General features: G+C 32.4%; 48 protein-coding genes and 3 tRNA genes (2 of these 51 running past the window's edge). 19 read left to right on the forward strand and 32 right to left on the reverse strand.

The window, feature by feature from the left end:
• The 3 genes in view from DPIF8902391_RS08950 to DPIF8902391_RS08960 are tightly spaced (at most 29 nt apart) and all read left to right on the forward strand, a layout consistent with a single transcriptional unit that may run on beyond the window.
• Window positions 1-904, forward strand: the 3' portion of a protein-coding gene (locus tag DPIF8902391_RS08950) for a hypothetical protein (protein WP_172505605.1). It extends 533 nt beyond the left edge of the window; only the last 904 of its 1,437 coding nucleotides appear in the window; its start codon lies beyond the left edge, outside the window; it ends in the stop codon at window positions 902-904.
• Window positions 894-1,154, forward strand: a complete 261-nt coding sequence (locus DPIF8902391_RS08955) for a hypothetical protein (protein WP_172505606.1) — start codon at window positions 894-896, stop codon at window positions 1,152-1,154. Before DPIF8902391_RS08950 ends, DPIF8902391_RS08955 begins: the two co-directional genes overlap by 11 nt.
• 29 nt (window positions 1,155-1,183) lie before the next feature.
• Window positions 1,184-1,549, forward strand: a complete 366-nt coding sequence (locus tag DPIF8902391_RS08960; protein WP_172505607.1) for a hypothetical protein — start codon at window positions 1,184-1,186, stop codon at window positions 1,547-1,549.
• 700 nt (window positions 1,550-2,249) lie between these two features.
• On the opposite strand, the gene DPIF8902391_RS08965 is transcribed toward DPIF8902391_RS08960, so the two are convergent.
• The 15 genes from DPIF8902391_RS08965 to mraZ form a co-directional block, all read right to left on the reverse strand.
• Window positions 2,250-2,326 (reverse strand) — tRNA-Arg (locus DPIF8902391_RS08965).
• A 15-nt stretch (window positions 2,327-2,341) separates the two neighbouring features.
• The gene (locus tag DPIF8902391_RS08970; protein WP_172505608.1) at window positions 2,342-2,791 is read right to left on the reverse strand and encodes a GatB/YqeY domain-containing protein; all 450 of its coding nucleotides are present in this window, start codon (window positions 2,789-2,791) and stop codon (window positions 2,342-2,344) included.
• 71 nt (window positions 2,792-2,862) lie between these two features.
• A complete protein-coding gene (ftsZ, locus tag DPIF8902391_RS08975; RefSeq protein WP_172505609.1) occupies window positions 2,863-4,749 on the reverse strand; it encodes a cell division protein FtsZ in 1,887 nt (628 codons plus the stop codon).
• 85 nt (window positions 4,750-4,834) lie between these two features.
• Entirely contained in the window at window positions 4,835-6,184 is a 1,350-nt protein-coding gene (ftsA, locus tag DPIF8902391_RS08980) for a cell division protein FtsA (protein WP_058884187.1), read from the reverse strand.
• On the reverse strand, window positions 6,171-6,914 hold the full coding sequence (locus DPIF8902391_RS08985) for a cell division protein FtsQ/DivIB (protein ID WP_058884186.1): 744 nt from the start codon (window positions 6,912-6,914) through the stop codon (window positions 6,171-6,173). The genes ftsA and DPIF8902391_RS08985 overlap by 14 nt, the downstream gene beginning before the upstream one ends.
• A gap of 2 nt (window positions 6,915-6,916) precedes the next feature.
• On the reverse strand, window positions 6,917-8,275 hold the full coding sequence (murC, locus tag DPIF8902391_RS08990; protein ID WP_058884185.1) for a UDP-N-acetylmuramate--L-alanine ligase: 1,359 nt from the start codon (window positions 8,273-8,275) through the stop codon (window positions 6,917-6,919).
• 3 nt (window positions 8,276-8,278) lie between these two features.
• Window positions 8,279-9,370, reverse strand: a complete 1,092-nt coding sequence (gene murG / locus DPIF8902391_RS08995) for an undecaprenyldiphospho-muramoylpentapeptide beta-N-acetylglucosaminyltransferase (protein ID WP_172505610.1) — start codon at window positions 9,368-9,370, stop codon at window positions 8,279-8,281.
• Entirely contained in the window at window positions 9,354-10,544 is a 1,191-nt protein-coding gene (locus DPIF8902391_RS09000; protein ID WP_172505626.1) for an FtsW/RodA/SpoVE family cell cycle protein, read from the reverse strand. Before DPIF8902391_RS09000 ends, murG begins: the two co-directional genes overlap by 17 nt.
• Before the next feature lie 14 nt (window positions 10,545-10,558).
• Window positions 10,559-11,914 carry a UDP-N-acetylmuramoyl-L-alanine--D-glutamate ligase gene (murD, locus tag DPIF8902391_RS09005; RefSeq protein WP_058884183.1) on the reverse strand — a complete coding sequence of 452 codons (1,356 nt, stop codon included), beginning with the start codon at window positions 11,912-11,914 and terminating at the stop codon, window positions 10,559-10,561.
• A gap of 1 nt (window position 11,915) precedes the next feature.
• Window positions 11,916-13,142, reverse strand: coding sequence for a phospho-N-acetylmuramoyl-pentapeptide-transferase (gene mraY / locus DPIF8902391_RS09010; protein ID WP_058884182.1), 1,227 nt, complete (start codon window positions 13,140-13,142; stop codon window positions 11,916-11,918).
• Entirely contained in the window at window positions 13,143-14,609 is a 1,467-nt protein-coding gene (locus tag DPIF8902391_RS09015; RefSeq protein WP_058884181.1) for a UDP-N-acetylmuramoyl-L-alanyl-D-glutamate--2,6-diaminopimelate ligase, read from the reverse strand.
• Window positions 14,610-16,622 (reverse strand): penicillin-binding protein, encoded by a 2,013-nt coding sequence (locus DPIF8902391_RS09020; protein WP_242037286.1) that lies wholly within the window; start codon window positions 16,620-16,622, stop codon window positions 14,610-14,612.
• 10 nt (window positions 16,623-16,632) lie between these two features.
• Complete coding sequence (locus DPIF8902391_RS09025; protein ID WP_058884179.1) at window positions 16,633-16,959, reverse strand: FtsL-like putative cell division protein; 327 nt, start codon at window positions 16,957-16,959, stop codon at window positions 16,633-16,635.
• Window positions 16,959-17,855: a 16S rRNA (cytosine(1402)-N(4))-methyltransferase RsmH gene (gene rsmH, locus DPIF8902391_RS09030; RefSeq protein ID WP_058884178.1), complete on the reverse strand. Its 897-nt coding sequence runs from the start codon at window positions 17,853-17,855 to the stop codon at window positions 16,959-16,961. The genes DPIF8902391_RS09025 and rsmH overlap by 1 nt, the downstream gene beginning before the upstream one ends.
• Window positions 17,842-18,312 carry a division/cell wall cluster transcriptional repressor MraZ gene (mraZ, locus tag DPIF8902391_RS09035; protein WP_172505611.1) on the reverse strand — a complete coding sequence of 157 codons (471 nt, stop codon included), beginning with the start codon at window positions 18,310-18,312 and terminating at the stop codon, window positions 17,842-17,844. The genes rsmH and mraZ overlap by 14 nt, the downstream gene beginning before the upstream one ends.
• 203 nt (window positions 18,313-18,515) lie before the next feature.
• On the opposite strand from mraZ, the gene DPIF8902391_RS09040 reads away from it, so the two are divergent.
• Genes DPIF8902391_RS09040 through DPIF8902391_RS09055 form a run of 4 tightly spaced genes read left to right on the forward strand, consistent with a single transcriptional unit; the run spans window position 18,516 to window position 22,059 of the window.
• Entirely contained in the window at window positions 18,516-19,280 is a 765-nt protein-coding gene (locus DPIF8902391_RS09040; RefSeq protein ID WP_058884176.1) for an alpha/beta fold hydrolase, read from the forward strand.
• 17 nt (window positions 19,281-19,297) lie between these two features.
• A complete protein-coding gene (yihA, locus tag DPIF8902391_RS09045; protein WP_058884175.1) occupies window positions 19,298-19,909 on the forward strand; it encodes a ribosome biogenesis GTP-binding protein YihA/YsxC in 612 nt (203 codons plus the stop codon).
• 33 nt (window positions 19,910-19,942) lie between these two features.
• The gene (locus DPIF8902391_RS09050; RefSeq protein WP_172505612.1) at window positions 19,943-20,626 is read left to right on the forward strand and encodes an RluA family pseudouridine synthase; all 684 of its coding nucleotides are present in this window, start codon (window positions 19,943-19,945) and stop codon (window positions 20,624-20,626) included.
• A gap of 56 nt (window positions 20,627-20,682) precedes the next feature.
• A complete protein-coding gene (locus tag DPIF8902391_RS09055; RefSeq protein WP_172505613.1) occupies window positions 20,683-22,059 on the forward strand; it encodes an aldehyde dehydrogenase in 1,377 nt (458 codons plus the stop codon).
• Between the two features lie 70 nt (window positions 22,060-22,129).
• Here DPIF8902391_RS09055 and odhB read toward each other — a convergent pair whose 3' ends face one another.
• Window positions 22,130-23,341: a 2-oxoglutarate dehydrogenase complex dihydrolipoyllysine-residue succinyltransferase gene (odhB, locus tag DPIF8902391_RS09060; protein WP_172505614.1), complete on the reverse strand. Its 1,212-nt coding sequence runs from the start codon at window positions 23,339-23,341 to the stop codon at window positions 22,130-22,132.
• A gap of 51 nt (window positions 23,342-23,392) precedes the next feature.
• The gene (locus DPIF8902391_RS09065) at window positions 23,393-26,146 is read right to left on the reverse strand and encodes a 2-oxoglutarate dehydrogenase E1 component (protein ID WP_256463806.1); all 2,754 of its coding nucleotides are present in this window, start codon (window positions 26,144-26,146) and stop codon (window positions 23,393-23,395) included.
• A 254-nt stretch (window positions 26,147-26,400) separates the two neighbouring features.
• On the opposite strand from DPIF8902391_RS09065, the gene DPIF8902391_RS09070 reads away from it, so the two are divergent.
• The 7 genes from DPIF8902391_RS09070 to DPIF8902391_RS09100 all read left to right on the forward strand — a co-directional run bounded on the left by DPIF8902391_RS09070 (window position 26,401) and on the right by DPIF8902391_RS09100 (window position 31,392).
• Window positions 26,401-26,474 (forward strand) — tRNA-Asn (locus tag DPIF8902391_RS09070).
• 67 nt (window positions 26,475-26,541) lie between these two features.
• A tRNA-Asn gene (locus tag DPIF8902391_RS09075) sits at window positions 26,542-26,615 on the forward strand.
• 54 nt (window positions 26,616-26,669) lie between these two features.
• A complete protein-coding gene (locus DPIF8902391_RS09080) occupies window positions 26,670-27,803 on the forward strand; it encodes an aminotransferase class I/II-fold pyridoxal phosphate-dependent enzyme (protein ID WP_058884171.1) in 1,134 nt (377 codons plus the stop codon).
• 6 nt (window positions 27,804-27,809) lie between these two features.
• Complete coding sequence (locus DPIF8902391_RS09085) at window positions 27,810-28,187, forward strand: putative signal transducing protein (protein WP_058884170.1); 378 nt, start codon at window positions 27,810-27,812, stop codon at window positions 28,185-28,187.
• Window positions 28,188-28,808 (forward strand): dethiobiotin synthase, encoded by a 621-nt coding sequence (gene bioD / locus DPIF8902391_RS09090; RefSeq protein ID WP_058884169.1) that lies wholly within the window; start codon window positions 28,188-28,190, stop codon window positions 28,806-28,808. It abuts the gene before it with no gap.
• 121 nt (window positions 28,809-28,929) lie between these two features.
• Window positions 28,930-30,195, forward strand: a complete 1,266-nt coding sequence (gene bioA / locus DPIF8902391_RS09095) for an adenosylmethionine--8-amino-7-oxononanoate transaminase (protein ID WP_172505616.1) — start codon at window positions 28,930-28,932, stop codon at window positions 30,193-30,195.
• Between the two features lie 54 nt (window positions 30,196-30,249).
• Window positions 30,250-31,392, forward strand: a complete 1,143-nt coding sequence (locus tag DPIF8902391_RS09100) for a beta-ketoacyl synthase N-terminal-like domain-containing protein (RefSeq protein WP_058884167.1) — start codon at window positions 30,250-30,252, stop codon at window positions 31,390-31,392.
• Between the two features lie 55 nt (window positions 31,393-31,447).
• Here the strand turns inward: DPIF8902391_RS09100 and DPIF8902391_RS09105 are convergent, their stop codons facing one another.
• Window positions 31,448-31,750, reverse strand: a complete 303-nt coding sequence (locus DPIF8902391_RS09105) for a hypothetical protein (RefSeq protein ID WP_058884166.1) — start codon at window positions 31,748-31,750, stop codon at window positions 31,448-31,450.
• 515 nt (window positions 31,751-32,265) lie between these two features.
• On the opposite strand from DPIF8902391_RS09105, the gene bioB reads away from it, so the two are divergent.
• Window positions 32,266-33,366, forward strand: a complete 1,101-nt coding sequence (gene bioB, locus DPIF8902391_RS09110) for a biotin synthase BioB (RefSeq protein WP_058884165.1) — start codon at window positions 32,266-32,268, stop codon at window positions 33,364-33,366.
• 71 nt (window positions 33,367-33,437) lie between these two features.
• On the opposite strand, the gene DPIF8902391_RS09115 is transcribed toward bioB, so the two are convergent.
• From DPIF8902391_RS09115 to panB, 3 genes are all read right to left on the reverse strand, one after another.
• Window positions 33,438-33,830, reverse strand: coding sequence for a hypothetical protein (locus tag DPIF8902391_RS09115; protein ID WP_172505617.1), 393 nt, complete (start codon window positions 33,828-33,830; stop codon window positions 33,438-33,440).
• A gap of 121 nt (window positions 33,831-33,951) precedes the next feature.
• The gene (locus DPIF8902391_RS09120; RefSeq protein WP_172505618.1) at window positions 33,952-34,890 is read right to left on the reverse strand and encodes a 2-hydroxyacid dehydrogenase; all 939 of its coding nucleotides are present in this window, start codon (window positions 34,888-34,890) and stop codon (window positions 33,952-33,954) included.
• A gap of 45 nt (window positions 34,891-34,935) precedes the next feature.
• Window positions 34,936-35,754 (reverse strand): 3-methyl-2-oxobutanoate hydroxymethyltransferase, encoded by an 819-nt coding sequence (gene panB / locus DPIF8902391_RS09125; protein ID WP_172505619.1) that lies wholly within the window; start codon window positions 35,752-35,754, stop codon window positions 34,936-34,938.
• Window positions 35,755-36,325: 571 nt separating this feature from the next.
• Between panB and DPIF8902391_RS09130 the strand changes: the two genes are divergently transcribed.
• Entirely contained in the window at window positions 36,326-36,967 is a 642-nt protein-coding gene (locus tag DPIF8902391_RS09130; protein ID WP_058884161.1) for an O-methyltransferase, read from the forward strand.
• A 3-nt stretch (window positions 36,968-36,970) separates the two neighbouring features.
• Here DPIF8902391_RS09130 and DPIF8902391_RS09135 read toward each other — a convergent pair whose 3' ends face one another.
• The 11 genes from DPIF8902391_RS09135 to DPIF8902391_RS09185 all read right to left on the reverse strand — a co-directional run bounded on the left by DPIF8902391_RS09135 (window position 36,971) and on the right by DPIF8902391_RS09185 (window position 50,450).
• Entirely contained in the window at window positions 36,971-37,252 is a 282-nt protein-coding gene (locus DPIF8902391_RS09135; RefSeq protein WP_058884160.1) for a Sec-independent protein translocase subunit TatA/TatB, read from the reverse strand.
• A gap of 74 nt (window positions 37,253-37,326) precedes the next feature.
• The gene (locus tag DPIF8902391_RS09140; RefSeq protein WP_058884159.1) at window positions 37,327-37,620 is read right to left on the reverse strand and encodes a FoF1 ATP synthase subunit delta/epsilon; all 294 of its coding nucleotides are present in this window, start codon (window positions 37,618-37,620) and stop codon (window positions 37,327-37,329) included.
• Window positions 37,621-37,653: 33 nt separating this feature from the next.
• The gene (gene atpD / locus DPIF8902391_RS09145) at window positions 37,654-39,165 is read right to left on the reverse strand and encodes a F0F1 ATP synthase subunit beta (protein WP_172505620.1); all 1,512 of its coding nucleotides are present in this window, start codon (window positions 39,163-39,165) and stop codon (window positions 37,654-37,656) included.
• 180 nt (window positions 39,166-39,345) lie between these two features.
• Window positions 39,346-40,719: an OmpA family protein gene (locus DPIF8902391_RS09150; RefSeq protein WP_058884157.1), complete on the reverse strand. Its 1,374-nt coding sequence runs from the start codon at window positions 40,717-40,719 to the stop codon at window positions 39,346-39,348.
• A gap of 122 nt (window positions 40,720-40,841) precedes the next feature.
• Window positions 40,842-42,035 carry a glycine C-acetyltransferase gene (gene kbl / locus DPIF8902391_RS09155; RefSeq protein WP_058884156.1) on the reverse strand — a complete coding sequence of 398 codons (1,194 nt, stop codon included), beginning with the start codon at window positions 42,033-42,035 and terminating at the stop codon, window positions 40,842-40,844.
• 119 nt (window positions 42,036-42,154) lie between these two features.
• Window positions 42,155-45,280 carry a UvrD-helicase domain-containing protein gene (locus DPIF8902391_RS09160; protein ID WP_172505621.1) on the reverse strand — a complete coding sequence of 1,042 codons (3,126 nt, stop codon included), beginning with the start codon at window positions 45,278-45,280 and terminating at the stop codon, window positions 42,155-42,157.
• Between the two features lie 537 nt (window positions 45,281-45,817).
• On the reverse strand, window positions 45,818-46,978 hold the full coding sequence (locus DPIF8902391_RS09165) for a metal ABC transporter permease (RefSeq protein ID WP_058884154.1): 1,161 nt from the start codon (window positions 46,976-46,978) through the stop codon (window positions 45,818-45,820).
• A 4-nt stretch (window positions 46,979-46,982) separates the two neighbouring features.
• On the reverse strand, window positions 46,983-48,104 hold the full coding sequence (locus DPIF8902391_RS09170; RefSeq protein WP_058884153.1) for a metal ABC transporter permease: 1,122 nt from the start codon (window positions 48,102-48,104) through the stop codon (window positions 46,983-46,985).
• Window positions 48,104-48,844 carry a metal ABC transporter ATP-binding protein gene (locus DPIF8902391_RS09175; protein WP_058884152.1) on the reverse strand — a complete coding sequence of 247 codons (741 nt, stop codon included), beginning with the start codon at window positions 48,842-48,844 and terminating at the stop codon, window positions 48,104-48,106. The genes DPIF8902391_RS09170 and DPIF8902391_RS09175 overlap by 1 nt, the downstream gene beginning before the upstream one ends.
• A gap of 36 nt (window positions 48,845-48,880) precedes the next feature.
• Window positions 48,881-49,792 carry a metal ABC transporter solute-binding protein, Zn/Mn family gene (locus tag DPIF8902391_RS09180; RefSeq protein ID WP_058884151.1) on the reverse strand — a complete coding sequence of 304 codons (912 nt, stop codon included), beginning with the start codon at window positions 49,790-49,792 and terminating at the stop codon, window positions 48,881-48,883.
• Between the two features lies 1 nt (window position 49,793).
• Window positions 49,794-50,450 (reverse strand): metal-dependent transcriptional regulator, encoded by a 657-nt coding sequence (locus DPIF8902391_RS09185; RefSeq protein ID WP_172505622.1) that lies wholly within the window; start codon window positions 50,448-50,450, stop codon window positions 49,794-49,796.
• A gap of 140 nt (window positions 50,451-50,590) precedes the next feature.
• Between DPIF8902391_RS09185 and DPIF8902391_RS09190 the strand changes: the two genes are divergently transcribed.
• The 3 genes from DPIF8902391_RS09190 to DPIF8902391_RS09200 form a co-directional block, all read left to right on the forward strand.
• On the forward strand, window positions 50,591-52,924 hold the full coding sequence (locus DPIF8902391_RS09190; protein ID WP_058884149.1) for a TonB-dependent receptor: 2,334 nt from the start codon (window positions 50,591-50,593) through the stop codon (window positions 52,922-52,924).
• Between the two features lie 214 nt (window positions 52,925-53,138).
• Entirely contained in the window at window positions 53,139-55,937 is a 2,799-nt protein-coding gene (locus DPIF8902391_RS09195) for a TonB-dependent receptor (protein WP_172505623.1), read from the forward strand.
• A 363-nt stretch (window positions 55,938-56,300) separates the two neighbouring features.
• Window positions 56,301-57,671 carry the 5' portion of a hypothetical protein gene (locus DPIF8902391_RS09200; protein ID WP_172505624.1) on the forward strand. Its footprint extends 591 nt past the window's final position, so only the first 1,371 of its 1,962 coding nucleotides appear in the window; it begins with the start codon at window positions 56,301-56,303; its stop codon lies beyond the right edge, outside the window.

The raw sequence follows: 57,671 nt of genomic DNA on the forward strand, positions 1-57,671 counted from the left end.
TTTTGAAAAAAAGGCATTAAAGAATATTTATTTAAAAAAGCAATTCGATATAGAAACTTTAGCCGATTTAACGGATTTAACCAAAATGCAACGATTAGCCGATGACTTGCATTCTTGTTGGAATGATATTATTTATTATGATAAAAAAATCAATTATAGGGCTTTAACAAACCACCAACAAAAAAAGGTATTGTATTGGGCAACTCCTAGAAATTGGCAGGATTACACAAATAAAGAAAGGTATAAGCAACGTATTAGGTTTAAAGATATATTAAGTAAGTACGGTTCTAGTTCTTATAAAGATATAGGTTCTTTAATAGATGAAAAATGTAAGGAACTAACAGCACCAAAAAGGGGACAAATTAACCGTGTTTGTAAAGAAATAAAACAGCACCAAAAAGGGGACGAATTAACCGAATATGTAAACGGTTATTTCGTACCCCAAAACCCCCAAAAAACGAACCTAAATATTTTACCTAAAAACCACCAAAAATACCAACCAAAAAAAGCGAATAAAAAACGTATTTGTAAAAGTTGTGAAAATGATATTTCACATAAAAGAGTAAATGCGAAATACTGCGATAAGAAATGTAATAATATATCTAACGGAATTATTAGAACTATGAAAAACAGAAAAAGAATAGTACAAGAAAAACAGGATTTAATAAGATTACTAAAGTTGACCCCTAAAAATAAGTTTTGGCTAATGATTAGTTATAAAACAGATTCAGGCATTTATACTGATACCCTAAAACAATCAGAAATAAAAACGTCTAAAGATTGGATTAAGTCAGTACAAAAAGTTTTAGTAACGGAATACCGAAAAAACGCCCCGCCAATTATATTAAGAAGTTACCGTGCAAGAAAATTATTATCTGAAATAAATACAAGAAATGGCATATAATCAGAAAAATCTATATCGTAAAATAATAAGAGTTCAAACAATTGTATTACAGAAACAATACGAAAATGAAGATATAACTTACAAGGAACTTTATTGGAAGTTTATACAACCCGAATTTTTAATTTCTTATAGAACGTTTCACACGTATTTAGGAACACCCGCAAAAAGAGAATTAAAAAAGTTAGAAAGTAATTTGTCCGTAAAAAAAGAAACGCCTAATCTTTTTAGTAGTAAAAATGTAAATATTTAGGACTCTAAAAAAATACACTTTGTAAGAAAATGAAAACAAAAATATTTAATTCTGTTTCTGAAATAGGGCGAACACCTACGGAAGTAATACAAACAATTTCGGATTTAACTAATAAGGGTGTAAATGTGTTTATTGCGTCAAGTATTGAAAACTCAAAAAGCAATTACAAAGGCAGACAAAAAGGAACTAAAACACCATCATCGGAATTTTTAAAGAAAAATAAAACGATAGCAAATGCAATAAGTAAGAACCCTAGTATTTCATTGCGTAAAATAGCTATAAAAACAGGTGTTTCACATTCTAAGGTTGCCAAAGTTAAGAAGATGCTGATTAGTGAAAAAAACTATCAATTTGATTTATTAGAAAGTATAAAAGATATTGAAAACAAAGAGTAGTGTTTTACCTGTTTTTATTGCTTTTTTGGCTACTCTTAGCCCTCTTATTAAATTAGAAAATAAAGAATATCAAAACACAAATACAGGGCTTTAAAATGCTTTAATCATCATTTAGCGTAATTCAATGTTAATTTTAATTATCATTTTTAGCGTGTCCGCCCTTTGTTTGTGTTAATTATGGTAATTTACTGTAATGATATTTTAATTTGTAAATGTTTTTACCTCATCTAAAACAAAGGATTTAAGCAATTGTAAAAAAGCAATAGTATATTTTGTTGTTATGATTTATTAAAGCCCTTGGCAGTATCAATGTATTTATTTTAGATGAGGTTTTAATATATTAATTTAGTTACTCAAGATAAAACTTTGATTGGTTCAGCTTCATTTAAAAACCTCATCAAAACAAACGATTTAAGCAATTGTAAAAACGCAATAGTATATTTTGCTGTTATGATTTATTAAAGCCCTTGGCAGTATCAATGTATTTATTTTAGATGAGGTTTTAAGATGGAACTTTATTTTTTTACCGTGTGCAAAATTTCTTTGCATAGGACTTAAAATTTTAAACAGTCAAGATTTCTTTTACAGTTCGTTTTTTAGTGTTTTTTTCAAAGCTTCGGACTTTTTCGGAACTATTTCGGAATAATACGAAATTTAAAAAACCCTAACCGCTGTATTACAGTCGGTTAAGGTACTTGAGTGGTGACCGCGAAGAGATTCGAACTCCCAACCATCAGAGCCGAAATCTGATATTCTATCCAGTTGAACTACGCAGCCATTTTAACTTAAAATTTAAGCTAATGTTTTTTTAACAATTGCTGATATTGTTGCGCCATCGGCTTTTCCTGCTAATTCTTTTGATGCCATTCCCATAACTTTCCCCATATCTTTCATTCCTGTTGCCTTTGTTTTGGCAATAACCTCAGCCACTACTTTTGCAATTTCTTCTTCGGATAAAGCTTCAGGCAAGAACTGCTCTAAAACTGTTGCTTCTTCAAGTTCTGGTTTTGCTAAATCATCTCTTTTTTGCTCGGTAAAAACAGCGGCACTATCTTTACGTTGTTTCACTTGTTTTTGAATGATTTTAAGCGCTTCTTCTTCTGATATTTCTGTAGCTGTTCCTGTTTGAGTATTTGCAATCATAAAAGCAGATTTTAAAGCTCTAAGCGCCGTTAATGCAACGGTATCTTTTGCTTTCATGGCTACTTTCATTTGTTCTATAACTTGTTTTTGCAATCCCATTTTTTATTTTTTTAAGTTAAAAAATTCCCGATTAAACGGGAATTTCTAAATATTTTCAAAAGATATCTTTATTAATCTACATTATCGTGTAAAAATGAATTATTAGAACGCGATAAGTTGTTATTTTCTGTATTTAATTTCGTGTCTGATTTACTAATTGATGAATCAGTATTAATATCGACACCTAATCGTTTATAAGCAGGCTGACGCTCTATTTCATCAATATTTTTACCTACCTGATCGTTAAATTTGTAATTATAGCCCTTCATTTTATCACGTCGTTCTTTCGTTCTTTTTTGCAATTCAGAAATGGTAGTACTTTCTGGAGAAATATCACCTTCAACTGATTCGTTTCTAGGAGTATTTGGCTCTTGCTTGGTTTTCACCTGAAATCTCAACGCTTCTTCAACTTCTTCTCTAGCTACAGGTTTTGAACTTTTTCCAATGGTAGGCTCTGCATCAAAAGTATCTAAAACATAGCGTTTTTCAACTTGCTGATTTGCTTCTGAGGCAGTAGGATTTGTATTTTTAATCTCCTTTGATTCGTTACTAGGAGCTTCCGTTTTTGGAGCTACCTCATCATAAGAATTTGTAGGTAAATCAAATAATAAATCTTGCTCAAAAGGCTCTTGTGGCACTTCTTTATATTCACTTGCCTGATTGGCTATATTGGTAATAATAAAATCATCTTCAGAAACTGTATCTGGTGTAATTTCATCATAGACTACGTTTATAGCGGCTATATTATCTGTAGGTCTGTTTGGCTTAAACCTTGGTACTTCTTGCTCGTCATCATCATCCTTTAAAACAGTAACAACCCTACGTGGTGTATCGGTAGAAAGTGCTTCGTTTGCAGAAAGTGGTTCGTTTACACCCAATGCGCCTTGTTTGCGGTTTCCAATAGCACGGGCTGTAGCATCTTCATCTTCTAAAGTATGAACAATTTTAGGTACCTCTGTATTGGTAATCGTTCCTTGTTGATCGGCTGTAAAACCTGTAGCAACAATGGTTACAGAAATACCATCTTCAAGGGTTTCATCCTCTCCAACTCCCATAATAATATTGGCATCATAACCTGCTTCGTCTTGAATATGCTCGTTAATTTCACCTATTTCATCTAAAGTTACTTCGTTAACTCCTGAAATAATTAACAACAGTACATTTTTAGCACCTGTAATTTTATTATCGTTTAATAACGGAGAATCCAACGCTTTTACAATAGCATTTTTAGCACGGTTTTCACCTGCTTCTTTTGCTGATCCCATAATAGCAGTTCCACTATTAGAAAGCACTGTTTTGGCATCGTGTAAATCAATATTTTGTTTGTAGTGATGTGTAATTACCTCTGCAATTCCTTTGGCTGCTGTTGCTAAAACCTCATCGGCTTTAGAAAAACCAGCTTTAAAACCTAAATTCCCGTAAACCTCTCTTAATTTATTATTATTAATAACAATAAGAGAATCTACATTTCTGCGAAGTTCATCTATTCCATCTTGTGCTTGCTGACTACGTCTTCTTCCTTCAAATTGAAACGGCATTGTAACGATTCCTACCGTTAAAATATCCATATCTTTTGCTATTTTAGCAATAATAGGCGCTGCACCAGTACCGGTACCACCTCCCATACCAGCGGTAATAAAAACCATTTTGGTATGCGTGCTTAGCATTTGTTGAATTTCTTGAATACTTTCGGCAGCTGCTTGCGCTCCAACATCAGGGTTTGCACCCGCACCTAACCCTGAGGTTAAATGTGCACCTAATTGAATTTTATTAGGAATCGGACTGCTTTCTAACGCTTGTGCATCTGTATTACAAATTACGAAATCTACTCCGTGAATTTGCTTACTAAACATGTGATCTACAGCATTACTTCCTCCCCCACCAACACCAATCACTTTAATAGCATTCGACTGTGTTTTTGGCATATCGAATGAAATGTTATTGAATTCTGTGCTCATAACTTTCCTTTTTATAATTTTTATTTACACTTCTATTTTGAGGGGATAAAAGGTGTTTTTAGTTTTGTTTTATTTTTATAATAACTTATTCTGCGTTGTCTAAGAAATCTTTAAATCTTTCTGTAAATTTATCAAAAAAAGATTTAGATTTCTCTTTCGCTTTATATTTTTCTTGCTTTACCTCTTCTTCTAAAAACGCTTCATTATCGATTTCGTTTTCATCTTCAGATGTTACTGGTTCCTCAGGAATAACCTCTTCAGGCACTTCTTTTACCTCCTTTTTTAAGCCTTCCATTAGCAAACCGACAGCGGTTGCATATGCTGGGCTAGATAAAGCTTGGTCAGAATCATCTGCTAAATGCTCATCTGGGTATCCTATACGAACGTCCATTCCTGTTATATATTCTACTAATTGTCGTAAATGTTTTAACTGCGATCCACCACCTGTTAATACAATTCCTGCAATTAGTTTTCCTTTTTCGGTTTCATGCCCATAATTTTTTATCTCTAAATATACATGCTCTATAATTTCTTGTACTCTTGCATGAATTATTTTTGATAAATTTTTAAGGGTAATTTCTTTTGGCTCTCTACCTCTTAAACCAGGTATAGAAACAATTTCTGTTTCTTTATTTTCTCCCGGCCATGCAGATCCAAATTTCACTTTTAATAACTCTGCTTGCTTTTCAATAATTGAACAGCCTTCTTTTATATCTTCAGTAATTACATTTCCTCCAAAAGGAACTACAGCTGTATGACGAATAACACCGTCTTTAAATATGGCTAAATCAGTAGTACCACCACCAATATCAATCAAAGCAACTCCTGCCTCTTTTTCTTCTTGACTTAGTACCGCTGCTGCCGATGCTAATGGCTCTAAAGTGATTTCTGATAAATTTAAGCCAACACTTTTTACGCATCTGCCAATATTTCTAATAGAAGAAATTTGACCTACAACTACATGAAAATTGGCTTCTAATCGTCCGCCATACATCCCGATAGGTTCTTTAATATCTGACTGACTATCTACTTTAAATTCTTGTGGCAAAACATGAATAATTTCTTCACCAGGTAACATTACTAATTTATGTACCTGCCCTACCAAACTTTCAATATCGGCATCACTAATTACCACATCAGACTTTTCACGCGTAATATAATCACTGTGATGTAAACTTCTAATATGTTGCCCTGCAATACCTACAACTACATTTTCTATAGATTGCCCTGAAATACTTTGCGCTTCATTAACTGCCTGCTCTATAGATTCAATTGTTTGCGTAATATTGTTTACAACACCACGTTTTACACCTAAACTTTTAGCTTTACCAATACCCAAAACCTCTAATTTATCGTATTCATTCTTACGACCAATCATTGCTACAATTTTGGTAGTACCAATATCTAAACCAACGGCAATTTTATTGTTTTTCATCTTGCTTCTGTTTTGTGCACACAACTTGGTTGTGGTATTTTACATTTATTGTCTTATATTTTTTAATTGTTTTATCAATCAATGCTTTATTATAAAATGCGATGAGTTTTTTAAACTTAATCGCTTCGTTTTCTAACTTTCCAAAAATTATTTTATAACTACCACTACGAACGGTAAATATATATTCCTTTTCTCTATTTTTTTGAATTGCTACAATTTCTTTACTAAAAAAATTATAGTTTTCAATTTTTTTTATCAACTGTATTAACGCTGCTATATCTTGCGCATTGCTACTCACTCCTGATATTAACGGCACTCTTGCCGAAAAATTTGATGATAACGGAATTTCAACGCCAAATTCATCAATATAATAAGACGCATTTTTATTTACAATACGAGCTATTGGTTTACGTTGTTTTATCAATGTTTTCAATACACCGTCAATGGTCAAATAAACAGTTGCTTTTTCAACATAAGGATTCCCTAAAACATTCGTTTCTAAAAAATGTAAATTTACCACTCTTTTTCGTTGATTTTTAACAAAGCCGCTATTTTGTATTAACATTTTATCAACCATACTGTGCGTCAAAAAGTTATTATCACCCTCTTCAAATTCAACTACGGTGTTTTTCACCTCTTTTAAACCGTTTTTATTACTTGTAAATCCATATAAAAACCCTAAAAAAAGCAACAATAAGAAAAAAGATACATATGTAGCCAGTGTTTTCATCGTTAATTTTTATGTTTATTTTTATTTTTTTGGACCAAATCATCTCTTATACCAGCTACTAATAAACCGATATCGCCCGCACCAATCATAACTATGATATTAGACCCATTTTTCAAAATTTCGTCACTTAATTTATCCTTCGAAATTAACGTTTTATTTTTTAATTTCACCTGTTCTAATAACCAAGATGATGTTACCCCTTTTATAGGTAATTCTCTTGCAGGATAAATATCTAACAAAAGTAAGTCATCAAACCTCGAAAGAGCCTGGGCAAAATCAGTTACAAAATCTTTTGTTCTGCTAAATAAATGCGGCTGAAAAACTCCTAATATTTTTTGATTCGGATACATTTCTCTTACTGAACTAATTACAGCATTTATTTCCGTTGGATGATGCGCATAATCATCTATCAATACTAAATTTTCTGTTTTAATCTTATAGGAAAACCTACGCTGAACGCCCGTAAAAGTTTTCAACTGATTTTTAATATCTTCTAACGTAACACCATAAACATCTGCCATTGCTAAAGCAGCTAAAGCGTTCATCATGTTGTGTTTTCCTGGTAAATTAAAGGTAATATTTTTTATAGTTTCTGTAGGAGTATCTACATCAAAAACATAAGCACCTGTTCCTATTTTTACGTTATATGCCCTATAATCGGCAGCTTCATTTATCGCATAAGTTAACCCTTTTAATGGCAGTCCTTTTGCTACAATTAAAGTATCAGAAACCTTATTTGCAAAGGCTTTAAAAGATTCTTGTAGCATTTCATTTTCACCATAAATATCTAAATGATCGGCATCCATAGAAGTAATACAAGCAATATTTGGCGATAATTTTAAAAACGATCTATCAAATTCATCAGCCTCTACAACCGATATTTTATCTTCTCCTAAAATTAAATTTGAATTGTAATTTTCTGAAATTCCGCCTAAAAAAGACGTGGCTTTTTCAGGCTGCATAATATGCCCTAAAATTGCCGATGTTGTTGTTTTACCATGCGTTCCTGCAACAGCTAAACATTGAGTATTTTTGGTAATTTCACCTAAAATTTCAGCCCTTTTTAAAATCGTAAAGCCATTCTTTTTAAAATAAGTCAATTCTTGATGTGTACTCGGAATTGCGGGTGTGTAAACAACCAGTGTTTTTTGAGTATCTAAACAAGAAAGCGGTATGTTTTCCACTCCATCTTCAAAGTGAATTTTTACGCCAATAGTTGCTAATTTTTTAGTAATCGGGCTTGGCGTTTTATCGTAACCAAATACGTTTTTTCCGTTTACAGAAAAATAACGCGCAATTGCACTCATACCAATTCCTCCAATTCCTATAAAATAGACGTTATGTATTTCTTTTAAATTCACTAATTAATTAATTAATTTTTCTATTTCGTTAACAATATCTCTTGTTGCCTTTGGCAATGCCAATTTTTTCATATTTCTACTTAAATCGGCTTGTTTTTTGGTATCTTTTAACAATATTTCCAATACTTTTGAAAATTCTGTCAGTTCTTTTTCTACCACCAAAATCGCGCCATTTTTATCAACAATTGCTTTGGCATTTTTAGTTTGATGATCTTCCGCTACATTTGGCGACGGAATAAAAACAGTAGGCTTACCAACAATACATAATTCAGAAACCGAACTTGCTCCTGCTCTTGATATTATAAAATCGGCAGCAGCATACGCTAAATCCATTTTATTTAAAAAGGCATGAACTTGCACGTTTTCTAAATTATTATAACGCTTATAATCGTCAATATAAAGTTTTCCACACTGCCAAATTAACTGCACGTTTTGAGCCTTAAAAAAATCTAAATTTGCTTCAATTAATTCATTTATTTTTCGAGCGCCTAAGCTTCCTCCTAAAATTAAAATTGTTTTTTTAGTTTTATTTAATTTAAAAAAAGTTTTTCCTTCGGATGTTTTCTCGGTAATGTTCAATAAATCTTGTCGTACGGGATTTCCTGTTTTGATAATTTTATCCTTCGAAAAAAAACGCTCTAAACCATCGTAAGCAACACATATTTTATGCGCTTTTTTACTTAGTAATTTATTGGTAATTCCTGGGTAAGAATTTTGTTCTTGCACCAGGGTTGGAATGTTTTTTTTACCGGCAACCATTAATGTTGGTCCGCTTGCAAAACCACCTGTTCCAATGGCAATATCTGGCTTAAATTTTTTAATAATAACGTGTGCTTTCCATAAACTATGGACTAATTTCACAGGAAAAAGTAAATTTTTAAAGGTAATTTTTCTTTGGATTCCTGAAATCCATAATCCTTTAATTTCATAGCCAGCTTCCGGAACTTTTTGCATTTCCATTTTATCTGAAGCACCAACAAACAAAATTTTTGCCGATGGATAACGCTCTTTTATTTCGTTTGCAATGGCAATCGCTGGGTAAATATGCCCTCCAGTTCCACCGCCGCTTATAATCACATTAATCGACTGTTTCATGTAAAATATTTAAAGGATTATCATCTAAAATAGCTTCTTCTGTTTCATTTTGAGAAGCACTCACGCTTAATATCATTCCTAAGGCAAAACAGGTCATCCAAATAGATGTACCTCCACTACTAATTAACGGAAGTGTTTGCCCAGTTACAGGTAATATATTTACGGCAACTGCCATATTAACCATTGCTTGAAATACAATTGGTATTCCAACGGCAAGCACCATTAGTGTACCAAAAATAGTCGTTGTTTGTTTAGCGGTAATTAAAATTCTTAATAATAATACCAGATAAATAACGACAATTACCACAGCACCTACAAGCCCCCATTCTTCAATAATAATGGCATATATAAAATCGGAAGAAGACTGTGGTAAAAAATTTTTCTGCACACTTTTACCCGGGCCTTTTCCTATCACCCCACCTGTTACGATGGCTATTTTTGCTTTTTCTACTTGATAATTTTCTTTTATATCTGTTTTATAAAATCCTTCAATCCTACTTTGCCAGGTATTTACACGATTTGGCATTACCCCTGGGAAAGCCTTTGCTACCAGTACAAAAAACACCAATGAAAGAACCCCTATACCAATCACATTACCAATATATTTTAATGGATATCCTCCAATAAAAGTTAATAGCAATACCATTAAAAACAGAAGTGCTGTTGTTGAAAAGTTTGCCGGAAGTATTAAAAATAAAATTAAAGAAACAGGCAGCCATAATTGCAACAAACTTTCTTTAAAGTTTATAAATTTTTCTTTATTCTTTGCCAAATACCTTGAAACGTAGGTCATCAAGACCAATCCTGCTAAAGTAGAAGTTTGAAAACCGATGCCTACAAACGGAATCCGAATCCATCTACTAGCATTTGCACCGCCTATTATTTTTCCTTGTGCCAAGGTAAATATCAATAATAAAACAACTACGGGAAGCATTAAAACTGCCGCACCACTAAAATACCTGTACGGAATTTTATGAACGCCATAAATAACGGCAAAACCAGTTATTAATAAGACAACATGTTTCATCAAATGTCCTAGCGTAGAGCCATTACCAACCACGTAAACTAAGTTCGTACTTGCGCTATATATAGGCATAAATGAAAATATTGCTAGCAATGCCACAATAGCCCAAATAGTTCTATCTCCTTTTATTTGCTTAAAAATAGTTTTAATCAATCAGTTTGGTTTTATAAATTTTTAATTGCTTCTTTAAATTTTGTGCCTCTATCTTGATAGTTTTTAAATAAATCAAAACTCGCACATGCTGGCGATAACAAAACAGTATCGCCTGAATTTGCTAATTTACTTGCAACTGCCACTGCTTTATCGGCTGTTTTAGTTTCAATAATAACAGTAACAATATTATCAAATGTTTCTATAATTTTTTGATTATTTTCTCCTAAGCAAACAATCGCTTTTACCTTTTGTTTTACGAATGGCAATAATTCGGTGTAATCATTTCCTTTATCAACACCACCAACAACCCAAATTATTGGAGTTTTCACACATTCTAGTGCATAAAAAACAGCATTCACATTGGTTGCTTTACTATCGTTAATAAATTGTACACCGTTTATTTTTTCTACATATTCTAAGCGATGCTCAACAGCTTTAAAATTTGACAAACTTTTAGCAATTCCATCAGTACTTACTGCTAATAATTTTGCAGTTATTGCAGCTGACATTGCATTTTTGATATTATGTTTCCCTTTTAATGCAAGCTTGTCAATTTTAATTAAAACTGCTTCTTCATCCTTTTTTTCTTCGGATGAGTTTACCTTTAAAATAACGGTATCATTTCTTAAAAAAGCCCCGTAAGTTAATTCTCTTTCTATTGAAAACGGAATTTTTTGAGCTGCTGTATGGTTATTACTTAACCAGCTTTCGATAGCTTTATCATCGGCATCATAAATTAAAAAATCGGTTGCTTTTTGATTTTTTGTAATGCGAAATTTTGAATTGATATAATTTTCATACTTATAATCATACCTATCTAAATGATCGGGTGATATATTGGTAATAATTGCAATATGTGGGCTAAAATCAATAATTCCATCTAACTGAAAGCTACTCAATTCTAACACGTAATTTTCAGGTGATTTTTCAGCCACTAACTGCGCAAAACTATCGCCAATATTACCACCTACACAAACATTTAAACCTGCATTTTTAAGCAAATGACCTGTTAATAATGTGGTCGTAGTTTTTCCGTTTGAACCTGTAATTCCTATTATTTTAGCTGCGGTATATTTTGCGGCAAATTCAATTTCAGAAACCACTTTTATACCTTTTAAAATTAACGCTTGTATTAGCGCTATTTTATCAGGTATTCCTGGGCTTTTCATAACAATATCTGCATTAAAAATTGCCGATTCGGTATGTTTATTTTCTTCGAAATTAATATGCTGCTCTAAAAGTACTTTTTTATATTTTTCAGCAATCGTTCCTTTATCAGAAACAAAAACCTCAAAACCTTTTTGCTTACCCAATAATGCCGTTCCAACACCACTTTCTCCACCGCCAAGAATAACCAACCTTTTCATATTATCTTAATTTTAAGGTTACAATGGTTAAAACTGCTAGTAAAATTCCAACAATCCAAAAACGAGTTACTATTTTACTTTCGTGGTAATTTAATTTTTGATAATGATGATGTAATGGTGCCATCTTAAAAATACGTCTTCCTTCGCCAAACCTCTTTTTGGTATATTTAAAGTAAAAAACTTGAAGTATTACCGATAAATTTTCCACTACAAAAATACCTGCTAATATTGGCAATAGCAATTCTTTACGAATAGCAATAGCAATTACGGCTATAATTCCACCGATTGTTAAACTTCCTGTATCGCCCATAAAAACTTGGGCAGGATAGGTATTATACCAAAGAAAACCGATTAAAGCACCCGCAAAAGCGAATATAAAAACCGTCATTTCACCCGAATTAGGAATATACATGACATCTAAATAATCGGCAAAAATGATATTTCCTGAAACCCAAGCAAATATTGCCAAAGCAATTACCATAATTGCAGAAGTTCCTGCGGCAAGCCCATCTATTCCGTCGGTTAAATTAGCACCGTTTGAAATTCCTGTTACAATAAAAACAACGACGAATATAAATACAATCCAACCGTATTTTTGATAATCATCACCTAAAAAACTAAGTGCTTTTGCATAGTCTAACTCATTATTTTTTAAAAAAGGAACGGTTGTTTTTGTTGATTTATGCGCCTCTCCAAATACCTTTATCTTACCATTAACTTGTTCTGTTTGCTGACTAGCAGGAAGCTGTTCTTTCATGGTAACATTTGGATGAAAATACAACATAGACCCAACAATAATACCTAAACCAACCTGTCCTAGCACTTTAAAGCGCCCTTTTAAACCTGCTTTATCCTTTTTAAACACTTTTATATAATCATCTGTAAAACCGATAAGCCCCATCCAAATAGTGGTTATCAATAAAATAATGATGTAGATATTTTCTAGTTTTGCCAATAATAATACCGGAACTAAAGTAGCAAGGATAATAATAAGCCCTCCCATTGTTGGTGTTCCTGCTTTTTGAACCTGTCCTGCTAAACCTAAATCACGTACCGTTTCGCCAATTTGCAATGTTCTTAAAAAGTTGATAATTCGTTTTCCAAAAATAGTAGAAATTAACAATGACATAATAAAAGCCATTGCTGCACGAAAGGTAATAAACTGAAAAACACTAGCGCCTGTTAGGTTAAATTCACTTTCTAAATATTGAAATATATAATATAGCATTTATGCTTTTTTTAGTTGATTAAAACAATTTTTCACTTCCTCCAAATCATCAAAATGATGTTTTACACCATTTATTTCTTGATAATCTTCATGTCCCTTTCCTGCAATTAATATAATATCTCCTGTTTTGGCTAATTTACATGCTGTTTTTATTGCTTGTTTTCTATTTAAAACTGATAGTGTTTTTTTATAGTTTTCAGCCGATACTCCTGCTTCCATTTGATCAATAATTAGCTGCGGATTTTCAGTTCGAGGATTATCTGAAGTAAATATTGCCTGACTACTTAATTGCGCCGCAATTAGTGCCATTTTTGGTCGTTTTGTGGTATCTCTATCGCCACCGCAACCTACAACAGTAAAAATATTTTGAGTATCTGTACGAATATCATTAATTGTTTGCAATACATTTTTCAACGCATCTGGTGTGTGTGCATAATCAACAACGGCAGTTACTCCATCGCCTGAAATAACATATTCAAAACGACCGCTAACGCTTTCTAAATCGCTTATTAACCTTAATGTTTCTAGTTTTTCTAATCCTAATAAATTAGCAACACCAAAAATAGCTAACAAATTAGAGGCGTTAAATTCACCAATTAATTTTGTCCAAACCTCAACAGTATTTATATATAATAAACTTCCTGAAAAACGTTTTTCTAATACCTTTCCTTTAAAATCAGCAAGAGTTTTTAAAGCATAAGTTTGCTTTTTAGCTTTGGTGTTTTGCAACATTATTTGCCCATTTTTATCATCAATATTTACCAAGGCAAATGCCGATTTTGGCAAAACATCAAAAAATGATTTTTTAACATCTCTATATTCTGCAAACGTTTTATGATAATCTAAATGATCGTGCGATAAATTGGTAAAAACACCCCCTACAAAATGTAAACCTTCGGTACGTTTTTGATGAATTCCATGCGAACTCACTTCCATAAAACAATGAGTTACTCCTGCATCAATCATTAATGATAAATACTTGTTTATCGCTAATGAATTTGGTGTGGTATGCGTTGCTTTATGCTCTTTATCATCAACCATAATTTTTACGGTAGATAACAAGCCTACTTTATGCCCCGCTTTTTTAAAAAGTTGATACAATAAACTAGCAATCGTTGTTTTTCCATTGGTTCCTGTAATTCCTACTAATTGCAATTTTTTTGATGGATTATCATAAAAATTAGCCGCCATAATTGCTAAAGTAGCATCCGAATCAGTTACCTCAACATAGGTAATCTCTTGTTTTTTATCCGAAGGAATATCTTGGCAAACAATAACTGTCGCCCCTAAATCAATAGCTTTTTCTATAAATTGATGCCCATCAACAGTACCGCCTTTTTGAGCAATAAATACATCGTTTTTTTGTACCAAGCGGCTATCAAACACTACTTCATTGATACTTGCTTGAATAGTTCCATAAATTTTATTTACAGATACTTTATATAATATGTCTTTTAATTTTTTCAATTATAATAACTTTAAATAAACGGTTGCTCCTTTTGATACTTTTACACCATTATCAATAGATTGTTCTGTTACTTTTCCCATTCCTGAAAACTCTACATGTAACCCCATATTTTCTAATAATGCAATGGCATCCATAGCGCTCATACCTATCACTTTAGGCATAATCGTTTTATATTTTATTAATTTATTGTAATAATCTTGATATTCTTTATCAATACTTTCTGACGAAATTTCATCAGATACTAATTGATTGTTAATAGGCGTTGTAGTATAAATTTTTTGAGCAATATCTTTAAATACTGGTGCAGCAACCTTAGCACCATAATATCCTTTGTCTTTATCGGGGCTATGCACCACTACAATACATGAATATTTAGGTTTATCCGCAGGAAAAAAACCAACAAAAGAAGCTACATATTTTTTATTAGAATAATGCCCATAAACCGTTTTACCCGATTTATTTTTATGTTTAGGAATCCATTTTTTAGCTGTTCCTGTTTTTCCTGCCATAGAAAATCGTGAAGAATACATACTTTCAGCTGTTCCTTTTTTCACCACATTTTCCATTACCTTTCTAACTTTATTAATGGTGTTTTGAGAGGCAATTTTTTCTTTTAAAACAACCGTTTCAAAACGTTCCTCAACCTTACCACCCATCCTTAATTCTTTTACAAAATAAGGTTTCACTAATTTTCCATTATTTGCTACTGCATTATAAAAAGTTAATGTTTGTAGGGCTGTTAAATGAACTCCATACCCCCAAGCCATCCATTCTAATGAAATCGGACTCCAACTTTTTTCTGAAGGATTTGGAATATATGGTTTTCCTTCTCCTTTTATTTTAACATCGGTAAGTTTATCTAAGCCAAAAGATTCAATTCGTTTTATAAAATTCTGCGGATTTTTATCATAATTTTTTCGAATCGTTTTTACAATTCCAACATTTGATGAAACCTCAAAAATACGTGCCAATGAAATTTTACCATGACCGCCATTTTTACTATCTTCTACCTTTCTATTGTTGATAAAAATTCTACCATTTCCACAATCAACAACGTCAGAAGTATCCGCAACTCGGTCTTCTAGAACAGCCATTAAACTCGCTAATTTAAACGTAGAACCAGGCTCATGACTTTCCCAAACCGCATAATTTCTTTTTTCGTAATATTTTCCTTCGGATGTTCTTCCTAAATTAGAAATCGCTTTAATTTCACCTGTTTTAACCTCCATTACTACGGCACATCCGTGGTCTGCTTCGAAATAATTCAACTGCCTAAGCAACGCATGATGGGTAATATCTTGAATATTAACGTCAATCGTGGTAATAACATCACTACCATCAACGGGTTCTTTTTCATTAACATCATTAATAGGTTTCCATTGCCCTTTGGCAATTTTTTGCTTTAAACGCCAACCGTTTTCACCTTGCATATAATCGGCAAAAGCACCTTCAATACCCGCGCCTCCTTTTTTATTGTCGTAGCCAATTGTTCGGGCAGCAATCTTACCGATAGGATGCACTCTAACCGTACTTTGTTCAGCAATAAAACCACCCCTATAAATACCCTCGTTAAAAATTGGAAAAGTTCTCATTTTCGCACAATTATTATACCCAACGTTTCGGGCAATTAATAAATAGCGATTTTTTCGTTTTCGAGCCCGTCTAATTTTATCTTGATAATAACGAGCAGGTTTTCCTAACATTTTAGATAATGAGTCCGATAAAGCACGTATGTTTTTTTCAAACACCGCCGATTTTACCACAACAGCATCCATTCTAATGGTATATTTTGTGATCGAAGTTGCTAGCAGATTTCCATCAGCCGCATACACATTTCCTCTATTAGCAAATATGGTATCGTTTTTTACTGTTTTTTCTAAAGAAAGCTTACGATACTTGTCGCCATCGAAATATTGAAGTTTAATAACCCTAAAAATAATAAACAATAAAAAAAGCGTCATTAAAACTACCACCACATAGAGCCTGTTTAATATGCTTTTTTTTATAACCATTTTTAATCTATTATTTTTTAGTTGTTACTTTTATTTTTTGAGGCGGATTTTTTGCCGGAAACAAGCCTTTTGACTTTACTTTTGTTCGAATACTACTTTCTAACCTCATTTTAGTTAGCTCTGTACTGGTATCGAAATCTTCGGCTCTGAGCTCTCTTTTTTTCCTATTTAGTTTCGCGATTTTCACTACTTTGGCATCTAAACGGTGAGAACTCGATATCATAATTAATAGTAAACTCACTACAAAAATTAAGATACCCCAATTATTAAACGAATTATCATCTGTTAAAAATCGCCCTCGTAAAACATCGTAAATTCCCTCCTTTACTTTTGACATTATTTTAGTGTTGCTATTCGAAGTTTGGCACTTCGCGCTCTATTATTTACTTTTATTTCCTCCCAAGTCGGTATAATTAACTTGCCTATTTTTTTCAAAGGAACTGTAAAATTCCCATAAAAATCTTTTTCTGGCTCACCAACAAACAACCCTGTTCTTATAAAACGTTTTACCAATCGGTCTTCTAGTGAATGATATGAAATAATACTTAACCTACCTTGCTCGTTTAACAAACCAGGCATTTGCTCTAAAAGTTCTTTTAAAACCTCTAGTTCTTGATTTACTTCAATTCTAACAGCTTGAAATATTTGCGCTAATATTTTATGTTCTTTCGCTTCAGGAAGAAATTCTTTTAATACCTCTTTCAACTGAAAACTCGTATCAATTGCTTCTTCTTGCCTAGCCTCTACAATTTTTTTAGCTAACATTCTGGCATTTCTTAATTCGCCATATAAAAACAAAATATCCGCCAAACGCTCTTCGCTATATTTGTTGATAATTTTTTTAGCAGATAAATCAGATTTCTGATCCATTCTCATATCTAAATCAGCATCAAAACGAGTAGAAAAACCTCTATCAGCTTCATCAAACTGATGAGAAGACACGCCTAAATCGGCTAAAATACCATCTACTTTTCGAATACCGTAAAAACGCAAAAATCTAGAAATAAATCTAAAATTTTCACCAATTAAAACAAAACGACTATCGTCTATTACATTTTGTGCAGCATCAGGATCTTGATCAAAAGCAAACAGCCTTCCATTTTCGCCCAACCTACTTAATATTTCTTTTGAATGACCACCGCCACCAAAAGTTACATCTACATACACTCCATCCTCTTTAATATTAAGAGCATCGACACTTTCCTTTAACAAAACTGGACTATGATAATTCATCTACATCTTCTATATTTCCCATTATTTCTTCTGCCAAATCAGCAAAATCAACAACAGCGTCATCAATTACTTTTTCGTATCTTTCCTTGTCCCAAATTTCAATGATATTAACAGCTGAACAAAGCACTACCTGCTTTTCAACACCTGCAAATAAGCACAAATCTTTTGGTATTAACAACCTTCCTGAAGCATCTATTTCTAGTGGTTTTACACCAGCGGTAAACCTTCGGATAAAATCATTATTTTTCTTCACAAATCTATTTAATTTGTGAATTTTTTGCATCACTAAATTCCATTCTTCCATTGGATATAACTCCAAGCAAGGCTGAAATACAGACCTTTTAATAATAAACCCATTTTTTAACACTGCAAAGAGTTGCTTTTTGAATACTGATGACAACATCAGCCTACCTTTAGCATCTATTTTACATTGATATGTTCCTATTAAATTTATCAATTTTAAAATTCTGTAGTTTGCATCAAAAATAAAAAAAAATTACCACTTCTTACCACTTTACCCCACTTTGTTGATAAGTTTTAACAGCACCCTTAAAAAACTGATTACTAGCCCTTTTAACGCCTAGAAGAAGCCACCTATAATAAAACTGAAAATATCACAAAAAAGAACTACATTTGTGGTTAAGTCAAACGGATAAATTAATGGGTGATTTTTTAAAGAAAGAAGGCGGTTTTACATATGCTGAAGCAGGAGAAGGAAGGACGCTAATCGTACTACATGGTTTAATGGGAGCGTTAAGCAATTTCGATGAAACATTTAAACATTTTTCTAAAAAAGGATATCGGGTTTTAATACCTGAACTTCCTTTATACACACTACCTTTACTAAAAACAAACGTAAAAAATTTAGCGGATTATGTTCATGATTTCATTGAATATAAAGGACTAAAAGACGTGGTTCTTTTAGGAAATTCATTGGGTGGTCATATCGCTTTATATTACACAAAGTGTTACCCTGAAGATGTAGCAGCAATTGTGTTAACAGGTAGTTCTGGTTTATATGAAAAATCAATGGGCGATAGTTACCCTAAAAGAGGTAATTACCAGTATATTGAAAACAAAGCTAGAGAGGTTTTTTACGATCCTGAAATAGCAACAAAAGAACTCGTTGATGGTATTTATGACATTGTAAATGACCGAATTAAGGCATTAAAAACCTTGTCTATTGCTAAAAGTGCGATCCGTCATAATATGGCAAATGATTTGCCAAACATGCACCAACCAACCTGTCTTATTTGGGGTAAACAAGATGGTGTAACACCACCAGAGGCAGCAGAAGATTTCCATAAAAAATTACCAGATTCAGATTTATTTTGGATTGATAAATGTGGGCATGCAGCAATGATGGAAACTCCTAAAGAATTTAATGAAATTTTAGAAGCCTGGCTTTCTAAAAGAAATATATAACAGCACAACTTATAGTTATGAAAATAAGATCTGCAGATTTTGTAATGAGCAACAGTAATGTTATGAAGGCGCCAAAGGATAGAATTCCTGAATACGCTTTTATAGGTCGCTCAAATGTAGGTAAATCTTCGTTAATCAACATGTTGATGCAACGTAAAGATTTAGCCAAAACTTCTGGAAAACCAGGAAAAACACAGCTGATAAATCACTTTAAAATAAACCAAGAATGGTTTTTAGTTGATTTACCAGGGTATGGTTACGCGCAAATTTCTAAAAAGAAAAGAACTATTTTTCAATTTTTTATTGAAAACTACTTTAAAGAAAGAGAGCAGTTAGTTTTTACCTTTATTTTAATAGATTCTCGTCACGATCCACAAAAGATTGACTTAGAATTTATGCAGTTTTTAGGTGAAAATCAAATCCCTTTTGGTATCGTTTTTACAAAAGCCGATAAATTAGGTTCTTCTAAAATAAACAACCAAATAGCCAACTATAAAAAGAAATTATTAAAACATTGGGAAACACTTCCTACCTCTTTTGTTACCTCATCGGAAACAGGTTTAGGACGTGAAGAGTTTTTATCTTTTATAGAAACCACCAACGAAACAATTCTTAAAGATTTCGAATAATTTATAACAATAATATTATCATACATTAAAAAAATGCACTCTACTAAAGACAATTTACAGGTTTTACATGAAGATAATCACTTAGTGATTATCAATAAAAGAGCTGGTGATATTGTTCAGGGTGATAAAACGGGCGACAAACCCCTTTCTGATGTTGTTAAAGAATATATTAAAGAAAAATACGACAAACCTGGTGCTGTTTATTTAGGTACAGTTCACCGATTAGACAGACCAACATCGGGCGTTGTTATTTACGCCCGTACGTCAAAAGCATTAGAGCGTTTGAATAAAATGCTGCGTGACAAAACCATTCAAAAAACGTATTGGGCAGTTGTAAAAGAACAACCCGAAAAAACAGCTGACACTCTTATTAGTTTTTTAAAGAAAAATCCGAAGAATAATAAATCTACGGCATATAAAAAAGAAGTTGACGGCAGTAAAAAAGCGATTCTTCATTATAAAACACTTAAAAATTTAGACAATTATTCTTTATTAGAAATTGATCTAGAAACGGGTCGTCATCATCAAATTAGAGTGCAATTATCAAACATCGGTTGTATAATAAAAGGTGATTTAAAATACGGGGCAAAAAGAAGCAATAAAGACGGAGGTATTCATTTACATGCCCGTAAAATTGAATTTATACACCCTGTAAGTAAAGAACTTATCAAAGTTACAGCGCCAACACCAAAAGATCCTATTTGGGGAGCTTGCTAACAAAATATTTTATTTAGATAATCTGTTAAATTTGTATCTTTAAACAAATTCTAACTATGGATATTTCTGAATTAGTACAAGCACAAAAAAACTTCTTTTCAACGCAGCAAACCAACGATATTTCCTTTAGAAAAAATGCCTTAAAAAAGCTTCAAAAGGAACTCATCGAAAGAGAAAGCGATATTCTTAAAGCCTTATATGATGATTTTAAAAAATCAACATACGAAGCCGTAATGACAGAAACCGCTTTAGTGTTGGCTGAATTAAAAATGACCATTAAAAATCTTAATGCCTGGAGCAAACCAAAACGCATTTTACCAGCACTTTTAAACTTCCCTTCATCAGCTAAAATATATAAAGAACCTTACGGAACAACCTTAATTATTTCTCCTTGGAATTACCCTCATCAATTGGCTTTTGCACCACTTGTAGGAGCCGTTGCGGCAGGAAATACCGTTGTTTTAAAACCTTCAGAATTAACACCAAACGTAAGTAAAATTACCCAAGAAATTATAAGCGCTGTTTTTGATAAAAATCATGTAGCGGTTATTCAAGGTGGCGTGGCTGTTTCTCAAAAATTATTAGCCCAACGCTGGGATTATATTTTTTTTACAGGAAGTGTTCCCGTGGGTAAAATTGTAGCAAAAGCGGCGGCAGAACATCTTACACCAATCACTTTAGAACTCGGTGGAAAAAGCCCTTGTATTATTGATCAAACTGCCAATATTCCACTAGCAGCAAAGCGCTTAGTTTGGGGGAAATTTATCAACGCTGGGCAAACCTGTATTGCGCCTGATTATTTATTAATTCATCAATCAGTTAAAGAAGATTTTATAAAACATTTTAAGCAAGAAATAATAAATGCTTATACCGAAAACCCTCAAAATTCGACAGATTTTCCACGGATTATAAACACCCGTAATTTTGATCGGTTAGCCTTGCTTTTAAAAGATGAAAATTGCCTAATTGGCGGGCAAACTAACAGGCAAGAAAAATATATTGCACCAACACTAATTAACGAGCCAAGCTTAGATAGTGAAGTTATGAAAGAGGAAATATTTGGTCCTATATTTCCGTTAATTTCCTATCAAAAAGAAACTGATTTAGATGCTATTATTTTAAAATATGACAAACCTTTAGCTTTATATGTTTTTACAAAACGTAATCATTTTGCTAAAAAAATAATTGCAAGATATTCTTTTGGTGGCGGTACAATTAACGATACTATGGTTCATTTTGCCAATCATCGTTTACCCTTTGGTGGCGTTGGCGAAAGTGGTGTTGGAAATTATCACGGAAAACAAACTTTTAACACTTTTTCTCATCAAAAAGGAATCGTTAAAAGAGCTAATTGGCTAGATATCCCTGTGCGATATGCTCCTTATAAAGGCAAATTAAAACAATTAAAAATATTACTAAAAATAGGTTCTTAAATATTCTTTTAACCAAAAAAAAAATCCCAAGTATAAAACTTGGGATTTTTTAATATATATAAAACTTAATTTACATTTCTAAAGCTTTCTTAGGATTGTTATCCATTAATAACTCCATTGGGTTTTCTAAAGCTTCTTTAACAGCTACTAAGAACCCAACAGATTCACGACCATCAACAACTCTATGGTCATAAGATAATGCAACATACATAATTGGTTGAATTACTACTTCACCATTAACAGCCATTGGTCTGTTTACAATGTTGTGCATTCCTAAAATTCCACTTTGTGGAGGATTTAAGATTGGAGTTGATAACATAGAACCAAAAACACCACCATTTGTAATAGTAAATGTTCCACCAGTCATTTCATCCACCGTAATTTGCCCATCTCTAGCACGTAAAGCTAAACGCTTCACCTCGCTTTCAACACCTCTAAAAGATAAATCTTCAGCATTTCTAATTACAGGAACCATTAATCCTTTAGGACCAGAAACTGCAATAGAAATATCTTGAAATTCATTTTTAATTTGGTAATCTCCATCAATCATAGAGTTTACATCAGGATATAATTCTAAAGCTCTAACAACTGCTAAAGTGAAAAAAGACATAAATCCTAATCCTACTCCGTGCTTTGCTTTAAAGTCTTCTTTATATTCTTTACGTAAATCAAAAATTGGCTGCATGTTTACTTCGTTAAACGTCGTTAACATTGCAGTTTCGCTTTTTACAGCTACCAAACGTTGCGCTACTTTTCTACGCAACATTGACATTTTTTTACGCTCAGTTCCACGAGAACCGTTTGTAGGTTGCGTTCCCATAGAAGGTACCGCTTTTACAGCATCTTCTTTAGTTACACGACCATCTTTTCCTGTTCCTTTTACTGAACCGGCAGGGATTCCTTTTTCTGCTAACACTTTTTTAGCCGCAGGAGAAGCTGTTCCTGTTGCATAAGTTGCCGCCTTTGGAGTTTCCACTTTAGGAGCTACTGCTTTAGGAGCTTCTGCTGTTTTTGCTTCAGTAGAACTTCCACCAGCAGGTTTTGCTGCGCTCATATCAATAAGACACACTACAGCACCAACTTCAACAGCATCGCCTTCTTCTGCTTTTAAGGTGATAATTCCGCTTTCTTCCGCAGGTAATTCTAAGGTTGCTTTGTCAGAATCTACTTCCGCAATTGGCTGATCTTTTTCAACATAATCACCATCTTCAACTAACCACGTTGCTATTTCTACTTCTGTAATTGACTCCCCCGGAGAAGGAACTTTCATTTCTAAAATCATCAGTACTAAATTTTATATATCTGAAATTATATTTTTTTTAATCGAAATTTTTTAATCGAAAACTTTGTCTAACACCTCTTGATGACGACGTTTGTAACGTGCACTTGAACCAGCTGCTGGTGCCGAACGGTAATCTCTCGATGCACATTCTAACCTCGCTAATTCAAAACGTTCTAACATATAGCTCCAAGACCCCATATTTTTAGGTTCTTCTTGTGCCCAAACATAACGCTCAACATTTGGATATTTATCCATAATTGTTTTTATCTGCTCGTTATGTAATGGGAATAACTGCTCTATTCTTACTAAAGCAACATCCTCTCTTGCTAATTGCTCACGTTCTGCTAATAAATCATAATAAAATTTACCTGTACAGAATACCATTTTTTTCACTTTTGAAGTATCAATAGTATCATCAATAACTTCTTGGAAACTTCCATGAGCTAAATCTTCAATAGTATTGACTGCTTTTGGCAAACGCAATAAACTTTTAGGAGTAAAAACTACTAAAGGTTTTCTAAATTCACGCTTCATTTGACGACGTAAAATATGATACATATTTGCAGGTGTCGAACAATTTGCGATCGTCCAGTTATCGGTTGCTGATGACTGTAAAAAACGCTCCATTCTACCTGACGAATGCTCAGGTCCTTGCCCTTCATATCCGTGAGGTAATAACATTACCAAACCGTTTTGTAGTTTCCATTTAGCTTCAGCTGAACAAACATATTGATCAAATACAATTTGTGCTCCGTTAGCAAAATCACCAAACTGAGCTTCCCAAATAGTTAAAGTATTTGGCGCTGCCATAGCATATCCGTAGTCAAAACCTAAAACACCATATTCCGATAAATGAGAATTATAAATTGTCATTTCTCCTTTATTCTTGGTGTTAGTGTTTAATAAATTAACACGTTCTAAAGTTTGTTCATCACGCATAATTGCATGACGGTGCGAGAAAGTTCCTCTTTCTACATCTTCTCCTGAAATACGAATATTAAATCCTTCTTCTAGTAAAGTTCCGTAGGCTAAGTTTTCTGCCGTTCCCCAATCTAATAGGTTTTCTTCAAAAACCATTTTTTTACGCCCTTGTAAAATACGCTCCGCTTTACGAACAAACTTATGTCCTTGTGGCGTTGTTGAAATTACTTCTGCGATATCTTTTAATGCTTCAACTGAATACGTAGTATCTGTTGATTGTAGCATGTCTTGTAATTGCTTGCGTACAAACCCATCCCATACCTCTGGCATGAATTCTTGTATCTTAGAGGTTGTTTTTTTCTTCGATTCTGTAAATTCGACTTCTAAATGTGCTTTAAATTCGTCGGTAATTTCTTTTACATAATCCGCAGAAATACTTCCTTCTGATATTAATTTTTCGGCATATATTTCTTTGGCATTTTTATGCTTAGAAATTGCTTTATATAAATCAGGCTGTGTAAAACGAGGCTCATCACCTTCATTATGCCCATATTTACGATATCCTAATAAATCAATATAAATGTCTTTTTTGAATTTCATTCGATATTCAACAGCCATTTCCATTGCATGACAAACCGCTTCGGCATCATCAGCATTTACGTGTAATACTGGCGATAAAGTTACCTTTGCAACATCGGTACAATAGGTACTCGAACGGGCATCTAAATAATTGGTTGTAAAACCTACTTGATTGTTTACAACCACATGAATTGTTCCGCCTGTTTTATAACCGTTTAAGGTCATCATTTGCGCCATTTCATATACAATTCCTTGCCCTGCAATTGCGGCATCTCCATGTACTATTATAGGTAATATTTTACTATTGTCTCCTTTGTAATCTAAATCTACTTTTGCACGAACAATTCCTTCGGCAACAGCAGCTACGGTTTCTAAATGCGATGGATTTGGTACTAAATTCATCTTCATTTTCTGACCGCCTTTGTAGGCTTTACTTAGGGTTAAACCTAAGTGATACTTTACATCACCGTCAATATCTTGATCTTCAAAATCTTTCCCTTCAAATTCACTGAATAAATCACGAACTGGTTTTTTAAAGATGTTTACCAAGGTATTTAAACGACCACGATGCGCCATTCCTAATACACATTCTTCTACGCCGTATTTCTCGGCAGCATCACGAAGTGCTACACTAACTCCAGGAATTAATGTTTCACCACCCTCTACAGAAAAACGTTTCTGCCCAACATATTTTGTTTGTAAAAAACTTTCAAAAGTTGATGCTTGGTTTAATTTTGTTAAAATGTATTTTTTTGCTTCTACATCATAATTAGACTGGTTATCGTTTTTATTCAAACGAGTTTGCCACCAATTTAATTCATCAGGGTTGCGTAAATACATGTATTCTACCCCAATACTTTCACAAAAAATTGCTTTTAAGTGTTTAATTATTTCAGTTAAGGTTGTTGAACCTATGCCTAAAATATCACCTGCATTAAAAACCGTTGCTAAATCAGTTTTGTTTAATCCGAAGGTTTCAATGTCTAATGATGGTGTGTATTTTCTACGATCACGAACTGGATTTGTTTTAGTAAACAAGTGCCCTCGTGTGCGGTAACCGTTTATTAAATCAATTACCAAAAACTCTTTACGTACTTCGTCAGGTACTTCTACCGAAACTTCCTCATCAGTTAAAGAGTAATCTTCATTGGCTAGATCATAACCCTGAAAAAAACTCCGCCAACTTGGTTCTACCGTATCTGGATTTTTTTGATATTGTTCATATAAATCACTTATAAAACCTGTATGTGCTGCGTTCAAGAACGAAAACTTGTCCATATTTTTTTTACTATGCTTTTCTGTCAATAAGAATAATCGACACAAAAATACAACTTTTACTAAAAACTAAACTTTATTTTACGCTTAATTTGATACGTTTATTTTTTTAAACAAATAAGCAGTCCTATTTTAAATTCTAAACACCAATACCGTAATAAACTGATAAACAGCACCAAATCAATAAATAGTGAAATTTATTTAATTTTTTATCAAAAAAAATTTGTAGATATAAAAAAAGGTCTTAAATTTGCACTCGCAATTAAAGACGTTTGTTTTTAAATTCCTCCTTAGCTCAGTTGGTTAGAGCATCTGACTGTTAATCAGAGGGTCTTAGGTTCGAGTCCTAAAGGAGGAGCAAATTAAACATAGGAAACTGTAACTTCCTTAATAGTTACAACACATATTTTGTTCTATATGAACATTCCTCCTTAGCTCAGTTGGTTAGAGCATCTGACTGTTAATCAGAGGGTCTTAGGTTCGAGTCCTAAAGGAGGAGCTTTAAAAGAAAAGACTTACATTTACGTGTAAGTCTTTTTTATTTTTACACAATATGCAATTCCCAAAAAAACTCAGTACCAAATTACTTGTTCGAACTAAAAATCAAGCATTAAGAACACTTGATCAAGTAAATAACACCCCTATTTTAATTGATTTTTCTTCGAATGATTATCTAGGTTTTGCAAAATCGGAAGTGATTTTTAATAAAACACATCAGTTTTTAGTTGATAACAACATTTTACAAAATGGCGCAACGGGTTCTCGCCTACTTTCAGGAAATCATCCTTTATATAATAGTATCGAAAAAGAACTTGCTGAATTCCATAATTCCGAAGAAGCGTTAATTTTTAATTCGGGTTACGATGCTAATATTGGTTTTTTCTCATCAGTACCTCAACGAGGCGACATTATTTTATATGATGAATTTATCCACGCTTCTATTCGCGATGGAATTCAGTTATCGAATGCGCAATCTTTTAAATTCAAACATAATAATTTAGAAGATTTAGAGAAAAAAATCAGCAAACATCGCTTAAAAAATGATGCTGAAATTTATGTAGTAACAGAAGCTGTTTTTTCTATGGATGGTGATGCCCCTGATTTAATAGCAATGTCTGAAATCATCCAAAAAAATAATGTCCATTTTATTATAGATGAAGCACATGCTGTTGGAGTTTTCAATAAAGGATTAGTGCAAGAATTAAAGATAGAAAATGCCGTTTTTGCTAGAATAATCACCTTCGGAAAAGCAATGGGTTGCCACGGAGCGGTTATTTTAACAAGTAAAGAATTAAAGCAATATTTAGTCAATTTTTCAAGAAGTTTTATTTATACCACAGGATTATCGCCACATAGTTTGGCAACTATAAAATTTGCATATTTCGAATTAATAGAAAGTCATGCAAAAGAAAATCTTCAAGAAAATATTTTATTTTTCAAACAAGAAATCAACAGATTACAGCTTCATTTTATAGCAAGTAATTCGGCAATTCATTGTTGTATTATTTCAGGAAATGAAAATGTAAAAACAATTTCAAAAAAATTGCAAGAAAAAGGATTTGATGTAAAAGCAATTTTATCGCCCACAGTAAATAAAGGAGAAGAAAGGTTGCGTTTTTGCTTACATTCCTATAATTCTTTTGAAGAAATCACTGCTGTTTTAGAACATCTTGCTACTTTTGTTTAAAAAACAATGCGCGATAATTATACGATTTTAACCATTTTTGAAAATTCTACCGAAGCTCACCTTTTAAAATCTAAATTAGATTCAGATAATATTAGAACCTCATTAATGGATGAAAAAACTATTGATACTGACCCATTAATGAGTCAAGCAATAGGTGGTGTAAAATTATTAGTTCATAATAATGATTTAGAAAAAGCGCTACATATTTTTAATGAAATAAGAGCTTATGAAAAAGATGAAAACGATAATTCTATATATTGTAAAGAATGTAATTCTTCTAGAATATTAGTTGCTCCACCTCAACGAAAAAACTTTTTCTTTATGTTATTTCCTTTTTTTGAAAGCAGAAAATTAATTTGTAACGATTGTAAAACAATCTTTTAAATGAAAAAATATTTTATTACAGGAATTTCTACAGAAGTAGGAAAAACAGTTGCATCGGCAATATTTACCGAAGCCTTAAAAGCTGATTATTGGAAACCCATACAAGCGGGCGAATTAGAGGATTCCGATTCTCATAAAATCAAGAAATTTATTTCGAATAAAAAAACAATAATCCACCCAAATTCCTATGCCTTAAAAACACCGATGAGTCCACATGCGGCGGCAGAAATCGAGAACATAACTATTGATTTAGCTAAAATTATCGAACCAAAAACTGATAACGAAAATTTAGTTATTGAAGGTGCTGGTGGACTTTTTGTTCCTTTAAACAATACCGATACTATTTTAGATATTATAAAACCTGATTATAAAGTAATTGTGGTTTCTCGTCATTATTTAGGCAGTATTAATCATTCCTTATTAACCGTAAATTTATTGAAAGAAAAAGGTTTTGATGTTTCCATTATTTTTTCTGGAGATGAGCATAAAACCACCGAACAAATCATCAAAAAGATGACAAACGTTCCTATAATAGGACGAATTGACGAAGAACCTTATTTTGATAAAAGCGTGATTAAAGAATATGCCGATATTTTTAGAGATAATTTAATCAATTTATAAGCTGGTCACACTGAACTCGTTTCAGGGTCGCATTAACATAAGAACGCCCTATTTCGATAAAAAATAATTACACTGGATTTTTATGCGATGCTGAAATAAAATCTAGCCAAAAACATAAATTATGACATTACAAGAAAGAGATAAAAAACATTTGTGGCATCCTTTAAAACAGCATCAAACACACCCTGATAGCTTAGGAATTGTAAAAGCAAAAGGCTGTATTTTAACCGATGAAAAAGGCAATGAATATATTGATGCCATTTCATCGTGGTACACTTGTATGTTTGGGCATTGCAACGATTTTATTACCAGCCGAGTTTACCAACAAATGCAAACATTAGACCAAATAATGTTTAGCGATTTTACCCACGAACCTGCGGTGAAATTATCCGAAGAACTGATTAAAATTTTGCCTAAAAATCAAAATAGAATCTTTTTTAACGATAATGGCTCAACGGCAGTTGAAGCTTCGATTAAAATGGCGTTGCAATATTACTTTAATAAAGGCGAAAAACGAAGTACTTTTATTGCCTTTGAAAACGGTTTTCATGGCGATACTTTTGGCGCAATGTCGGTTTCTGGCTTATCTGCTTACAATGGTCCTTTTGAAGATTTTTTAATGGATATTAAACGAATCCCTGTTCCTGATGGTTCAAATAATAATGAAATTATTAAAGAACTAGAAAATATAATTTCTAAAAATGATATTGCAGGTTTTATTTACGAACCTTTAGTGCAAGGTGCTGCGGGAATGAAAATTCATGAAGCTTCCGATTTAAATGAAATTTTAAAATATCTTAAAAACAAAAATATTTTAACAATTGCCGATGAAGTAATGACAGGTTTTGGAAAAACAGGAAACAATTTTGCTTCGGATGAAATTGCCACAAAACCCGATATTATTTGCTTGAGTAAAGCCCTAACTGGCGGATTAGTGCCGATGGCAATTACTTCGTGTACCGAAGAAATTTACAGTACTTTTTTAAGCAATGATATTGCCAAAGGATTTTTTCACTGTCATACCTATTCAGCAAATCCGATTGCTTGTAGTGCAGCTTTAGCAACTATTGAATTATTACAAACTAAAGAAATTCAAGATAGTATTGAGTTTATTTCAAATGCTCACAAAACGTTTGAAGATAAAATTAAGCAACATTCAAAAGTAGCTTCAACACGCTGTAAAGGTGTTATTTTAGCGATCGATTTGAAAACAAATGCCAATCGTTACGGAAGTTTACGCGATGAATTATTAAAATATTTTATGGAAGATGGTGTTTTTTTACGCCCGCTAGGAAATACCATTTACATTCAGCCACCTTATGTAATTACCGAAAAACAACTAAAAAAAGTATATACAACTATTGAAAAGGTTTTAGATATCTTCTAAAAAACTTTCATTACTTCTGATTTTTACTGTTACTTTTGTCCAAAATTAAACGTATTGAAACAAGCTATTTCTATCACCTCTTTTGCCTCGGTTTCTCCTTTGGGAAGTAAGCCTGCGCAAATTTGGGAGAACTATTTAAACGACCATCATTTCTTATCGCAAGAAAATGATATTTGGGCAGGAAGATTAACTTCTGATGATAAAATTGCGATTCAAGAAATTCGAAATTCCGATACTAAATATAAAAACTTAGACGATTCGGTTTTATACACCATTTTTGTAGCACGAAAGGCTATCGAAAAAAATAACTGGACATCTGAAGATAACTTTGGAATAAATATTGGTTCGTCAAGAGGTGCGACTTCTTTGTTTGAAAAATATCATAAAGAATTTTTAGAAACAGGAAAATCATCAACTTTAAGTTCGCCAACCACTACTTTAGGAAATATTTCATCGTGGATTGCCCACGATTTACAATCAAATGGTCCTGAAATTTCGCATTCTATTACCTGTTCAACAGGTTTACATTCGTTATTAAATGGAATTGCTTGGTTACAATCGGGGATGTCGGAAAAATTTATGATTGGTGCGAGTGAAGCTTCTTTAACCGATTTTACCTTTGCACAAATGCAGGCTTTAAAGGTCTATTCGAAAGAAAATGACCAATATCCGTGTAAGGCTTTTGATTTGGATAAAAAAAGAAACACCATGGTTTTAGGTGAAGCGGCGGCGGTTTTTTGTTTAGAAAAAGGTATCAAAGAAAATGCAATTGCCCTTATTAAAGGCATCGGTTTTGCTACCGAAGTTTTAAAACACAATACATCGGTTACTGCAAATGCTGACTGTTTTCAAAAATCTATGAAAATGGCTTTAGCAGATATTTCTACAGATGAAATTGATGTTATTGTAATGCACGCACCTGGAACTATTAGAGGCGATCAATCGGAAATTAATGCGATTCATGAAGTTTTTGGCGATAAAAAACCTTTTTTAACCACCAATAAATGGAAAGTTGGGCATACTTTTGGTACTTCTGGATTACTTAGTTTAGAGTTAGCAATACTAATGTTGCAACATCAGAAAGTGATTGAAGTTCCGTTTGCTGAAAAACAAAATCATCCGAAGAAAATAAAATATATTTTAGTTAATGCTGTTGGTTTTGGTGGTAATGCTGTTTCTGTATTACTATCGAAATAAACTATTTAAAATAAAAAATGGTTTTGATTAAAATCAAAACCATTTTAAATAATTATTATTTACAATTTGCTGTCATTTCTAACTTTTCAAATCCAAAAATAAATAATCCTTTTGCCGAAACAGTAGTCGTAACATTAGTTACTCCATTAGGACACTTATTATTTAATTCTTTTAATTTTGCTACAGCTTCTTTTTGAGTATCCATAGCTGTAAAACCTAAAATATTAGTGTTATTCTTTACTGCACTAACTTCTTTTCCTGCTTTTACGTAGTTTGAAGGTGTAGATACGATTCCTACCGTTCCACAACTTGTAGCTATAAATAACATAACAACTGATAATCCTAATACTTTTTTCATTCTAATTTATTTTAATAATTTTAACCAAAACTAGGCTTTTTTTTTAAAAAAAACAGCTACTATTACATGCTTAAGACTGTACTTTTTTAACCTTTTTTTAAAAAAATGAAGAACCTCTTTAAAAATTAAATAAACTGTCAGTTCGAGTGATTTTTTTTCTTCAATTCCTTTTAGTCATTAAAATCACTCGAATTGACAATAATTGACAAGAAAAACTAAAAATTACGGCAAATAAGGATGCAAACTTGAAATAAATTTAGGTTGACGGATTCGATTTCTTATTTTCTTGTGATATTTTTTTTCTGATGATATTTAAAGAAGCTCTAAACTATGAACTTTATTGAGTAGTTTAGCCCTGATTGAACGGTTTGTTTGAGCTCTTTTTTATTTTTCTTTTCGAAAAAATAAAAAAAGCGAGTAGTGAAAGCAGGAAATAGCTCCTAAAAATAAATAGAAAGACAAATAGAAAGACAATTAGTTTTTTTATTTTTGACATTATAAATAACTTGATTTTTATGAGTGAAGTAAGACATAACTGGACCAAAGAAGAGGTTCTTGAAATATATAATAAACCGTTAATGGAGCTTTTATACCAGGCTGCAACGATTCATAGAAAAAGTCATGACCCTAATGTGGTACAGGTTTCTACTTTGTTATCTATAAAAACTGGTGGTTGTTCGGAAGATTGTGGATACTGCCCGCAAGCGGCACGTTATCACACGAATGTTGATGGAAATGATTTGATGTCAGTACGTCAAGTAAAAGCACAGGCTTTAAGAGCAAAATCGAGCGGAAGTTCGCGTGTTTGTATGGGTGCGGCTTGGAGAAATGTAAAAGATGGTCCTGAATTTGACCAAGTTTTAGACATGGTGAGAACCATCAATAAATTGGATATGGAGGTTTGCTGTACTTTAGGTATGGTTACCGAAAACCAAGCACAACGTTTAGCCGAAGCTGGTTTATATGCGTATAATCATAATTTAGATTCTTCGGAAGAATATTATAAAGAAGTAATTTCTACGCGTGGATATCAAGATAGATTAGATACAATTGATAATGTTCGTAAAACAAATGTAACGGTTTGTTCGGGTGGAATTATTGGAATGGGTGAAAATGCCGAAGATAGAGCAGGAATGTTAGTGGCTTTATCGACTTTAAGTCCTCAGCCAGAATCTACGCCAATTAACGCGTTAGTTGCTGTTGAAGGAACGCCTTTGGAAGACCAGAAACCTGTTGAAATTTGGGATATGGTTCGTATGGTAGCTACCGCACGTATCGTTTTACCTGAAACACAGGTTCGTTTATCGGCAGGAAGAACGCAAATGAGTAGAGAAGGACAAGCAATGTGTTTCTTTGCAGGTGCGAATTCTATTTTTGCTGGTGATAAATTATTAACAACGCCAAATCCTGATGTTGATCAAGACATGAAAATGTTTAAAATGTTAGGTTTAAATCCTCAGAAACCTTTTACTAAAAAGGTACAACCGCAAACGGTAGAAGCAAAAGATTCTGCTTTTGAAAACTTAGGTGAAAAACCTAAATGGACACGACCTGAGCATAAAATTGAACGTAACGAAGATAAAAAGAAAGAAGCGTTAGAATTACGTAGAAAATAAAAAATACATTTTTTCAAGATAAAAAAGCATCGTTTGTATAAACGATGCTTTTTTTGTGTTATTTTTTAGTATTAATCTAATAAATCTTTGATGAATTTCTTAGCTTTTGTTGTTGCTTCTTTAAATTCTTCTTGAGCATCTTCAGTAAAATCGGCAAGCTCTTCACTTGCTTTACTTGCTAATTCTGATGCTTTTCCTTTGATGTTTTCAATAGATTCATCTGATAAAACCTCAGTAACTTTTGATTTTACATCTTCGAATACTTCGGATGCTTTTTCGCTTGCTTGATCAGCAAATTCAGTAGCTTTTCCTTTGATGTTTTCAATAGATTCATCTGATAAAACTTCACCTACTTTTGCTTTTACATCTTCGAATACTTCGGATGCTTGCTCGCTTGCTTGATCAGCAAATCCTGATGCTTTTTCTTTTAAATTTTCTTTCGAAATATTATTATTTTCTTCCATCTTATTTTTATTTATTTTGGTTTATCTATCAAAAATTAATCCCTTATAAATATATTAAAAAAGTTTTATATTTTAATTCAAAAAAATATCTTAACTGTTTTTTATCGATTTTTTACAAGTTTTAACAAAATAAGGCTTTTATTTTATCAACAATAGTTTGGGCTAATTTTTGCTTACTTTCTACCGTCCAACCTGCTACGTGTGGCGATAATAATACATTGTCAGCCTTTATTAAATATTGAAAAGCTTCGGGCATCTCTTGGTTTACAAATAAGTTTTCAAAAGATTTTTTTTCATATTCTAACACATCTAACCCTGCACCTAAAACTTTTGCTGATTTCAAGGCGTCCACTAAATCGGAAGTAACTACCGATTTTCCTCTTGCCGTATTAATCAACCAAAACGGTTTCGAAAAAGCATTGATAAAATCGGCATCAATCATATTTGTAGTTAATGCAGTTTGTGGTGTGTGTAAACTTAAAACATCGGCTTTTTGTTGTAATTCCTCTAAAGAAACTTGGGTGCAGTTTTCATCGCCAACATTAGGTTTGATGTCGTAGCAAAGTACTTTTACATCAAAACCTCGCAGTTTTTTAGCGAACGATTTTCCCATATTACCGTAACCAATTAAACCAACGGTTTTGCCATCTAGTTCAATACCTCTGTTATCTTCTCGCAACCATTTACCATTTCTAACTTCAGTATCTGCTTTTTTAAATTTATTAAAAAGCGATAATATCATTCCTAAAGTATGTTCGCCAACAGCATTTCGGTTTCCTTCAGGAGCTGAAATTAATTCAATTCCTTTTTGATTGGCATATTCACAATCTATATTTTCAAGTCCTGCGCCTACTCTTCCAATAAATTTTAAATTCGTTGCTTTGTCTAAAAATTGTTTATCAATAGTAAATCTACTTCTAATAATAATTCCGTCGTATTGATTAATTTTAGCTGCTATTATTTCTTTTGATGCGGTATAATCTTGTTCATTTACAAAACCGACATCATTTAATTGATTTAAAAGTAATGCGTGATTTGAATCTAAGTGCAGTATTTTCATGCTGTTTTAAATAAAAAAAGCCTTCTAAAAAGAAGGCTTATGTAATTAATATTGTTCCTTTTCGTTCGGAAAGTCTTTTGATTTTACATCGGCAATATAATTTTCAAAAGCGCCGGTCATTTCGGTATATAAATCTAAATATCTACGTAAAAAACGCGGGTTAAATTCGTGGGTCATTCCAATCATATCATGAGTAACCAAAACCTGCCCATCTACACCACCACCTGCTCCAATTCCGATAACAGGTATGGTTAAACTTTCGGCTACTTTTGTGGCTAAAGCTGCGGGAACTTTTTCTAAAACCAAGGCAAAACACCCTAATTCCTGTAATAATTTGGCATCTTCTAATAATTTTTCAGCCTCCTCATCTTCCTTGGCTCTAACGGTGTAGGTTCCAAATTTATAGATAGATTGTGGCGTTAATCCTAAATGTCCCATTACCGGAATTCCTGCGGTTAATATTCTAGAAATAGACTCGCCAATTTCGCTTCCTCCTTCTAATTTCACAGCGTGTCCGCCCGATTCTTTCATTATTCTAATAGCTGAATCTAAGGCATTTTTAGAATTTCCTTGGTAGGTTCCAAAAGGCAAATCAACCACGACCAAACAACGCTCAATAGCACGAATTACCGAACTCGCATGATAAATCATTTGGTCAAGCGTAATAGGCAACGTAGTTTCATGCCCCGCCATTACATTTGATGCTGAATCTCCAACCAAAATAACGTCAATTCCTGCTCCGTCTACAATTTTTGCCATTGTATAATCATAGGCAGTAAGCATCGAAATTTTTTCTCCGTTTGCTTTCATGTCCACTAATGATTTCGTGGTAACTCTTTTATATTGCTTTTTTGCTACTGACATTTTTTAAATTTTCTTGTTGGTAAAAATACGGAAATTTTCAATCAAATAATCATTCGTGTTTTTTGGAGCTATTTCCCGCTTTCCGCACTCGCTTTTTTTGAAAAAAATCAAAAAAGAGCTCAAACAATTGCTACAATCGGGGCTAGAAATTACTGCTTTTTATTAAGAGTCTGTTTAAAAATTAAATAAACTGTCAGTTCGAGTGATTTTTTTCCTTCAAAAAAATTGTATCGAGAACTTTTTGTATAAAATTCATCAACATAAAATAATTCAAATTCTCGATACAATTTTAATTCCTTTTAGTCATTAAAATTACTCGAATTGACAAAAATTATCAAAAAAAAAAAAGCTAAAAAATACGGCAAATCAGGATGCGAAACTGAACTAAATTCAGTTTGACGGATTCGATTTCTTATTTTTATGTTACAAAACTTTTTTAGATGAAATTTAAACAGGCTCTAAAAGAAAGCACAAAGATCAAAAAATATACTTTTCAATTTTATCATATCGAAACCCTATTTATTTTCAAATAAAATTATGTTTTTACATACCTTTGTTTAAAACAAAAAACATGCACTTTCTTCCAGAAAAAATAGATACTTATGTTGTAAATCATTCACAACAAGAACCTAAAATATTACAAGAATTAACCAAAGAAACTTGGCAAAAAGTATTAAACCCACGAATGTTAAGCGGTGCTTTTCAGGGGCGCGTTTTATCGATGATATCAAAATTAATACAGCCAAAAAACATTTTAGAAATAGGAACTTATACTGGTTATTCGGCACTTTCTTTAGCCGAAGGATTATCAAAAGACGGGCTTCTTTATACCATTGATAAAAATGAAGAATTAGAAGAACTTCAAATTAAATATTTTGAAAAATCGGATTATTCACATCAAATAAAGCAATATGTAGGAAATGCCATTAACATTATCCCTACAATAAACACCAAATTTGACTTAGTTTTTATTGATGCTGATAAATCGAACTACTTAAATTATTTTGATTTAATTATTGATAAAATGAATCCAGGTGGTGTTATTTTGTCTGACAATGTGCTTTGGAGTGGTAAAGTTGTAGAAGAATTAAACCCAAAAGACGTTGACACAAAAGTACTTTTAGAATATAATAAAAAACTAAATGAAGACCCTCGTATAGAAACGGTTTTATTACCAATTCGTGACGGGCTAACAATTAGTAGGGTAAAATAATTTTTAAAACTGACGTTTTATAGGACCTGTTAAGTCATCAATATTTTCTTTAACTTTTGTTACTTCTTTATTAATGTCTTCAACAAAATCGGTATTTATACCGTTTTCTTTGGTGCTATTATTAATTTCTTTTTTAATATCGTTTGTTGCATCTTTCACCTGGCGGATACCTTTCCCTAAGCCTCTGGCTATTTCAGGAATTTTATCTGCACCAAATAACATTACAACAATTAACAAGATTACAAAAATCTCTGGACCTCCGATAAATAAAAAAGCTACTTTCATACGAAACAAAGATACTTAAAATAAAAAAAAGCCAAACATAATGTTTGGCTTTTTTAATTTATGAAATTAAGTAATTAATCTGCAAGAATAATTACCTTATTATCTTTCATTTCTAAGGTTCCAGACTTGATGCTTAAAGTTAATACTTTATCATCTTCTGGCAAACTAACAATACTAGCATGTAAGTCATCAAAAACTAAATGATTTTGTGTATGCACATGTATTTTTACAGTTCCTTTTGTTAAAATAGACACCACTGCGGCGTGATTATTTAACATCTGAAATTCACCATTAATACCTGGTACACTAACAGCATCTACTTCTGACGAAAACAAGATAGCTTCTGGAGTTACAATTTCTAAAAACATAATTTAATTAATTATTGTTAATTATTCGTTGAATTATGCTTCAGTTAACATTTTTTCACCAGCATCAATTGCTTCTTGAATTGATCCTTTTAAGTTAAACGCTGCTTCTGGATATTGGTCTAATTCACCATCCATAATCATGTTAAATCCTTTAATGGTATCTTTAATATCAACTAAACATCCTTTTAATCCTGTAAACTGTTCAGCTACGTGGAAAGGTTGTGATAAGAAACGTTGTACTCTACGTGCTCTGTGAACGACTAATTTATCTTCTTCAGATAATTCTTCCATTCCTAAAATTGCAATAATATCTTGCAATTCTTTATAACGTTGTAAAATTTCTTTTACTCTTGTTGCAGTATTATAGTGCTCAGCTCCTAAAACCTCAGCAGATAAAATTCTTGAAGTAGAATCTAAAGGATCTACCGCAGGATAAATACCTAATTCTGCAATTTTACGAGACAATACTGTAGTAGCATCTAAATGGGCAAATGTTGTTGCTGGTGCTGGATCTGTTAAATCATCTGCAGGTACATAAACTGCTTGTACAGATGTAATAGAACCTTTTTTAGTAGAAGTAATACGTTCTTGCATTGCTCCCATTTCGGTAGCTAATGTTGGTTGGTATCCTACTGCTGATGGCATACGACCTAATAATGCCGATACCTCAGAACCTGCTTGTGTAAAACGGAAGATGTTATCAACGAAGAAAAGAACGTCTTTTCCTTGTGCTTCTCCTGCTCCGTCACGGAAATATTCTGCAATAGATAAACCAGATAATGCAACACGTGCACGTGCTCCAGGTGGTTCGTTCATTTGTCCGAATACGAAAGTAGCTTTAGAGTCTCTCATTCCTGGTTTATCAACTTTAGATAAATCCCATCCTCCTTCTTCCATAGAATGCATAAAATCATCACCATATTTGATAATTCCAGATTCTAACATCTCTCTTAATAAATCGTTTCCTTCACGAGTTCTTTCACCAACACCTGCGAATACAGATAAACCTCCGTGTCCTTTTGCAATGTTGTTAATTAACTCCTGAATTAATACGGTTTTACCTACTCCTGCTCCACCAAATAATCCAATTTTACCTCCTTTTGCATACGGCTCAATTAAATCAATTACTTTAATACCAGTAAATAAAACTTCAGTTGACACTGATAAGTCTTCAAATTTAGGTGCTTGACGGTGGATTGATAAACCTGCATCTCCTGTTTTAGGTAAATCACCTAAACCATCAATAGCTTCACCAGTAACGTTAAATAAACGTCCGTAAATATCTTTACCTATTGGCATTTGAATTGGATTACCCGTAGCGATAACTTCTGTACCTCTGCTTAAACCATCAGTTGCATCCATCGAAATAGTACGAACTGTATCTTCACCTATATGTTGTTGAACCTCTAATACTAAAATTGAACCATCAGCTTTTTTAATTTCTAATGAATCGTAAATTTTTGGTAATTCAGCATTTTCTGTATTAAACTCAACATCGATAACTGGACCAATAATTTGAGAAACTTTACCTGTTATTGTAGACATTACTATATGTAATTAAAGTTATTTAATTTCCTATGTGAGCTTTAGCCCCTTTTTTCAAGGAGCAAAGGTAATTTTTTTAGAGGAATTTAAAAAACCTTTACGTCTATTTTTAAAAAATTATTGCATAAAAAAAAGCCTCACGTATGTGAGGCTTTTAATATTATAACTGTTTTAATTAAATTATTTTGTTAATTTAATCTCAACACGTCTGTTTTCAGCTCTACCAGCTCTAGTTTTGTTATCAGCAATTGGATAGTCTTCACCAAATCCAGCAGATGATAATCTAGAAGGAGAAATACCAGCTTTTACAGCTAAATAATCTAAAACAGCTTTCGCTCTTCTTTGAGATAATTTTAAGTTGTTAGCAGCTTTTCCTTGGCTATCAGTATGTCCTTGAACACTAAATTTAGCTTTAGAATATTCCTTCATAATAGAAGCAATTCTGTTTAAGTTAGCAATTACACCAGGCTTAAAAGTAGTTCTTCCTGAGTTAAAGTAAATAGCTCTTGCGAAGTCATTTAATTTTTTCTCAGCAGCCTTAGTAATTAATACCTCAGGACATCCGTTGTTAGAAACAACACCAGCAACCTTAGGACATTTATCGTCTTTATCTAAAACGCTATCTCCATCAGTATCTAATTCAGGACAACCGTTGTTTGAAACAGGACCTGCAACTTTAGGACATTTATCTTTAGAATCAACAACACCATCACCATCAGTATCAGGACATCCGTTGTTCGCTTTAGTTCCTTTTACAGAAGGACAAGCGTCATCTTTATCAGCAATACCATCAGCATCAGTATCAGGACATCCGTTTAAAGCAGCTAAACCAGCAACCTCAGGACATGCATCATCAGCATCTTTGATACCATCAGCATCCGTATCAGGACAACCGTTAAATTCTTTTAATCCTGCAATTTCAGGACAAGCATCGTCTTTATCAAAAACACCATCACCATCAGTATCAGTTCCTCCAAATTTGAAAACTAAACCAATTGAGTGCTGATAATGACCTCTTACGTTGTCACCAAAACCATGTTTTGCTCCTGTTTGAAAGTTTAATCCTAAGTTATCATTAAACCAAGTATTAAAACCAGCACCAGCATTTAACATACCTTCACCTGAAGAATCAATAGAAGTATATCCTCCACCTAAATAGATATAAGGATTAAAGTATGGAGTTGTATTTTTGAAAATTAAATTTACTAAAGGATCTAAATCATATTTTACATTAGCATCAATTGCATAATATAAGAAATCAGAATCATCTTTCTTTAAAAAAGTTTCAATTTTATTTAAAGAACCAGCTACTTGTACAGTAAACCCGTCGCTTAAATATTTTTCAGCAGAAATTCTAGATACAGAAGGAAGAATGTTCCAGTCACTAGTACCTAAACCATCTTTTATTAATTTTCCGAATTTTCTACTACCTCTGATATCAACACTGTTGACACCAAAACCTACAACCCAAGGGTTATCTGAATCCTGTGCATTTGCCGTACCTAAAGTAGCAAACGTAAACAAAGCTATCACAGCTAATTTGATTTGTTTCATTATGATAAATTTAAAATTAAAATTTCGTTTTATATATTAGGCAAATGTAAGTGGTTAAAACTTATCTACAAAAGCAATTCTATAAAAACTTATAATAAAGATACTTTCTTAAAATATTTTTTTTAAATTACACTCAGCTCTTTTCCTATTTTTGTAAATGCCTCAATAGCTTTATCTAAGTGCTCTTTTTTATGAGCTGCAGATAACTGCACACGAATTCTTGCTTTTTCTTTTGGCACTACAGGAAAGAAAAACCCAATAACATAAATTCCTTCTTCTAATAATTTATTTGCCATATTTTGCGAAAGTTTTGCATCATATAACATTACAGGTACAATTGCGGCATCGGCTCCTGCTAAATCAAAGCCTGCTTTTTCCATCCCTGTTCTAAAATAGTTGGTATTCCATTCTAATTTATCACGAAACGAAGTATCATCAGAAATTAAATCAAAAACCTTTAAAGATGCGCCTACAATTGCAGGTGCTAACGAGTTTGAAAATAAATACGGACGAGAACGTTGACGTAAAATTTCAATGATTTCTTTTTTTCCTGTCGTATAACCTCCCATCGCTCCTCCAAGCGCTTTTCCTAAAGTTCCTGTTACAATATCAACACGATCCATTACGTTTTTAAGCTCTACAGTTCCACGACCTGTTTTACCTATAAAACCAGCGGCATGACATTCATCAACCATTACTAAGGCATCGTATTTATCGGCTAAATCACAAATTTCATCTAGTTTTGCCACAATTCCATCCATAGAAAAAACACCATCTGTTACAATAATTTTAAAACGGTGATTTTGTTTATTCGCCTCGATTAACTGCGCCTCTAAAGCTTCCATGTTATTATTATCATAACGGTAACGCGCTGCTTTACACAAACGAACTCCATCAATAATAGAAGCATGATTTAAACTATCAGAAATAATAGCATCTTCTTTGGTTAATAACGGCTCAAAAACACCTCCATTTGCATCAAATGCTGCTGCGTATAAAATGGTATCTTCTGTAGTATAAAATTCCGCAATTTTTGCTTCTAATTGTTTATGAATATCTTGAGTTCCACAAATAAAACGAACCGATGACATTCCAAAACCATGTGTATCCATTACATCTTTAGCTGCTTGAATTACTTCTGGATGATTTGACAATCCTAAATAATTATTTGCACAAAAATTGATTACTTCTTCACCTGTTGAAATTTTTATCACTGCATCTTGAGACGATGTAATAATACGTTCTGCCTTGTATAATCCGGCATCTTTAATTCCTTGAATTTCTTGTTGTAATTGCTCTTTTATTTTTCCGTACATATGTTAAATATCTAATCGTTTATTTATTAAATTACTTAAAAACATTACTCTTTATATTTATATATCTATAAAGAAAAATCAACATTTTCAGGTAATATTTGCGGAGTCAAAGGTAGTTTTTAAACCTCTTCAACCAAAATTTCTTCATTAATATATATCAATAGCTTTTTTGAGACCTTATAATGAATCGATTTTAAAACACGCTCATATTTTAATAATTGCTGATGATAACTTTTAGAGGGTTTTCCTGTTTTATAATCCAAAATTGTTACTTCATTATCTTTAGAAAGCACCAATCTGTCAGGAATCAAAATTTGATTATCAACATCTACAATTTCACGCTCATTATATACCGTTGCATTTTCGGCAAAATATTCTTGCAACTCAGGATGACTTACAATTTTATTAATATCCGCTTCAATATGTACAGCTTGTCGCTTATCAATAACTCCTTGCTGTTCATATTGACGTACCACTCTTGCAATATCTTTTTGAGTCATAATTTTCGCCATCATTTCATGAATCAAATTTCCAAATTCAATAGCTTTTCCTTGCTCGGTATTCCATAATTTTGATGCACTTGCCAACATATGAATATTATGCGCTTGCCAAGGCGTTGAAATAAATACTTCTTGAACCTCAGCCATCGAAAAAATTTCTTTTTGCACACTTGCCCTTGTTGAATTTCCAAAATGATAATCTAATTGTCCATCATTCCAACAATTTTTTTCTTTCAGATAATTGATAAAAACTCCGGAATAAAAATTAGTATTCTCTTCACCTTTTTTACTGATTTTATATTCTGTAATAATATGCAACTGCTCAACAGCACGTGTTAAAGCAACATATAACAAATTAAAATTATCTAGCTCTAAGGCGGAACGCTGTTCATTAAATATTTCTAAACTTCGTTCATTTATTGATTTTAAATCTTTATTGTATGGCACTAATAATTCTTTAAAATCATCAAAATAACTAGGCAAATCATCCAACCAAATTTTAGGATTTATTTGTCGATAAATATCTAAATCATACGGAAAAATCACCACAGGAAACTCCAAACCTTTCGATTTATGAATAGTCATTATTTGTACTGCATTTCCACTTTCGGGCGCTACAATACTTAAATTTGCTTTTTTCTCTTCCCAAAAATCTAAAAACTCTTGAATACTTGTTCCTCTTCGTTGCTGTTCTAAAACGATGTCTAAAAAAAACTGTACATAAGCATCCGAAGAATCAATTAATTTAAAACATCGGATAATTTCTTCCACTTTTTCATAAAACGGCAATTGATGAAACCTTGATAATTCAAAAGAAACCTGATGTATTTTTAATTCTTCAAAAACAACATCAATAGGCTGTTGAATCATTTCTGAAATAAATAAATTTTTATCCATTTCTAATTCTAGATGCGTATGTAAAAAATACAGCACTTCTAACAAAGCCTCTTTATCGTTCGGATGCTGAATTATTTGCAATATATCAACCATAAATTTTACGCTCGCACTATTTTCTAACAATAAAGTTTCAGAAGAAATAATATTAACGCCATTTTCAGATAAATAATTTGCCACCGCAACACCATCTTTTTTCTTACGAACCAACACACATATTTCATTTAAAGAAAAAGAAGCCGATACTTTTTGAATAGTCTCTAAAATTTTCTTCGGATATTTTAATTGTTCATCCGCCTTTTCTTCTTCCTTATCTAAAAACGATAAAGACACAAAACCGCCATTTTTAGCTGTTGTTAATTGTTTGTTACCATCGATAAACAATTTTTTATACTGTTGATTTTCTAAAAAATTAGCCGTGTGCTGAAAAAACTGATTGTTAAAATCAATCACTTCGGTATAACTTCTAAAATTTGTTTCTAGGGTTTTTATTTCCTTTTCAATATGAAACGGATTATCAGTACTTGAACCCAATGAAATAAACTGTTCTGCTTTTCCACCACGCCAACGATAAATGGCTTGTTTTCCATCACCAACCAATAATAAATTACTATTTTCTTGCGCTAGTGCATTATCTATTAACGGAATTATATTTTCCCATTGCAACACCGATGTATCTTGCATTTCATCAATAAAATAATGCATAAATCGCTCCCCGATACGCTCATAAATAAACGGCGCAGGTTGATCTTTTATATTATCTGAAATTAATTGATTAAACTCAGCATTTAATCGAATATTATTTTCCTCTTTAATATGCGTTAATTCTACATTGATATAATTTAAAACTGCTAACGGAATCACACTTTTTAAAGCCAATTTATTCATTAAAAACTGCTGATACAGTTTTTCAGATTCCATATATAAAGTTAAAAGTTCTGGTAAAATTCCTTCAATTGCACTTTTTATATCGTTAGATTTTGATTTTGAATAAAAATTATTTTCTTCAATATGTTCTCGAAGTTTCGATTCTTCAAAAAACGTTGCTTTTGCAGGATTTTGAGACAATGCCAAAAAATGCTTTGGCAACATCGAATAGTAAAAATCTTTAGCATCTAATTGTGCGGTTTCTATTATTGCTAAACCTTTTTTTCCAATTTCTGAAAACCGCGTTTTAATTTGTCGTTGATTTTTAAATAATTTACTTTTTAAATTTGTAAAATCACTTAATTTTTTATCTTCAAGCGCTCTAAAATGTTCAGTATCGTCTTCGTTTAATAAAATTCTTGAAAACTCATTTAATTCAACCGAAATATCCCAAGAAGTGTCATCATCTGCTTTATCTAACGAAAAATCTATTAGTAATTTTGTTAAATCGGTATCGGTACCAATTTTAGAAATTAACACATCCACCGCTTCATTTAACAATGAAATTGCATCCATTTCTACCTCAAAATTTAGCGGTAATCCTAAATCATAAGCAAAACTTTTAATAATTCGATGTGTAAAACTGTCAATAGTAGTAATTGAAAAAGCCGAATAATTTTGTAAAACGGCATCTAATATTTTCTGACTTCGTTCTTGTACCTTTTCTTTATCAATCGAAATTTCTTTGATAATAATTTGAAACAAATCATTTTCTTTTCCCTGTGAAAACTCTTGTAAATTTTCTAAAACACGCTCCTTCATTTCACCAGCAGCTTTGTTGGTAAAAGTGATGGCTAATATTTTTTGAAACCTAAAAATATCTTCCGAGTTCAATAAAACTTTAAGATATTCCTTTACTAAAGTAAACGTTTTTCCACTACCTGCCGAGGCATTATATACTTGAAAATTTGATGGATTTTTCACAGAATAATTTTTAATGCAAAATACCTTTTTAAAGCACATCAAACAAGATAGAAGTGTAACAATATAATTAATAAGAATAAAAATATTTTGAAGCAATTTCCCGCTTTGCGCACTCGCTTTTTTTGTTTTTTAAAAAGAAAAACAAAAAAGAGCTCAAACAATTGCTTCAATCGGGGCTAGGCATTTTTACTCTTTTTGATAATTTTATAAATCAATTATAATTTCGAAGATTATTAACAACATTACGCTCTTTTCGTATAAAATAATTAAATAAACTGTCAGTTCGAGTGATTTTTTTCCTTCAAAAAAATTGTATCGAGAACTCTTTTAGTATAAAAAATAAATTAAGATAAAATAATTCAAATTCTCGATACAATTTTAATTCCTTTTAGTCATTAAAATCACTCGAATTGACAAGAATCATCAAAAAAACTAAAAACTATCGCAAATCAAGATGTGAAACTGAAATAAATTCAGTTTGACGGATTCGATTTTTAAGCGATAAAACGTTTTTAAATAAAATTTAAAACACAAAACTTATCCTCTAAACAAAAAGAAATCTTTTTTCATTGATTCAATTTCAGAATCATCATTAGTAATAATATAATCGATTGCTTTTTGAGTAAATGTTTTTCCTTTTTCGGTAAGCGATATAATATTATTATCAATAAAAATCAGATTATTTTTATCAGCCAATTCAACAATAGATTTAGCTTTTATTTTATGCCAATTAATATGTTCATTTAAATGATTAATATGACGTTCTCTTTCTTCTTTATGATTATTTAAATGCAATAAAAAAGTTAATAATTGCACTTCTTTTTGCTGCTGCCTATTTCTATATAAAACCGCAATTAAACCACTATTTGGCGCAAATAAATACACCAAGAAAAATACAAAACCAAGCATCGTTGTCATCGACCCTGAAATAGAAGCATCTAAATAATGCGCTAGCCAATAACCTGAAATTGCCGAAAACACGCCAAAAAACATCGAATAAACCAACATTTTCTTCAAATTATTAGTTAATAGATATGCCGTAGCTGCAGGTGCAATCATTAAAGCAACCACCAAAATAGCGCCCACCGCATCAAAAGCGCCCACCGTTGTTACCGAGGCAATACTCATTAATCCGTAATGAATTAACATTGGCGAAAACCCTAAAGCCGTTGCCAAACCAGCATCAAACGTGCTTACTTTTAATTCTTTAAAAAAGGCTATTAAAAGACTTAGGGTAATTAGTAAAATAACCCCAATAATCCACAGTGATTTCGGTCCTATATCCATGCCATTAATTAATAACCTATCAAAAGGAGCAAATGCTAATTCACCTAATAAAACGGCATCAACATCTAAATGAATATCATTGGCATTTTTAGCAATTAAAAGCACCCCGATACTAAATAAAGCAGGAAACACCAATCCGATTGCAGTATCTTCTTTTACTAATTTTGTTTTTTGGATATACTCCACCAAAACAACGGTTAAAATTCCTGATAAAGCCCCCATTAAAATTAATAAAGGTGAATTTAAATCGTGCGTAATAAAAAAACCAATGACCAAACCTGGTAAAATAGAATGACTAATGGCATCGCTAATTAATGCCATTTTTCGCAATACTAAAAATACGCCAGGTATTGCACAAGCTATTGCTACTAGGCTTGCAATTAATTGTATTTCAATTTGAGCACTACTCATTTTTTTATTTTTCTATATTTTGATTGTATAAATTACCTGCAAATTGGTATCCTTCTTCGGTCATTGACCACATTCTGCCCTGTAATTTGATATATTTTTTTTCTTCTAACTTTTTTAAAGTTCCTTTGGTATATCCTTGAAAATTATTTAAAATTTTTATCGCATGCGGATGCGATTTATCCTCATGTGTTTTTACCAAATCAAACATAAAAGATAAGGTTTTATGTAATTTCAAATCTCTACGATTCTTTAAAAAACGTATCTGACTAAAAAGCAAACCTCTTGATGGCGAAAAAATAAAAGAAAATACCACAAACACAGCTGCAACTAATACAATTACAGGTCCTGTCGATAAATTTGCTTGACTTGCACTAATTCCTGTTCCAACAACACCAGCAAATGCACCAAAAATTGCCGCTAAAACAACCATGGTACTCAAACTATTTGTCCATTGACGGGCTGCCGCTGCGGGTGCTAATAACATCGCACTCATTAAAACAACTCCTACAGTTTGTAAACCTAAAACAATTGCTAATACAATAAAACTGGTAATTAATCCATCAATAAATTTAACGTTGAAACCTAAAGTTTTAGCATAATCGGCATCAAATAATAAGAGTTTAAATTCTTTCCAAAAAAGCAATAATACTCCTAAACAAACAGCGGTTACGATTGCCATAAACCAAACATCTTTGGCTAATAAAGTTGCTGCCTGACCGAATAAAAACTTATCCAACCCTGATTGATTTGCATTGGGTTGCTTTTGAATAAAGGTTAACAATAACATTCCAAATCCGAAGAAAACAGACAAAATCAATCCTAAAGCAGTATCAGTTTTTAAATGCGTATTTTTTACAATACTACGTATCCAAAAAGCTCCTATTAACCCACTAATTAATGCACCAATTAATAACACATTCGTATCTTTTGTTCCTGTAATTAAAAATGCAATCGCAATTCCAGGAAGTGAAGCGTGTGAAATAGCATCGCCAAGTAAACTTTGTTTTCTTAAAACTGCAAAACTCCCTAACATTCCACAGATAGCGCCTAAAATAGCCGTTCCAATAGTAATGGTTCGAAGCGTATAATCTGAAAAAACGAGTTTAAAATATTCTTGTAAATCCATTATTGTTGCACACTTACTTTATAATTAATTCCGTAAGTTTTGGTTAAATTATCATCATTAAAAATTTCTTTAACAGGACCTGTAGCTATTTTTTTCACATTTAAAAAAGTTACCCAATCGAAATATTCGGGAACCGTTTGTAAATCATGATGTACTACAATTACTGTTTTCCCTGCTTTTCGAAGTTCTTTTAAAATATTGATAATCGTAATTTCAGTAGTTGCATCTACTCCTTGAAAAGGTTCATCCATAAAATAAATAGCTGCATTTTGTGCCAAAGCTCTGGCTAAAAAAACACGCTGTTGCTGTCCTCCTGAAAGTTGCGAAATTTGACGGTTTTTAAAGGCTAACATTCCTACTTTTTCCAAAGATTCTAAGGCGACTTTTTTCTGAGCTCTTCCTGGTCTTTTAATCCATCCTAAACTCCCGTAAGTTCCCATTAATACAACATCTAAGGCAGTGGTCGGAAAATCCCAATCTACACTTCCTTTTTGTGGAACATAGGCTACTAATTTACGTTGTTTTTCATACGATTTACCAAAGATAGAAACACTTCCTGCAATGGGTTTTATAATCCCTAAAATAGATTTTATCAAGGTAGATTTCCCTGCTCCATTTGGTCCTACAATTGCCATTAAAACACCTTCAGGAATGGCTAAATCAATATCCCAAAGTACGGGTTTATAATTATAGGCAACCGTTAAATCGTCTACGGTTACTGCGTATTTTATATCACTCATTAACAGCTATTTTTTTATTATGTAAGTTTTACCTGTTTATTTTAAGGCATTTACAATCGTATTTACGTTGGCTTTGTACATCCCGATATAGGTTCCTTCGTCCGTTCCTGCACTTCCTAAAGCATCCGAATATAAAGTTCCGCCAATAACAACTTCGTGTCCTTTTGATTTTACGGCTTCTTGTAAAGCTTCAATAGTTCGTTTAGGAACTGAACTTTCTACAAAAATCGCTTTTACTTTATTTTCAATAATAAACTTTGCCAATTTTTGAACATCTTGAACGCCTGCTTCCGTTGCTGTTGATAATCCTTGTAAGCCAACAACATTAAATTTGTGCTGTCTTCCGAAGTAATTAAAAGCATCGTGAGCGGTTACTAAAATTCTTTTTTCTTGAGGCAATTCATTTATTTTCTGAGCAACTTCTTTGTTTAAAACCTCTAATTTTTCTAAGTATATTTTGGCATTATTTTTATAGAAATCGGCATTTTTAACATCTATTTCAGCTAATTTATCAGCAATATAAGTGGTCATTTTTGTCCAATTAGTAATATCAAACCAAATATGCGGATCGTAATTTGACGCAAAAAGTGCTGATCCAATTAAATTATCTCTAGCAATAACATCTGAAATTTCAATGGTTTTTTTATTTTGATGTTCCATTTTTTCAAAAACTTCCACCAACTTTCCTTCTAAATGCAAGCCACTGTAAATGATAACATCGGCATTAAATAATTTAGCAACATCGCCCTCGCTTGCTTTGTATAAATGCGGGTCAACACCTGCGCCCATTAAACCGTTTACCTGCACTTTATTGCCAACAATATTTTTTACCAAATCGGTAACCATTGTGGTGGTGGTAACTAGGTTTAATTTCTCATTTGGTTTTTTCTCAGATGTTTTACAACTTACCGTTATTAAAACAAGCAATAATAGCATTACTTTTTTCATGTTATTTTTTTTGGATATAAATATTATTGGCTACTTTATTTGAAATCGTCATTTCTTTAGTATTGATTCGAACTAAAAAAGAATCATCAAAAGGCTCTTTGTCTAACACTTCTATATGCTGTCCTAAACCGATTTCTTGCTTGTCTAAAAAGCGTAAAAATTCCGAAGAAGTATCATTAACACCAACACAAACTCCTTGTTCTGATTTTTGTAATGTTGCTAATAAACTTTTTTGAATCTGTGGCAAATTCCCTTCTTTATCAGGTATCGGATCGCCATGTGGGTCTGTTTTCGGATGCCCTAAAAAAGCATCTAATTCATCAATTAATTTTGGCGATTGAATATGTTCCAATTGCTCGGCAACCTCATGCACCTCATCCCAAGAAAAATTTAATTTTTCTACTAAAAAAACCTCCCATAAACGATGTTTACGAATAATATTTGTGGCAGTTTTTTTACCTAAATCGGTTAAAGTAACCCCTTGGTATTTCTTGTAGATAACCACCTCTTTATCCGATAATTTTTTAATCATATCGGTTACTGATGATGCTTTTGTAACCAGCATTTTGGCAATCGCATTAGTGGTAATTCCTTTATCAGATACTAAGGCTAAATGATAAATTGTTTTTATATAATTTTCTTCGGATTGACTAAACATCTTTTTTTGATCGTATTTTTTGATACTACAAAGATATGTATTTTCATTTATATAAAATAATCTTTAGACAAGTCTAAAAATTATTTTATGTTTGCATTAAATTTAGAACAAGTCTAAACTAAAAAAATAATCATAGAGTGATGAAAAAATTACTATTATTTACACTTTTACTAATTTCAGCCTTTAGTAAAGCACAAACTATAACCGGAAAAGTAACCACCTCGAAAGGTGCAGTACTTCCTTTTACCAATATTTTGATTAAAAACAGCAACACGGGAGTAACTTCCGATGAAAATGGGGTTTTTACTTTAGATAATATCAATCAAAAAAAAGTTACCTTAATTGCTTCTTCTATCGGGTTTATGTCTTCGAAAAAAAGAATAAATGTATCTAACGAAAAAGTAAATATCATTAATTTTAGCCTAACAGAACACGCCGAATTACTAGATCAAATTACCGTAACAGGAACACGAACCGACAGACGAAGCACTAAAAACCCTGTAATTGTAAACGTAATTAACAGCCAAACTTTAGCCGATGTACAGGCGTGTAATTTATCGGAAGGATTAAAATTTCAAACAGGTTTACGAGTAGAAACTGATTGTCAAACATGTAATTACACACAACTTAGAATGAATGGTTTATCTGGCGGATATTCACAAATATTAATTAATGGTCGCCCAATTTTTAGCCCTTTAACTGGTTTGTATGGTTTGGAGCAAATTCCAACCAATATGATTGACAGAATTGAAGTTGTTCGTGGCGGTGGTTCGGCATTGTATGGTTCGAGCGCTATTGGTGGAACAGTCAATGTGATTACCAATATTCCGAAGAAAAACAATTATAGCATTGGCTATACCTATCAAAATTTCAAAGGTGCTTCCGACCATATTATCGCAGGAAATGCAACGGTTGTAAATGAAGAAAAAAATGCAGGAGTTTCATTTTTTATCAACAACAGAACTCGTGAAATTTACGATCATAATGGCGATAATTATTCAGAACTTCCAGAACTTAAAAACAATTCATTTGGTACAAACTTGTTTTTTTTACCTACGGATAATCAAAAAATAGAAGTTAACTTTAGTAAAATGAACGAATACCGTTATGGTGGTGAAATGATTGAAAACGCACCACATTTCGCCCTACAATCCGAAGAAAGAGTACACGATGTTTATGTTGGAAATGTAGATTATCAAATTAATTTTAATGATGATAAAAGTTCGTTAATTAGCTATTTTGCTTCTCAATACACAGGAAGAGATCATTATACAGGAATTCGCCCTGGAACTCAAAATGTAGTTGAAGATACACAGCATTTAGCAACCCCTCCGTACGGAAATTCAGAAACAACTACCTTTCAAGGAGGACTTCAATTCAATCATAAATTAGAAGATTTTATCAAAGGAAATAATGTATTAACTCTTGGCGGTGAATTTGTTCAAGATGATGTTTTTGATGAAATTAAAGCCTACACTTATGTGGTAGATCAAATTACTCAAAACTACGGTTTCTTCTTTCAAAGTGATTGGGAAATTAACGACAAGTGGAATTTATTAGCGGGTGTTCGTTACGATCATCATAAATTAGATGCCTTAAAAAAGGATGGAACTAAAAAAGCCATCATCAATAATGTAGCAAGTCCACGAGTTTCTTTATTATTCAAACCTTTTGAAAAAACACAAGTACGTGCCACTTGGGGAACAGGATTTAGAGCGCCTCAAGCCTTTGATACCGATTTACACATGGCTTTTGCTGGTGGAGGAATTTCAAGAGTTCAACTTGCCGATAATTTAAAAAAAGAACGTTCTAATAGTTATACCGTCTCTTTTAATTATGATAAACCAACCGAACATTATATTTATGGTTTTACTGTTGAAAGTTTTTACACCGAATTAAACGATGCTTTTTATTTAGAAGGAATTGGAGAAGATAAATATGGCGAAGTTTTTGAAAAGAAAAATGGAGATGGCGCTGTTGTTAGCGGAATTACTTTAGAAACTCGTTTAAATTACGATGGAATTTTTCAATTTGATGCAGGGCTTACCTATCAATCGAGCAAATACAATACGGCGGTAAGTAATTCTGATGATTTAGAAAGTAAAAAAGAATTTTTAAGAACGCCTACAACTTACGGATACGCAACGGCTACTTATACGCCAAATCAGAAATTTAAAACAGCTTTAAACCTAGTTTATACTGGTAAAATGGACGTGCTACATTTAGCTTCTGATAAAAATTTAAGTGCCGATGAATATTTTGAATCTCCAGCATTTTTTAATGCAGGAATTAAAACAAGCTATACCTTTGAATTAGAAAATATGAATACGAATATTGAAGTTTCTGCAGGTGTTAAAAATATTTTTGACAACTATCAAAAATCATTTGATATTGGTAAAGAACGCGATAGTAATTTTATTTACGGACCCGCAGCGCCAAGAACCTATACCTTAGGCTTTAAAATATTTCAATAAGCAAAGTTTACATAACACATTAAAATAGAGAGACTTAAAATAAGTCTCTCTATTTTAGTAATACTACCTTAATACTTACGTAACATAAAACACTTTGATTAACATTAAAGATACATTCTAATAAAACAAGCATAATTTTCATCTAACATTAGTTTTACAAGATTACATCAGATTTGCAGTGTATATATTAGAACCTAAGTAAGTATTAAATACAATGAAAAAACTAATAATTATTACTCTTTTAAGCCTTTGTAATTTTGTGTATGCACAAAGTAAAGGAACGGTATCAGGTACGATTTCTGATAAAGAGATGAGCGGTGAAGCTTTGCCATTTGCCAATGTTTTTATTAAAGGAAGCACCATTGGAGCAACCACCGATATGGATGGTAAATATTCTTTAAATGTTCCTTCCGGAAACCAAACAATTGTATTTAGTTTTGTTGGGTATCAAACCATAGAAAAAGCAATTTCTGTAAAAGCAGATCAAACTTTAATTGTTAATCAACAACTTGGTGCTAATGAAGGAGTTTCTTTAGATGAAATTGAAATTAAAGCAACTGTTAGTAGAGAAAAAGAAAGTGCTTTGTTATTACAACAAAAGAAAGCAACGGTAATTGTTGAAAGTATTGGAGCTCAAGAATTATCTAAAAAAGGGGTAAGTAATGCCGCTGCTGCAACCACTAAAATATCAGGAGTAACTAAAAGTGAAGGTACTGGTGCTATTTATATTCGTGGTTTAGGAGATCGTTATTTATCAACCTCAATGAACGGTTTACCTGTTCCTTCCGATAATGTAAATAATAAGAATATCAACTTAAATTTATTTAATACCAACATCATTCAAAATGTAGGTATTTCTAAAACATATACGACTAACAACTATGCCGATCAAGGTTCGGGATCTGTAAATATTGTTACCAAAGAATATTCAAAAAAAGGTATCAAAATTGGTTTAAGCGGTGGTGGTAATACCAATGTTATCGGATTAAGTGATTTTAGAAAAACCATTATTAATGACGATGTTACTTTTGGTTTTCATGAAAAAAAATACGCTTTACAAGATGCTTTAACAAGACAAGGATGGGATACTAAAACAACAAATGTTCCATTTAACTATAGCGCATCTGTAGGTGGTGGTCATAAATTTGACATCTTCGGAAAAGCATTAAAATTTGTAGCATCTGCTTCTTACTCTTCTTCTAATTCTTATCAAGAAGGATTATTTAGAAGTTACAAAGCCAATATTTTAGACAAAGGATTTTCTGAAAATGGAGAACATGATACTGAAAAATATATTACAAACACCAATGCTACCGGATATATTAACTTCAGTTTAAAATTAAATGATAACAACAAATTAAAATACAATACTTTAATCGTTAATAAAAGTCAAGACTTATTATACGAACAAGGAAGAAAAGGTTTCGGTTATGTTTACGATCAAGACCCTAGCGAAGATGGCGCTTTTGTAAGAGATCAAAATTTTAAACAAACAACGCTTTTCGTTAACCAATTATTAGGAGAACACAAATTAGACCAAAATAATACCTTAAACTGGGCAGCAGGTTACAACTTTGTTTTAGCCGAAGAACCTAACAGAATTAGAAATGAAGTAAATATTTTAGATCCTAAAAATCCTTCATCACAAATTCAATATGCACACGTTGGAGATTATCAACAACGTAAATCAAGTCAAAAAATTGAAGACAACGATTACAATGCTTTAGTTCAAAATAAACTTGCTTTAGGACAAAGCGCAGATGAATATGAAAAGAAACCATACGCCTTAAACTACGGAATAAACATCCGTAAAAAAGAAAGAAGTTTTAAGTCATTATTTGTAGGGGTAAAAGCCAAAGGAATGAAAGCTCCTTCTGTTGATGATATTACCAATACTTTTACTGCGAGTAACTTTAATACTAATTTATACCCTAACTTAGAATTAAAAACCCGTCCTTACGATACCTATTCAGCAGATTTAACAGCCTATGCAGGTTTCGTTAATTTTGATTTTCAATTAAATGAAAAACTTTCAGGAAATTTAGGATTACGTTTTGAAAAAGATGAAATAAACATGGATTGGAGTGTTGCTAATTACATCGATAAAATAACACAAAAAGAACGAATTGGTAGTTTAAGTAAAAAATACGAAGGTCTTTACCCTAGTGTAAACTTAAAATACGAATTAGACGAAAAAAATTATTTACGTTTTGCTTCAAGTGTAACACAAACCTTACCAGAATTTAAAGAACTTGCTCCCCTAGAATATGTATCACCAACAGGGCGTGTTACCAGAGGAAACCTTGATTTAGAAAAGTCAGACATTTATAACATCGATTTAAAATGGGAATTCTTTCCAAGTAGAGAAGAATTGGTATCAGCAACCGTATTTTATAAGCAAATTAAAAACCCTATCAACTTAGGATTGACAAGAGGTTCATCAGGAAATTTCATTTTTGAAAACACAGGAAATAAAGCAGATGTATTAGGTTTAGAAGTTGAAGGAAAAGTTGGATTACTTAAAAATGAAGACGAAAAAAGCTTATTAAGCGCTACTGGTAATGTTACTTTAATGTATTTAAATCAAGATTTACATAAAGAATTTCAATACAAAGACGTAACAGAAACAAAATTACAAGGAGCCTCAAACTTTATTTTCAATGGATCTGTAAGTTATAACTCACAAACAGAAAAACCATTAATAGCAACGGTAACAGGAAACTATTCATCAGATAAAATATTTTCTTTAGGAGCGCCACGTAGTCAAGCACAAAGAGCCACCTTATATAACGATCAAATTATTCAAAAAGGTTTTTTCACTTTAGATGCTATTGTAAGTAAAGAAATCACGGATTACTTAACCCTTAAATTAGTAGGAAAAAACGTATTAAATCCTGAAATCAAGCAAACCCAGTTAGTTCGAAATACCAGAACAGGTCTTGAAACAAGTCAAACAGTTCAGTTATACAAAAAAGGACAACAAATTAGTTTAGGATTAAGCCTTTCTTTCTAAGAAAAGAAGAAACTCTTAAACAACATACTTACTAAAAAAATCTTTGTGAAATTTCACAAAGATTTTTTTTTGCACAAAACTTAGAACCTGTTAAAAAATTAAAGAAAGTGTTTTTAAAAACAGATAAACCTCATGCTAAATTTAGTTCAGCATCGCATCAACAAGAGAACTTCGGCAAATCAGCGCGAACCTAAAATTTAAACAAGCTCTTAAACGATTCAAGTTAACTATAAAAAACAAGTCACTATTTATTAACACTAAACCGAAATCGTTAACCTTCAAAACCAAAACCGTTAACCTTTAATTAAATAAAAAGAGTTAAACATAGCCTTAATTTGTATAACAGAAATTAAACAAATCAAAATGAAAAAAATAGTCTTAAGAGCTTTTGTAGTAGCAGCATTATTAACAGGAACTACGACTTTCGTTAGTTGTGGAAGTGATGAACCAGCAATTATTGGTGGTGGTACAGGAACAGGTACTGACCAAGAAGGTATTAAACTTGAAGGAAAAGTAGCAGGTACAATGACCTTAGACGCCTCAAAAACATATAACTTAACCGGTTCTTATATTGTAGAAGACGGTGGGAAATTAGTCATTCCTGCAGGAACTAAAATTAATGTAACAGGAAAAGGAACAGAAGCCTTTATTGCAGTATTAATGGGCGGTCAAATTGATGTTCAAGGAACAGCAAGCAAGCCTGTTATTATGACTTCACCAAATGGAAAACCAGGAGATTGGGGAGGTTTAACCATCTGTGGAAAAGCAACAACAACCGCTGGCGTAGATGCCGAAGCTGAAGTTGGAGGCTTCAAATACGGTGGAACTGCTGATGCTGACAATTCTGGAACCATTCAATATTTAATGATAAAAGGAACAGGAGCATCAATTAATTCAGAATCTCAATACAACGGAATTTCATTATACGCCGTTGGAGCAGGAACAAAAATAGAAAATGTAGCTGTAATCGATGGTTCTGATGATGGAATTGAATTTTTTGGAGGAACAGTTTCTGTTAAAAACATCTACTTAGAAAACAACGAAGATGATTCAATTGACTGGACAGAAGGTTGGAACGGAACCGTTACAAACTCTTATATTTCACATACAAAAGACGGTTTTTCAACGGCTTTAGAAGGAGATAAAGCAAACAACAACCCTAAATTTGTTAATTTAACAGCCATTTCTACCCAAGGAGGAACCGCTTTACAATTCAAAAAAGAATCAGGAGCAACCATTACAGGATTATCTTTAACAGGATATGCTAAAAACATTGACATGAAAGATGACGGAAAGTTATCAAACGTTAAAATTGATGGTGAAGACGCTAGTAAAACAGCAAACTATACAAAGGCAGCTACTGTAAACGCAAAAGACTTTAGTTGGGTAAATTCATCTGTACATGCAGACGCTAACTTATTACAAGGAAAAGTTACAGGTACCGTTACTTTAGACCCATCAATCGCCTATAAATTAACAGGATCTTACATTGTTGAAGCTGGAGCAAAATTAATAATTCCTGCAGGAACTAAAATTGAAGTTACAGGAACAGGAACAGAAGCATTTATCGCTGTATTAATGGGCGGTCAAATAGACATTCAAGGAACAGAAAGTAACCCTGTTGTAATGTCATCACCAAACGGAAAACCAGGAGACTGGGGAGGTTTAACCATCTGTGGAAAAGCAACTACCACTGCAGGATCAGGAGCTGAAGCAGAAGTTGGAGGTTTCAAA

Source organism: Tenacibaculum finnmarkense genomovar ulcerans, assembly GCF_900239495.1.
Classification (GTDB): Bacteria; Bacteroidota; Bacteroidia; order Flavobacteriales; family Flavobacteriaceae; genus Polaribacter; species Polaribacter ulcerans.

Coding starts and splice junctions, on each gene's coding strand:
- DPIF8902391_RS09195 (WP_172505623.1), top strand. CDS start 53,139: ATGAAAAAACTAATAATTATTACTCTTTTAAGCCTTTGTAATTTTGTG.
- DPIF8902391_RS09130 (WP_058884161.1), top strand. CDS start 36,326: ATGCACTTTCTTCCAGAAAAAATAGATACTTATGTTGTAAATCATTCA.
- DPIF8902391_RS09105 (WP_058884166.1), bottom strand. CDS start 31,750: ATGAAAAAAGTATTAGGATTATCAGTTGTTATGTTATTTATAGCTACA.
- DPIF8902391_RS09175 (WP_058884152.1), bottom strand. CDS start 48,844: ATGAGTGATATAAAATACGCAGTAACCGTAGACGATTTAACGGTTGCC.
- bioA (WP_172505616.1), top strand. CDS start 28,930: ATGACATTACAAGAAAGAGATAAAAAACATTTGTGGCATCCTTTAAAA.
- atpD (WP_172505620.1), bottom strand. CDS start 39,165: ATGTCTACAATAACAGGTAAAGTTTCTCAAATTATTGGTCCAGTTATC.
- DPIF8902391_RS09180 (WP_058884151.1), bottom strand. CDS start 49,792: ATGAAAAAAGTAATGCTATTATTGCTTGTTTTAATAACGGTAAGTTGT.
- murG (WP_172505610.1), bottom strand. CDS start 9,370: ATGAAACAGTCGATTAATGTGATTATAAGCGGCGGTGGAACTGGAGGG.
- bioB (WP_058884165.1), top strand. CDS start 32,266: ATGAGTGAAGTAAGACATAACTGGACCAAAGAAGAGGTTCTTGAAATA.
- murD (WP_058884183.1), bottom strand. CDS start 11,914: ATGAAAAGGTTGGTTATTCTTGGCGGTGGAGAAAGTGGTGTTGGAACG.
- mraY (WP_058884182.1), bottom strand. CDS start 13,142: ATGCTATATTATATATTTCAATATTTAGAAAGTGAATTTAACCTAACA.
- DPIF8902391_RS09055 (WP_172505613.1), top strand. CDS start 20,683: ATGGATATTTCTGAATTAGTACAAGCACAAAAAAACTTCTTTTCAACG.
- yihA (WP_058884175.1), top strand. CDS start 19,298: ATGAAAATAAGATCTGCAGATTTTGTAATGAGCAACAGTAATGTTATG.
- DPIF8902391_RS09025 (WP_058884179.1), bottom strand. CDS start 16,959: ATGTCAAAAGTAAAGGAGGGAATTTACGATGTTTTACGAGGGCGATTT.
- DPIF8902391_RS09185 (WP_172505622.1), bottom strand. CDS start 50,450: ATGTTTAGTCAATCCGAAGAAAATTATATAAAAACAATTTATCATTTA.
- DPIF8902391_RS09115 (WP_172505617.1), bottom strand. CDS start 33,830: ATGGAAGAAAATAATAATATTTCGAAAGAAAATTTAAAAGAAAAAGCA.
- DPIF8902391_RS09120 (WP_172505618.1), bottom strand. CDS start 34,890: ATGAAAATACTGCACTTAGATTCAAATCACGCATTACTTTTAAATCAA.
- DPIF8902391_RS08960 (WP_172505607.1), top strand. CDS start 1,184: ATGAAAACAAAAATATTTAATTCTGTTTCTGAAATAGGGCGAACACCT.
- DPIF8902391_RS09085 (WP_058884170.1), top strand. CDS start 27,810: ATGCGCGATAATTATACGATTTTAACCATTTTTGAAAATTCTACCGAA.
- DPIF8902391_RS09190 (WP_058884149.1), top strand. CDS start 50,591: ATGAAAAAATTACTATTATTTACACTTTTACTAATTTCAGCCTTTAGT.
- kbl (WP_058884156.1), bottom strand. CDS start 42,035: ATGTACGGAAAAATAAAAGAGCAATTACAACAAGAAATTCAAGGAATT.
- DPIF8902391_RS09165 (WP_058884154.1), bottom strand. CDS start 46,978: ATGAGTAGTGCTCAAATTGAAATACAATTAATTGCAAGCCTAGTAGCA.
- DPIF8902391_RS09135 (WP_058884160.1), bottom strand. CDS start 37,252: ATGAAAGTAGCTTTTTTATTTATCGGAGGTCCAGAGATTTTTGTAATC.
- odhB (WP_172505614.1), bottom strand. CDS start 23,341: ATGATTTTAGAAATGAAAGTTCCTTCTCCGGGGGAGTCAATTACAGAA.
- DPIF8902391_RS08955 (WP_172505606.1), top strand. CDS start 894: ATGGCATATAATCAGAAAAATCTATATCGTAAAATAATAAGAGTTCAA.
- DPIF8902391_RS09170 (WP_058884153.1), bottom strand. CDS start 48,104: ATGGATTTACAAGAATATTTTAAACTCGTTTTTTCAGATTATACGCTT.
- DPIF8902391_RS09140 (WP_058884159.1), bottom strand. CDS start 37,620: ATGTTTTTAGAAATTGTAACTCCAGAAGCTATCTTGTTTTCGTCAGAA.
- bioD (WP_058884169.1), top strand. CDS start 28,188: ATGAAAAAATATTTTATTACAGGAATTTCTACAGAAGTAGGAAAAACA.
- rsmH (WP_058884178.1), bottom strand. CDS start 17,855: ATGAATTATCATAGTCCAGTTTTGTTAAAGGAAAGTGTCGATGCTCTT.
- panB (WP_172505619.1), bottom strand. CDS start 35,754: ATGTCAGTAGCAAAAAAGCAATATAAAAGAGTTACCACGAAATCATTA.
- DPIF8902391_RS09040 (WP_058884176.1), top strand. CDS start 18,516: ATGGGTGATTTTTTAAAGAAAGAAGGCGGTTTTACATATGCTGAAGCA.
- DPIF8902391_RS09150 (WP_058884157.1), bottom strand. CDS start 40,719: ATGAAACAAATCAAATTAGCTGTGATAGCTTTGTTTACGTTTGCTACT.
- DPIF8902391_RS09080 (WP_058884171.1), top strand. CDS start 26,670: ATGCAATTCCCAAAAAAACTCAGTACCAAATTACTTGTTCGAACTAAA.
- DPIF8902391_RS09050 (WP_172505612.1), top strand. CDS start 19,943: ATGCACTCTACTAAAGACAATTTACAGGTTTTACATGAAGATAATCAC.
- DPIF8902391_RS08985 (WP_058884186.1), bottom strand. CDS start 6,914: ATGAAAACACTGGCTACATATGTATCTTTTTTCTTATTGTTGCTTTTT.
- ftsZ (WP_172505609.1), bottom strand. CDS start 4,749: ATGAGCACAGAATTCAATAACATTTCATTCGATATGCCAAAAACACAG.
- DPIF8902391_RS09020 (WP_242037286.1), bottom strand. CDS start 16,622: ATGGTTATAAAAAAAAGCATATTAAACAGGCTCTATGTGGTGGTAGTT.
- ftsA (WP_058884187.1), bottom strand. CDS start 6,184: ATGAAAAACAATAAAATTGCCGTTGGTTTAGATATTGGTACTACCAAA.
- DPIF8902391_RS08970 (WP_172505608.1), bottom strand. CDS start 2,791: ATGGGATTGCAAAAACAAGTTATAGAACAAATGAAAGTAGCCATGAAA.